The sequence below is a fragment of the Streptomyces sp. NPDC042100 genome, assembly GCF_055582325.1.
In genome coordinates this window covers 1-57,671 of record NZ_JBVJDK010000025.1, presented here as the reverse complement: position 1 = coordinate 57,671, position 57,671 = coordinate 1, and the positions used below count along the sequence as shown (strand labels likewise).

At 73.0% G+C, this 57,671-nt stretch carries 46 protein-coding genes and 2 pseudogenes (1 of these 48 running past the window's edge); 30 read left to right on the top strand and 18 right to left on the bottom strand.

Annotated elements, in window-relative coordinates; translation table 11 throughout:
* The 4 genes from ACZ6J5_RS34740 to ACZ6J5_RS34725 form a co-directional block, all read left to right on the top strand.
* Window positions 1–858: the 3' portion of an MFS transporter gene (locus ACZ6J5_RS34740; protein ID WP_469397928.1), read on the top strand. It extends 528 nt beyond the left edge of the window; only the last 858 of its 1,386 coding nucleotides appear in the window; its start codon lies off the left edge, out of view; it ends in the stop codon at window positions 856–858.
* Window positions 859–868: 10 nt separating this feature from the next.
* Window positions 869–1,477 (top strand): hypothetical protein, encoded by a 609-nt coding sequence (locus ACZ6J5_RS34735; protein WP_469397927.1) that lies wholly within the window; start codon window positions 869–871, stop codon window positions 1,475–1,477.
* 209 nt (window positions 1,478–1,686) lie between these two features.
* Window positions 1,687–2,418 (top strand): DUF1775 domain-containing protein, encoded by a 732-nt coding sequence (locus tag ACZ6J5_RS34730; RefSeq protein WP_469397926.1) that lies wholly within the window; start codon window positions 1,687–1,689, stop codon window positions 2,416–2,418.
* A 238-nt stretch (window positions 2,419–2,656) separates the two neighbouring features.
* Window positions 2,657–3,457 (top strand): bestrophin-like domain, encoded by an 801-nt coding sequence (locus tag ACZ6J5_RS34725; RefSeq protein ID WP_469397925.1) that lies wholly within the window; start codon window positions 2,657–2,659, stop codon window positions 3,455–3,457.
* 57 nt (window positions 3,458–3,514) lie between these two features.
* On the opposite strand, the gene ACZ6J5_RS34720 is transcribed toward ACZ6J5_RS34725, so the two are convergent.
* From ACZ6J5_RS34720 to ACZ6J5_RS34710, 3 genes are all read right to left on the bottom strand, one after another.
* Window positions 3,515–4,789: an MFS transporter gene (locus ACZ6J5_RS34720; RefSeq protein WP_469397924.1), complete on the bottom strand. Its 1,275-nt coding sequence runs from the start codon at window positions 4,787–4,789 to the stop codon at window positions 3,515–3,517.
* Between the two features lie 131 nt (window positions 4,790–4,920).
* Window positions 4,921–5,766: a hypothetical protein gene (locus tag ACZ6J5_RS34715; RefSeq protein ID WP_469397923.1), complete on the bottom strand. Its 846-nt coding sequence runs from the start codon at window positions 5,764–5,766 to the stop codon at window positions 4,921–4,923.
* 373 nt (window positions 5,767–6,139) lie between these two features.
* Window positions 6,140–7,606 carry a catalase gene (locus ACZ6J5_RS34710; protein WP_469397922.1) on the bottom strand — a complete coding sequence of 489 codons (1,467 nt, stop codon included), beginning with the start codon at window positions 7,604–7,606 and terminating at the stop codon, window positions 6,140–6,142.
* Between the two features lie 313 nt (window positions 7,607–7,919).
* Between ACZ6J5_RS34710 and ACZ6J5_RS34705 the strand changes: the two genes are divergently transcribed.
* From ACZ6J5_RS34705 to ACZ6J5_RS34680, 6 genes and pseudogenes are all read left to right on the top strand, one after another.
* Window positions 7,920–8,369 (top strand): hypothetical protein, encoded by a 450-nt coding sequence (locus ACZ6J5_RS34705; protein WP_469397921.1) that lies wholly within the window; start codon window positions 7,920–7,922, stop codon window positions 8,367–8,369.
* Between the two features lie 149 nt (window positions 8,370–8,518).
* A pseudogene (locus ACZ6J5_RS34700) lies at window positions 8,519–8,851 on the top strand (ArsR/SmtB family transcription factor); the annotation flags it as partial.
* Between the two features lie 115 nt (window positions 8,852–8,966).
* Window positions 8,967–11,051 (top strand): heavy metal translocating P-type ATPase, encoded by a 2,085-nt coding sequence (locus ACZ6J5_RS34695; RefSeq protein WP_469397920.1) that lies wholly within the window; start codon window positions 8,967–8,969, stop codon window positions 11,049–11,051.
* Between the two features lie 409 nt (window positions 11,052–11,460).
* Complete coding sequence (locus ACZ6J5_RS34690) at window positions 11,461–13,107, top strand: GMC oxidoreductase (protein ID WP_469397919.1); 1,647 nt, start codon at window positions 11,461–11,463, stop codon at window positions 13,105–13,107.
* Between the two features lie 84 nt (window positions 13,108–13,191).
* Window positions 13,192–15,051: a 1-deoxy-D-xylulose-5-phosphate synthase gene (locus tag ACZ6J5_RS34685; RefSeq protein ID WP_469397918.1), complete on the top strand. Its 1,860-nt coding sequence runs from the start codon at window positions 13,192–13,194 to the stop codon at window positions 15,049–15,051.
* A gap of 168 nt (window positions 15,052–15,219) precedes the next feature.
* Entirely contained in the window at window positions 15,220–15,993 is a 774-nt protein-coding gene (locus tag ACZ6J5_RS34680; RefSeq protein ID WP_469397917.1) for an HAD family hydrolase, read from the top strand.
* A 247-nt stretch (window positions 15,994–16,240) separates the two neighbouring features.
* Here the strand turns inward: ACZ6J5_RS34680 and ACZ6J5_RS34675 are convergent, their stop codons facing one another.
* Together ACZ6J5_RS34675 and ACZ6J5_RS34670 are read right to left on the bottom strand one after the other, a co-directional pair.
* Entirely contained in the window at window positions 16,241–17,236 is a 996-nt protein-coding gene (locus tag ACZ6J5_RS34675; protein WP_469397949.1) for a M64 family metallopeptidase, read from the bottom strand.
* Window positions 17,237–17,621: 385 nt separating this feature from the next.
* Window positions 17,622–18,764 (bottom strand): magnesium and cobalt transport protein CorA, encoded by a 1,143-nt coding sequence (locus ACZ6J5_RS34670; RefSeq protein ID WP_469397916.1) that lies wholly within the window; start codon window positions 18,762–18,764, stop codon window positions 17,622–17,624.
* 139 nt (window positions 18,765–18,903) lie between these two features.
* Here ACZ6J5_RS34670 and ACZ6J5_RS34665 point away from each other — a divergent pair, with 139 nt between their 5' ends.
* Complete coding sequence (locus ACZ6J5_RS34665; RefSeq protein ID WP_469397915.1) at window positions 18,904–20,061, top strand: winged helix DNA-binding domain-containing protein; 1,158 nt, start codon at window positions 18,904–18,906, stop codon at window positions 20,059–20,061.
* A 120-nt stretch (window positions 20,062–20,181) separates the two neighbouring features.
* Here ACZ6J5_RS34665 and ACZ6J5_RS34660 read toward each other — a convergent pair whose 3' ends face one another.
* Window positions 20,182–21,003, bottom strand: a complete 822-nt coding sequence (locus ACZ6J5_RS34660; RefSeq protein WP_469397914.1) for a helix-turn-helix transcriptional regulator — start codon at window positions 21,001–21,003, stop codon at window positions 20,182–20,184.
* Between the two features lie 108 nt (window positions 21,004–21,111).
* Here ACZ6J5_RS34660 and ACZ6J5_RS34655 point away from each other — a divergent pair, with 108 nt between their 5' ends.
* A complete protein-coding gene (locus ACZ6J5_RS34655) occupies window positions 21,112–22,896 on the top strand; it encodes an AMP-binding protein (protein WP_469397913.1) in 1,785 nt (594 codons plus the stop codon).
* A complete protein-coding gene (locus tag ACZ6J5_RS34650) occupies window positions 22,893–24,533 on the top strand; it encodes an AMP-binding protein (RefSeq protein ID WP_469397912.1) in 1,641 nt (546 codons plus the stop codon). The genes ACZ6J5_RS34655 and ACZ6J5_RS34650 overlap by 4 nt, the downstream gene beginning before the upstream one ends.
* On the opposite strand, the gene ACZ6J5_RS34645 is transcribed toward ACZ6J5_RS34650, so the two are convergent.
* From ACZ6J5_RS34645 to ACZ6J5_RS34635, 3 genes are all read right to left on the bottom strand, one after another.
* Complete coding sequence (locus tag ACZ6J5_RS34645) at window positions 24,518–25,090, bottom strand: GNAT family N-acetyltransferase (RefSeq protein WP_469397911.1); 573 nt, start codon at window positions 25,088–25,090, stop codon at window positions 24,518–24,520. The genes ACZ6J5_RS34650 and ACZ6J5_RS34645 overlap by 16 nt on opposite strands.
* Window positions 25,091–25,143: 53 nt before the next feature.
* Window positions 25,144–25,932: a TIGR04222 domain-containing membrane protein gene (locus ACZ6J5_RS34640; RefSeq protein WP_469397910.1), complete on the bottom strand. Its 789-nt coding sequence runs from the start codon at window positions 25,930–25,932 to the stop codon at window positions 25,144–25,146.
* Between the two features lie 105 nt (window positions 25,933–26,037).
* Window positions 26,038–26,403, bottom strand: a complete 366-nt coding sequence (locus ACZ6J5_RS34635) for a hypothetical protein (RefSeq protein ID WP_469397909.1) — start codon at window positions 26,401–26,403, stop codon at window positions 26,038–26,040.
* A 980-nt stretch (window positions 26,404–27,383) separates the two neighbouring features.
* Here ACZ6J5_RS34635 and gcl point away from each other — a divergent pair.
* Window positions 27,384–29,171, top strand: coding sequence for a glyoxylate carboligase (gene gcl, locus ACZ6J5_RS34630; RefSeq protein WP_469397908.1), 1,788 nt, complete (start codon window positions 27,384–27,386; stop codon window positions 29,169–29,171).
* 35 nt (window positions 29,172–29,206) lie between these two features.
* Here gcl and ACZ6J5_RS34625 read toward each other — a convergent pair whose 3' ends face one another.
* Window positions 29,207–30,238 (bottom strand): ArsR/SmtB family transcription factor, encoded by a 1,032-nt coding sequence (locus ACZ6J5_RS34625; protein ID WP_469397948.1) that lies wholly within the window; start codon window positions 30,236–30,238, stop codon window positions 29,207–29,209.
* 75 nt (window positions 30,239–30,313) lie between these two features.
* Between ACZ6J5_RS34625 and ACZ6J5_RS34620 the strand changes: the two genes are divergently transcribed.
* The gene (locus ACZ6J5_RS34620; protein WP_469397907.1) at window positions 30,314–31,531 is read left to right on the top strand and encodes an MFS transporter; all 1,218 of its coding nucleotides are present in this window, start codon (window positions 30,314–30,316) and stop codon (window positions 31,529–31,531) included.
* Window positions 31,532–31,934: 403 nt separating this feature from the next.
* Here ACZ6J5_RS34620 and ACZ6J5_RS34615 read toward each other — a convergent pair whose 3' ends face one another.
* The 3 genes from ACZ6J5_RS34615 to ACZ6J5_RS34605 form a co-directional block, all read right to left on the bottom strand.
* Window positions 31,935–33,392 (bottom strand): catalase, encoded by a 1,458-nt coding sequence (locus tag ACZ6J5_RS34615; protein ID WP_469397906.1) that lies wholly within the window; start codon window positions 33,390–33,392, stop codon window positions 31,935–31,937.
* A 190-nt stretch (window positions 33,393–33,582) separates the two neighbouring features.
* The gene (locus ACZ6J5_RS34610) at window positions 33,583–34,473 is read right to left on the bottom strand and encodes a 2-hydroxy-3-oxopropionate reductase (RefSeq protein WP_469397905.1); all 891 of its coding nucleotides are present in this window, start codon (window positions 34,471–34,473) and stop codon (window positions 33,583–33,585) included.
* A gap of 44 nt (window positions 34,474–34,517) precedes the next feature.
* The gene (locus tag ACZ6J5_RS34605) at window positions 34,518–35,369 is read right to left on the bottom strand and encodes a TIM barrel protein (protein ID WP_469397904.1); all 852 of its coding nucleotides are present in this window, start codon (window positions 35,367–35,369) and stop codon (window positions 34,518–34,520) included.
* 140 nt (window positions 35,370–35,509) lie between these two features.
* Between ACZ6J5_RS34605 and ACZ6J5_RS34600 the strand changes: the two genes are divergently transcribed.
* The 9 genes from ACZ6J5_RS34600 (at window position 35,510) to ACZ6J5_RS34560 (ending at window position 43,725) form a co-directional block, all read left to right on the top strand.
* The gene (locus ACZ6J5_RS34600) at window positions 35,510–35,770 is read left to right on the top strand and encodes a YkoF family thiamine-binding protein (RefSeq protein WP_469397947.1); all 261 of its coding nucleotides are present in this window, start codon (window positions 35,510–35,512) and stop codon (window positions 35,768–35,770) included.
* 44 nt (window positions 35,771–35,814) lie between these two features.
* Window positions 35,815–36,153, top strand: coding sequence for a helix-turn-helix domain-containing protein (locus ACZ6J5_RS34595; RefSeq protein ID WP_469397946.1), 339 nt, complete (start codon window positions 35,815–35,817; stop codon window positions 36,151–36,153).
* A 155-nt stretch (window positions 36,154–36,308) separates the two neighbouring features.
* Window positions 36,309–36,824, top strand: a complete 516-nt coding sequence (gene uraD, locus ACZ6J5_RS34590; protein ID WP_469397903.1) for a 2-oxo-4-hydroxy-4-carboxy-5-ureidoimidazoline decarboxylase — start codon at window positions 36,309–36,311, stop codon at window positions 36,822–36,824.
* Window positions 36,824–37,231, top strand: a complete 408-nt coding sequence (gene uraH / locus ACZ6J5_RS34585; protein WP_351668034.1) for a hydroxyisourate hydrolase — start codon at window positions 36,824–36,826, stop codon at window positions 37,229–37,231. The genes uraD and uraH overlap by 1 nt, the downstream gene beginning before the upstream one ends.
* A 5-nt stretch (window positions 37,232–37,236) precedes the next feature.
* Window positions 37,237–38,160 carry a factor-independent urate hydroxylase gene (gene pucL, locus ACZ6J5_RS34580; RefSeq protein ID WP_469397902.1) on the top strand — a complete coding sequence of 308 codons (924 nt, stop codon included), beginning with the start codon at window positions 37,237–37,239 and terminating at the stop codon, window positions 38,158–38,160.
* Between the two features lie 69 nt (window positions 38,161–38,229).
* On the top strand, window positions 38,230–39,633 hold the full coding sequence (locus tag ACZ6J5_RS34575) for a nucleobase:cation symporter-2 family protein (RefSeq protein ID WP_469397901.1): 1,404 nt from the start codon (window positions 38,230–38,232) through the stop codon (window positions 39,631–39,633).
* A 48-nt stretch (window positions 39,634–39,681) separates the two neighbouring features.
* Window positions 39,682–41,070, top strand: a complete 1,389-nt coding sequence (locus ACZ6J5_RS34570; RefSeq protein ID WP_469397900.1) for an 8-oxoguanine deaminase — start codon at window positions 39,682–39,684, stop codon at window positions 41,068–41,070.
* Between the two features lie 415 nt (window positions 41,071–41,485).
* A complete protein-coding gene (locus ACZ6J5_RS34565) occupies window positions 41,486–42,835 on the top strand; it encodes a nucleobase:cation symporter-2 family protein (protein ID WP_469397899.1) in 1,350 nt (449 codons plus the stop codon).
* A gap of 62 nt (window positions 42,836–42,897) precedes the next feature.
* Window positions 42,898–43,725, top strand: a complete 828-nt coding sequence (locus tag ACZ6J5_RS34560) for an aspartate/glutamate racemase family protein (RefSeq protein WP_469397898.1) — start codon at window positions 42,898–42,900, stop codon at window positions 43,723–43,725.
* Between the two features lie 4 nt (window positions 43,726–43,729).
* On the opposite strand, the gene ACZ6J5_RS34555 is transcribed toward ACZ6J5_RS34560, so the two are convergent.
* Entirely contained in the window at window positions 43,730–44,308 is a 579-nt protein-coding gene (locus tag ACZ6J5_RS34555; protein WP_469397897.1) for a hypothetical protein, read from the bottom strand.
* Window positions 44,309–44,462: 154 nt separating this feature from the next.
* On the opposite strand from ACZ6J5_RS34555, the gene ACZ6J5_RS34550 reads away from it, so the two are divergent.
* From ACZ6J5_RS34550 to ACZ6J5_RS34540, 3 genes are all read left to right on the top strand, one after another.
* Window positions 44,463–45,437 (top strand): fibronectin type III domain-containing protein, encoded by a 975-nt coding sequence (locus tag ACZ6J5_RS34550; RefSeq protein ID WP_469397896.1) that lies wholly within the window; start codon window positions 44,463–44,465, stop codon window positions 45,435–45,437.
* 39 nt (window positions 45,438–45,476) lie between these two features.
* The gene (locus ACZ6J5_RS34545; RefSeq protein WP_469397895.1) at window positions 45,477–47,309 is read left to right on the top strand and encodes a hypothetical protein; all 1,833 of its coding nucleotides are present in this window, start codon (window positions 45,477–45,479) and stop codon (window positions 47,307–47,309) included.
* A 321-nt stretch (window positions 47,310–47,630) separates the two neighbouring features.
* Window positions 47,631–50,705, top strand: a complete 3,075-nt coding sequence (locus tag ACZ6J5_RS34540) for a hypothetical protein (protein ID WP_469397894.1) — start codon at window positions 47,631–47,633, stop codon at window positions 50,703–50,705.
* Window positions 50,706–50,794: 89 nt separating this feature from the next.
* On the opposite strand, the gene aceB is transcribed toward ACZ6J5_RS34540, so the two are convergent.
* Both aceB and ACZ6J5_RS34530 read right to left on the bottom strand, forming a co-directional pair.
* Window positions 50,795–52,417: a malate synthase A gene (aceB, locus tag ACZ6J5_RS34535; RefSeq protein WP_469397893.1), complete on the bottom strand. Its 1,623-nt coding sequence runs from the start codon at window positions 52,415–52,417 to the stop codon at window positions 50,795–50,797.
* A 226-nt stretch (window positions 52,418–52,643) separates the two neighbouring features.
* Window positions 52,644–53,273: a nucleotidyltransferase family protein gene (locus tag ACZ6J5_RS34530; RefSeq protein WP_469397892.1), complete on the bottom strand. Its 630-nt coding sequence runs from the start codon at window positions 53,271–53,273 to the stop codon at window positions 52,644–52,646.
* Between the two features lie 159 nt (window positions 53,274–53,432).
* On the opposite strand from ACZ6J5_RS34530, the pseudogene ACZ6J5_RS34525 reads away from it, so the two are divergent.
* Window positions 53,433–53,738: pseudogene (locus ACZ6J5_RS34525) on the top strand (DUF5955 family protein); the annotation flags it as partial.
* Between the two features lie 91 nt (window positions 53,739–53,829).
* Here ACZ6J5_RS34525 and ACZ6J5_RS34520 read toward each other — a convergent pair.
* On the bottom strand, window positions 53,830–54,456 hold the full coding sequence (locus ACZ6J5_RS34520; RefSeq protein ID WP_362484002.1) for a response regulator transcription factor: 627 nt from the start codon (window positions 54,454–54,456) through the stop codon (window positions 53,830–53,832).
* The gene (locus tag ACZ6J5_RS34515) at window positions 54,453–55,634 is read right to left on the bottom strand and encodes a sensor histidine kinase (RefSeq protein ID WP_469397891.1); all 1,182 of its coding nucleotides are present in this window, start codon (window positions 55,632–55,634) and stop codon (window positions 54,453–54,455) included. Before ACZ6J5_RS34515 ends, ACZ6J5_RS34520 begins: the two co-directional genes overlap by 4 nt.
* Before the next feature lie 124 nt (window positions 55,635–55,758).
* Here ACZ6J5_RS34515 and ACZ6J5_RS34510 point away from each other — a divergent pair, with 124 nt between their 5' ends.
* Window positions 55,759–56,841 (top strand): ABC transporter permease, encoded by a 1,083-nt coding sequence (locus ACZ6J5_RS34510; protein WP_469397890.1) that lies wholly within the window; start codon window positions 55,759–55,761, stop codon window positions 56,839–56,841.
* Window positions 56,838–57,527 carry an ABC transporter ATP-binding protein gene (locus ACZ6J5_RS34505; RefSeq protein ID WP_469397889.1) on the top strand — a complete coding sequence of 230 codons (690 nt, stop codon included), beginning with the start codon at window positions 56,838–56,840 and terminating at the stop codon, window positions 57,525–57,527. Before ACZ6J5_RS34510 ends, ACZ6J5_RS34505 begins: the two co-directional genes overlap by 4 nt.
* Window positions 57,528–57,671 lie beyond the last annotated feature (144 nt).

Below are 57,671 nucleotides of genomic sequence, written 5' to 3'. Positions count from 1 at the left end.
GCCTCGGCCGCCCTGGTCGCCTCCGTCCTGCTGCCCGCGCCCCGCCCGGCCCCCCGCGAAGGCGGCGCCTACGCGAGGATCGCCTTCGGCGCCAGGCTCTTCCTGGCCACTCCGCGCCTGCGCGCCCTCCTCGCGCTCGACCTCGTGGTCGCCGCCGTCGGCGCGCTCGTCCTCGTCGGCACCGTCGTCCTGGTCCGCGACACCCTCGGGCGCCCCGCCGGGGACGTCCCGCTCGCCCTCGGCGCGTACGGGGCGGGCTCCATGGCGGTCGTCCTGTCGCTGCCCCGGCTGCTGGACCGGCTCGACGACCGGACCCTGATGCTCCCCGCCGCGGGCCTGCTGACCGGCACCCTCGGCGTCGTGGCGCTCGGCCTGGCGGCGGCCGGCCCGGGCGCCGCCTGGCGGTGGCCCGCGCTGCTGGCCGCCTGGGCCCTGACCGGAGCGGCGACCTCGGTGATCCTCACCCCCGGCGGACGCCTCGTGCGCCGCTCGGCCGGGACGCCGGACCTGCCCGCGGCGTACGCGGCCCGCTTCTCCCTCACGCACGCCTGCTGGCTGCTCGCCTACCCGCTGGCCGGCGTCCTCGCCGCCGGGCCAGGACCGGCCGTCGCGGCGGGCGCGCTGACCGTCCTCGCGCTGGCCGGGACGCTGGCGGCGGTCCGGTTCTGGCCCCGCGAGGACCCGGCCGCGCTCGACCACGCCCACCCCGAACTACCGGGCGATCACCCGCACTTGGCGGGCCTCGGGCCGAGCCACCGGCACGACTTCCACATCGACGTCCTGCACCCGCACTGGCCCGCGACGGTCCGCGGGACGGCGCCGGGCCCTGTGTACGGGCGGGGTGCGGCTGGTTCATGATGGGCGCGCCATGCCGTGGACCAGCCGCAGCCGATCCGGGCGTCGCCCCGGCGCGGGACCGGACGGCGACGCGGCCGGACGCGTGGCGCGGGCGGGCGTGTTCAGCGGCGTCGGCACCGCCCTCGCCGTCACGGCCCACCACCTGGCCTCGGGCGACGCCCCGGCCTGGGGCGCGGCGCTGAGCGGCGCCGCCCTCCTGTTCCTCCCCGCCCTCGTCCTCGTACGCCGGTCCCGCGCGCTCCCCGCCGTGGCGGCGGCGACACTGGCGGCCCAGGCCCTGCTGCACAGCTGGTTCGCGGCGCCGCACGCGGTGCACGCGGTGCACGCGGTGCATGGAGGCGGTGGCGGGGGCGGGGGCGGCGGCATGGCGCCGGCGCACGCGCTGGCCGCGCTGGCGGTGGCGTGGCTGACGCAGAGGGCGGACACGGCGGTACGCGCGGCGGCCCGAGCCGCACGGGAACACCTGGCGGCGCTGCGCGCCACCGCGCGACGCGCCCCGGTCCCGCCGCTCCCCCCGCTTCCACCGGACGTCCTCCACTGGGCGCCCCCGCCGCCCCCGCGCCGCCGGACGGGAACCGTCCCCCTGAAACACCCGATGGCGAGGAGAGGCCCTCCGTGAAAGCCCGTGGGAAGCCCATCGGTGCGCCCCGGATGCGCCCCGGATGCGCCCCGGACGCGCACCGAAAGCGCACGGAAGACGCATGGGAAGCGCGTCGGAAGCGCAGGGGAAGCCCACTTCGCACCCACGCCCGACCGGCACCACAGGTTCCGCGCCGGCCCCTCATCAGCACTCCTCCCTCCTCCCTCCTCACCATCGACGGAGCCACCATGTCCCGAACAGCCCGCCGGGCGCGCGTCCCGCTCGTCGCCGCGGCGACGCTCGCGGCGTCCATCGCGCTCGCCACCCCCGCCTCGGCGCACGTCGAGGTCGAGGCGAAGGGCGCCCGAGCCCTCGCCGAGAACGTCGAACTCTCCTTCACCGCCGAGTCGGAGTCGACCTCGTCCGGCATCACCCGGCTGGAGGTCGTCCTCCCCGAGGGCCTCAAGCCCGCGGACGTGGTCTACAAGAGCGGCCCGTCGGGCTGGCGGCTCACCCCGACCGCCCGCGGCTACGCGGTGTCGGGCCCGGCCGTGGCGGCCGGGGAACCGGCCGCGTACAAGGTCGTCGTCCGCAGACTGCCGGACGCCAGGTCGCTGGCGTTCAAGACGCTCCAGACCTACGGGGACGGGCGCGTGGACCGCTGGATCGAGGTGGAGAAGGCCCACGAGACGGACGGCCACGCGGGCAACCCGGCCCCGACCCTGAACCTGGGCCCGGCGGCGACCCCGACCCCGACACCCCCGCCGCCCACCGCCTCCGCCACGACCACTCCCGCGCCCCAGCCGCCGTCGCCCACCACGGCCGCTCCGGCGCCCCCGAAGGCGTCGGCCGAGGACCCCCCGGCCGACGGCACCTCCTCTCCGGCGACGGCCCTCACGATCACGGGCGTGATCGTCCTCCTGGTGGCCCTGGCCGGAGCCTGGTGGTGGCACCGCCGCAGGGGGCGCGCCGAGAGCTGACGGGGCTGACGGCCCTGACGGGGAACGGGGCGGGGAGGGGCGGGGAGGGGAGGGCGAGGGCGAGGGGAGAACGGGGGAGGGGGAGCGGGCTCGGTATGCGCCGCACAGCCCAACGGAGCTCCCCCGTGCGGGGGCGAACGAACGTTTCCCCCGTTCCCCTTCCCGCCCGGCACGGACATGATCGGCGCGACCGGTCGGGTCCGCTCGGGGCCCTGGCCTCCGCGGAAGGTGCCTGTCCGTGTTCATCGTCATCGCCGTCGCCGTCGCCGCCCTGCTCGCGGGGCTGGCCGCGAACCGCTACCTCCGGCCCCGGCTGCTGAACGAGGACGACGACACCGGGATGGCCGTCAAGGACCTGGTCGGCCCGCTGCTGACGCTGACGGTGCTGCTGCTGGCGTTCGTCCTGGTCACGGCCAACGGCTCGTACGGGAAGGCGGAGGTCGCCTCGCGCGGTGAGGCCCGCGCGCTCGACCAGCTCGTCGAGACCGCCGAGTACGCGCCGGAGGCGCAGCGCGGGCGGATCCAGGCGGACGCGGTCTGCTACGCCCGCGCCGTCCGGACCCAGGAGTGGCCGGCGATGGCCGACGGGGAGGGCTCGTCCGCCCCCAGCGCGTGGTCGACCGACTTCCGGCTGGCCTTCCGCGACCTACAGGGCCAGCCGGTCTTCGGGATGCTGATCGCCGCCGACAACAAGCGCTCCGACGAACGCGAGGAGCGGCTGACCCAGGCCACCGCGAGCATCCCCAGCGCCATCCTGTGGTTCCTGCTCGCCACCCTGACCATCACCGTCATCGGCCTCGGCATCTGTCTGCCCCGCAGGAACAACCGGGGCCAGATCATCACCCTGGTCGTCATCACGGCACTGCTGACCACGACCCTGTGCATCATCCGGGACGTCGACCGCCCCTTCGGCGGGATCATCAACGTCGAACCGACCGCGATCGCCGAGGCCGAACGGCAGGCCACCCGTGACTTCCTCGCCCACCACTCGGCCGACCAGCTCCCCTGCGACGGCCGGGGCGACCGCCGGGTCGTCTGACGGGCCGTCCGCCGGGCTGTCCTTCGGGCCGCCTGACGGGCTGTCCGACGGAGAGCTTCAGGCGGCCTCGGTGAGGGCGGACCGGTCCGTACGGGGTGCCTGCGGGGCGGTCGCGACGAGGGCGGCCGGTGCGGCGCTCCCCTCGTGGCGCGGCCACAGGAGGAGGGCGCCGACCGTTCCGGCCGCCGCGAGGACCGCGAGGACGGACCAGGTGACGGTGAAGCCGGCGGCGCTGCCGAGCCAGCCCGCCACGGGGTAGGTGACCAGCCAGGCCAGGTGCGACAGGGAGAACTGGGCGGCGAACGCCCCGGGAAGCGCGTTGCGGGCCACGGAGGCGCGCAGGACCTTGCCGGTCGGGGTGATGACGAGCGCCATGCCGACGCCGATCGCGCCCCAGACGACGGCCGTGCCGGTCCAGGTGAGGAGACCGGTCGCGGTGAGCGCGACGGCGGTGGCCGTGGCACCGGCGAGGACGGCGGCCCCGGCCGTCATGACGGTGCGGGGGGCCGCCCGGTCGAGGACGCGGGGCAGGGCGAGGGCGGTGAGCAGGGTGCCGGTGCCGGAGGCGGCGAGCATCCAGGCGACGTCCGACTGGGTGCCGCCGAGTCCGTCGCGGACGTGGTTGACGGTGTTGACGACGACGATCGAACCGGCCGAGGCCACCACGAGGTTGAGCGCCAGGACTCCGCGCAGCCGAGGGGTCCGGAGGAACGTCCGGATCCCGGCCGCCGCCCGGTCCCACGCTCCGGTGCGGCCGCTGGGGCGCGCTTCGGGGATGCGCGTCGACAGGACGAGCGCGGCGGAGAGCAGGAATCCGGCCGAGGTGCCGAGGAACAGCCGGTCGAAACTCAGGAACGTCAGGGCGACGGCCGCGAGCACGGGGCTGAGCAGGCTCTCCATGGTGGAGGCGACCTGGGAGGCGGACAGGGCCCGCGTGTAGTCGGCCTCGTCGGTGACGATGTCGGGGATGACGGCCTGGAACGTCGGCGTGAACGCGGCGGAGGCCGCCTGGAGCAGTCCGATCAGCACGTAGACGTGCCACACCTCGGTGACCAGCGGCAGGGCCAGGACCACGAGGCCGCGGACCGCGTCGAGGAGGAAGAGGAAGGTCCTTCTGGGGAGCCGGTCGACGTACGCGGCGGCGAGCGGCGCGATGGCCACGTACATGGCCATCTTGATGGTCAGGGCCGTGCTGAGCACGGCGCCGGCGCGCGGACCGGCGAGGTCGTAGGCGAGGAGCCCGAGGGCCACCGTGGTCAGCCCGGTCCCGAACAGGGCGATGACCTGGGCGCCGAACAGATGGCGGTAGTCGCGGATGGCGAAGAGGCGCATGGCGGGTTCCTTCCGTGTCCATGCGGCGGGGCGCGCCCCCGGGGCGGGGGCCGCGCCCCGCGGTTACAGGCGGGGGAATCGGATGCGGGCCGGGCCGGACAGCTCATGACGCTCCTTCAGGGGACGGGCTCTCAGTGGTGGCCGTGGTGGCTGTGGTGGCCGTGCTGCTCATGGTGGTTCCCGTCGTGCGCGGGGGCGGCCTCGGCGGTGTGGACGGTGAACTCGGCGGTCCGGACGCGGCCTTCGTGCTGGAAGTCCAGGTAGAGCCGGTAGGCCCCGGCCGTGGGCGCGACCGCCATGAAGCTGATCGCGGGCCCGGGCGCGGTGGTGCCGTCGCCGGGGTGGCCCTCCGGGTGGACGTGGAGGTAGCCCAGGTCACCGACGCGCAGGGCCACGAGGTGTCCGTAGGCGGCCAGGTAGGGCTCCAGGTCGGTGACGGGCCGGCCGTCCCGGCCGACGCTGAGGGTCAGTTCGCTCGCCTGGCCCGGCACCAGCGTGCCGTCGAGGGTGACGGTGTACGCGTCGACGTGCGCGGTACGGGCGGCCTCGGGGAGCGGCCTGGGGTCGTACGCCCCGGGGACCGCGACGTCTATCCCCAGCGTCAGCGTCCCGTCGTGGCCGGCCGGGTGGATGTCGGTGAAGAACCTCCAGTCCCCGGGCTCCAGGTCCAGCGTGGTGTGCCAGTGCCCCTTGTCGTCCCGCACCGGGTGCACGTGCTGGAACCCGGCCGTGTCCCGTCGGACGGCGATGAAGTGGAGCTCCTTCTCGTGCTCGGCGACAAACTCGGTGACCGGCTGCCCGTCGGGCCCGGTCACCCGGAACCCGATGTGCTGCCGAGGCCCGGCGGCGAGGATCGTGGAGTCGACTTCGAGGGTGAACCCGTCGGCGGAGACGGCGAGCCCGCCGGCCTGCCCGCCACCGTGGGCGCCGTGACCGGCGTGGCTGTCGTGGCCGGTGTGGCCGGTGTGGTTCTGCATGGTGACTCCCCGGTGTGTGGTGGCGCCTCGTCCGCTCTGGACGATGATCAGAACCATATACCCCCGGGGGGTATTCCCGCGAGATGAAATCGCGCCGGAGACGAAGACCGGGGAGGAAGACCGGAGGCGAAGACCGGGGAGGAAGGCCGGGGAAGAAGACCGGGGGAGGAAGGCCGGAGGCGAAGACCGGGGAGGAAGGCCGGGGAAGAAGATCGGTGAAGAAGGCCGGAGAACGAGCTGACCGCCCGCTCCGGGACCGCAGGTGCCGCGCTGGAGCGGCCCAGGGCGTACAGGACGCGGCGCGCGGACGCCCGTACCGCCGCCGACGCCGCGTACCACTACGCCCCAGCCCCCCGCCCCGTACGTCCCTGCCCTACGCCCCCTGTCCCCGTCCGGCCCGCACGCCGTCCTTGACGCGCCGGCCGATGCCCGGGTCGATGGAGGTCCAGTACGTGAACGCGCGCTCCAGGACCGGCTCGCTCACGCCGTCCAGGAGGTGGCCGACCACGTTCTCCACGAGCCGGTCGCGCGCCGCGTCGTCGAGGACCTCGCGGACGAGGGTGCCAGCCTGCCCCCAGTCGTCGTCCTCGGCGTGCGCGACGTACGCCGCCCGGGTGATCTCACCCTCGACGGCCCAGCTCGGCGGGGTGCCGTAGCGCTCGGTGTCGGCGGCGGGGCCGCCCTTGGAGTTGGGGGCGTAGACCGGATCCGATGTCTTGCGGAAGGCCATCGCGCCGTCCTTCGAGTACGTGTGGACGTCGACGACGGGGGCGTTCACCGGAAGCTGCTGGTAGTTGGTGCCGATCCGGGCCCGGTGGGCGTCCGGGTACGAGAACAGCCGGCCCAGCAGCATCCGGTCCGGGCTCGGGCCGATCCCGGGGACGAAGTTGTTCGGCTGGAACGCGGCCTGCTCGATCTCGGCGTGGTTGTCGGTGGGGTTGCGGTCCAGCGTCATCCGCCCCACCGGGACGAGCGGGTAGTCGCCGTGCGGCCACACCTTGGTGAGGTCGAACGGGTTGAACCGGTAGCCCGCCGCGTCCTCGTACGGCATCACCTGCACGTTCAGCGTCCAGGACGGGAAGTCGCCGTCCCGGATGTGCTCGAACAGGTCCCGCACGTGGCAGTCGGTGTCGACGCCCGCCATCCGGTCGGCCTCGGCCTGGGTGAGGAACTCGACGCCCTGGTCCGTCTTGAAGTGGTACTTCACCCAGAAGCGCTCGCCGGAGGCGCTGATCCACATGTACGTGTGCGAGGTGTAGCCGTTCATGTGCCGCCAGGTCCGGGGCACGCCGCGGTCGCCCATCAGCCAGGCGACCTGGTGCGCGGACTCGGGGGAGAGCGTCCAGAAGTCCCACTGCATGTCATGGTCGCGCAGATTGCTGTCCGCGCGGCGCTTCTGGGACCGGATGAAGTGCTGGAACTTCATCGGATCCTTGATGAAGAACACCGGCGTGTTGTTGCCGACCATGTCGTAGTTGCCCTCGGACGTGTAGAACTTCACCGCGAACCCGCGCGGATCCCGCCACGTGTCCGGGCTCCCCCGCTCACCGGCCACCGTGGAGAACCGGGCCACCAGGTCGGTGCGCGTCCCCGGCTGGAACAGCGCGGCCCTGGTGTAGCGGCTGACGTCGTGCGTGACCTCGAACCGCCCGAACGCCCCACTGCCCTTCGCGTGCGGCTGGCGCTCCGGGACGCGCTCCCGGTTGAACTGCGCCATCTGCTCGATCAGGTACGCGTCCTGGAGGAGAACGGGCCCCGCCGGCCCCGCGGTGAGCGAATGCTCGTCGCTCTCCACCGGCGCCCCGGAGTCGGTCGTCGTGGCGGGTCGGCTCTCGGTCATCACACAGCCCTTCGTCGTCGCAGACACCCCGCCCCGCCCCACCCTGACCCGCCCCGCCCTCCTCCGCGACTCGGGAGACGCCGGGGCGGCGGACCGGCGAGGCCCTCGCGGGGGTCGGCCAGGGCCAAGGCCAGGGGCAGGGCCAAGGTCAGGGCCAGGCCGGAGCCGTATGGGAACCTGAGGACGATGGAGAATCATCAGTTAGTAGCATGAAGATCCCGTTTTGCCCTCTTTAGGGTGGGGGGACAGAACCCGCTCGGCCGCCCCGTCTCGCGCCGACCGCGCCCCCCGGACCCACCACCAGAGGAACACCGTGTCCCGCTCTCGCCACTCGTGCTGCTCCGTCGTCGCCATCGGCGGCCTCGTCGTCCTGCTGGTCGCCGGTGCCGCCTTCGTGGCGAACAGCACCTGGTTCGCCAAGAAGGTCGGCGGCTCCTGGGACATCACCTACGAGGGGACCGGCGGCCGGGCCGGTACGGGACAGGCGTCCGACGTGCGCTACGCCCACAGCCCGGACCGCAACGGTTCCGTGCCCCGGGAGGAGACGACCGGGCCGGTGAGCCTGCCCTGGAGCCGGCAGGTCTTCGTCGGATTGGGGGACCGGGCCCGGGTGGAGGTGCGCCCCGCCGGGAACGGGACAGCCGCGTGCCGCATCCTCCTGGACGGTATCCGGGTGGTCGCGGAAGGCACGTCCCCCGCCCCGGGCAAGCCGGCCGTCTGCGAAGTCACCACCAGCGACACGCCCGGCAAGTGGCCGCACTGACGGCAAGCGTCGCCGGTCGCACGCCCTCACGCGCGTCCAACCTCAATGGTCGTCTGATGCGGCAGCTCCTTGATGGGGTGGCTGTCTGATTCAGGATCTACTGAATTCACTCTTCACTTGATTCAGTCGACACTGTACTGTCGGCATTCATGGAGACATCGCACCCGTCCGGCATCGCGGTCGCCGTGGATGCCGGGGCACTGGCGAGGGTCGGCACCGCCCTCGCGGACGAGAACCGCCGCAGGCTGCTGCTGGCCCTGCTCGAAGCCCCCGCATACCCCTCGGACCTGGCCGACGCCCTCGGCATGACGCGGGGCAACGTCTCGAACCACCTGTCCTGTCTGCGCGGGTGCGGACTCGTGCGGACCGTCTCCGTCGGGCGCCGGGTCCGTTACGAGCTGGCCGATCCCCGGCTCGCCCACGCGCTCTCCGAGCTGGCCTCGCTGGTGCTCCTGGTCGACCAGGCAGCCGCGAGCGCTGAGCCCTGCGCCCCGGACGACTACGCCGGAGCCCCCGCCCCCGCCGCCGACGCCTGCGACGCGGACGACGCCTGCCGCACCGCCGACACCGTCACTGTCGACATGCCGCAGGTGTCCCGTGGCTGACGCCTGCTGCGGCACCGACACCCCCGCCGCCCCGCCTTCCGCCGCCGACGTGGCCGCACTCCCCTCGGCCGTCTGGCAGGTGCGCGAACTCCAGGCCGCCGCCCTCTCCGGCGTCCTGCTCGGGATGTCCCTGCTGCTCCCCGACGGCTGGGCCACCGCCGGCGCGCTGGCCGCCCTCGCTGTCGGCGCCGCCACCTTCGTCCCCGGCACCCTGCGGGGCCTGGCGAGGGGGCGCCTCGGCGTCGGCCTGCTGATGGCCATCGCCGCCGCCGGCGCCGTCGCCCTCGGCGAGTACGGCGAGGCCGCCACCCTCGCCTTCCTCTTCTCCATAGCCGAAGGCCTCGAAGGCTACGCCGTCGCCCGCACGCAGCACGGTCTGCGCGCGCTCCTCGACCTCGTACCGGCCACGGCGACCGTCCGGCGCGACGGCGTGGAATACGAGGTTCCCGCCGCCGGACTCCGCGTCGGCGACGTTCTTCTCGTCAAGCCCGGCGAGCGGATCGCCACCGACGGGACCGTGACCGCCGGTCGCAGCGCGCTCGACACCTCCGTGGTCACCGGTGAGTCCGTTCCCTCGGAAGCCGGTCCCGGCGCCGAGGTCTTCGCCGGCTGCGTCAACGGCGCGGGCGCCCTGGAGATCGGCGTCACGGCCACCGTCGAGGACAACTCCCTCGCCCGCCTGGTCCACACCGTCCACGAGGCCCAGGAACGCAAGGGGGCGAGCCAGCGCCTCGCGCAGAGGTTCGCCCGGCCCCTGGTCCCCGGCGTCCTCGTCCTCGCCGCCCTGATCGCCGTCCTCGGCAGCCTCTTCGGCGACCCGGGCGTCTGGATCGAACGCTCCCTCGTCGTCCTCGTCGCCGCCGCCCCCTGCGCCTTCGCCCTGTCCGTCCCGGTCGCCGTCGTCGCCGCGATCGGCGCCGCGTCCAAGGCGGGCGTCCTGCTCAAGGGCGGCGCGGCCGTCGAAGCCCTCGGCAAGGTCAGGGTCGTCGCCGTCGACAAGACCGGCACCCTCACCCGTAACGAGCCGTCCGTCATCGACGTCGTCCCGGCCGCCGGCCACACCCGCGCGGACGTCCTGGCCGTGGCCGCCGCGCTGGAGGCGCGCAGCGAACACCCCCTCGCCGCCGCCGTCCTGGCCGCCGCCGACACCACGGCGGTGATCCCCGCCGACGACGTCGAGGCCGTCCCCGGCAACGGCCTCACCGGAACCGTGGCGGGCCGTCCCGCCCGCCTCGGCAAGCCCGGCTTCGTCGCCTCCGGCCCCCTCGCCGACGACGTGCTGCGACTCCAGGACGCCGGAGCCACCGTCGTCCTCGTCGAACACGACGGCCGGCTCCTCGGTGCACTCGCCGTCCGCGACGAGATACGCCCCGAGGCCGCCGACGCGGTGAAGGCGCTCCGCGCCCAGGGCGTCAGGGTCGTCATGCTGACCGGTGACAACGCCCGTACCGCCGCCGCCATCGGCGCCGCCGCCGGGATCGACGACATCCACGCCGAGCTCCTCCCCGAGGACAAGGCCCGCATCGTCACCGAACTCCGCGCCGCCCACGGCCCCGTCGCCATGGTCGGCGACGGCATCAACGACGCCCCCGCCCTGGCCACCGCCGACGCGGGCATCGCCATGGGAGCCATGGGCAGCGATGTCGCCGTCGAGGCCGCCGACATCGCCCTCATGGGCGAGGACCTGCGTCGCCTCCCCGACGCCCTCGCCCACACCCGGGCCGCCCGTCGCGTCTTCACCCAGAACCTGCTGATGTCCGGCGGCATACTCGTCGCCCTCGTCCCCCTCGCGGCCACCGGCGTCCTGGGCCTCGCCACCGTCGTCGCCAGCCACGAACTGGCCGAGGTCCTGGTCATCGGAAACGGCATCCGCGCCGGCCGCGGGAAGCACCTGCCCGCCCACCCGCCCCTGCGCGCCTCCAGGGAAACCCCGGCCCCCGCACGGCGCCCGGCCCCCGCGGCGGCACTGGCGGGCCCGGTCCTCCTGCCTCCGAGCATGGCGGCTCCGGCCGCGCCCGCGGGCCGGAAGCCGGGCGGAGGCTGCTGCGGCGACTCCTGCGGATGCGGCGACGGCTGACGGGGAGGTGACGCCCGCCCGCCCACGCTCTCGCGGTATGCCTCGGCGTACGTGACCTCAGCGCGTTCCTCTTGCCCGAGTGGCTGTCTCCTGATTTCTGGGGGAACACTGTTCAGCGAGAAAATTCCGCAGAGCCCAGCGCGGACTGCGACTGTCCGTTGTTCCGCGACGGTCCCCGCCGGGGAAAGACCGGGCCCGCGTGGTTTCCACTGGCCTCGCGATCTGCGGGACTGCTTGACATCGACAGTGCACGAGAATCCCCCGCTCACGGCTTACGCCGTGGCCCGCTCGTCGTGGGCCACAGCGCGGTCCGGCGTGCCGGGAAGTTGACACGTCGAGGTATGGGAGCGGTTCGATGGAGGAACCTACTGGGTCCGGGTCGAGGGCCGGTGCGCCGGTTCGTTATGACGTGGTGGTCATCGGCTCCGGTTTCGGTGGCAGTGTGAGTGCGCTGCGCCTGTCGGAGAAGCACTATCGCGTCGGTGTCCTGGAAGCGGGCCGCCGGTGGGAGCCCGAGGAGTTCCCCGCGAATTCCTGGCACGTACGCCGCTGGCTGTGGGCGCCGAGGCTGGGGTGCCTGGGGCCGCAGCGACTCACCATGCTGGGCAACTGTTTCGTTCTGGGAGCCTGCGGGGTGGGCGGCGGGTCGCTCGTGTACGGCAACGCGCTGTACGAACCGCACGACACCTTCTACTCGGATCCTCAGTGGGCCCGGATCACCGACTGGCGGTCCGAGCTGGCTCCGCACTTCGACCAGGCGAAGCGCATGCTGGGTGTGCGCACCAATCCTCGCCGGACGCCGGCTGACGATCTGCTGGAGGAGGTGGGGGCGGGGCTCGGGGTCGCGCACACCGCGCACCCCACCGAGGTCGGTGTGTTCTACGGAGAGCCGGGCGTGACGGTGCCCGACCCGTACTTCGGGGGGCAGGGGCCGGACCGTGCGGGATGTACGGGCTGCGCGCGGTGCCTGACGGGGTGTCCGTACAACGCGAAGAACACCCTGCCCACCAACTACCTGTATCTGGCCGAGCGGGCGGGGGCCCGCATCCACCCGATGACCACGGTCGTGGGAGTACGGCCGCGCCGGGAGGGTGGGTACACGATCTCGGCGAAGAGCAGTACGGGCAAGGGCCGGTCCGTGTTCCTCGCGGAGCAGGTGGTCTTCGCCGCCGGTGCCATGGGTACGCAGCGGCTGCTGCACGAACTGCGTGCCAATGGCAGCCTGCCCCGGGTATCAGGGTGTCTGGGCCAGCTGAGCCGGACGAATTCCGACTCGATCCTTCTGGTCGGGACGAAGGACCGCCGGGACTTCGCCCAGGAGACCACCATCACCTCCTCGCTGCACCCCGACGCCAGCACGCATGTGCAGGTATTCCACTACGGGAAGGGCTCCAACCTGCTGTACGGGCTTTCCACGCCGCTGGTCGACGGTGAACGGCTGAGGCCGCTGCGTTGGCTGGCTGTCATCCTGCGCCGCCCGGGGGCGTTCCTGCGCTCGCTGGACCTTCGGCGCGCCTCCGAGCGGACGATCATGTTCCTGGTGATGCGGGCCGACGCGGGCTCCTTGAGCACCTACCTCAAGCGCGGCCTGTTCGGTACCCGGCTGGCCACCCGGCAGGACTCAGGGGCCCCGCCTCCGAAGTGGATTCCCGTCGCCAACGACCTCACCCGCCGGGCAGCGGCGCGGCTCGGCGGTGACCCACTGGGAACCATCTGCGACGTGTTCAACCGGCCCATGACCGCGCACTTCATGGGCGGCTGCCTGATCGGTGACTCTCCCGACACCGGAGTGATCGACCCCTACCACCGGCTCTACGGGCACCCGGGTCTCCACGTCGTCGACTCGTCGTGCCTGACGGCGAACCTCGGTGCCAACCCCGCCCTGACGATCACCGCGCAGGCCGAGCGGGCCATGGCCCTGTGGCCCAACCGCGACGGCCCGGACCCGCGCCCGCGCCTGGGCGCACCGTACCGGCGCATCCAGCCTGTGGCCCCGGTCAAACCCGCGGTTCCGCCCTTGGCCCCCGGTGCCCTGCGCACCCCGGCTTCCAGCTGAGGTCGCCCCTGGGCGTGGCCCGTGGCGCCCGCCGTCGCTCCCTTCCCTCCCGTAGTCGCGGATACTGACAGGAGATTTGATCCGATGCCGGAATCGAGGACCACCGAACAGGCCGCGCCCACGTACCCGGTGTTGGATTCCCTGACCACTCCCGCCTCTCTGCGCACCCTCAGCGCCCGGCAACTATCCGACCTCGCTACGGAGATCAGGGCCTTCCTGGTCTCCTCGGTGGCCGCACGCGGCGGCCACCTGGGAGCGGGTCTGGGCACGGTGGAACTGTGCCTTGCCCTGCACCGGGTCCTTGAATCACCCCGGGATGTGATCCTCTTCGACACCGGGCACCAGGCATACCCCCACAAGGTCCTCACCGGGCGCGCGCCGCACTTCGCCCGGCTGCGGCAGGCCGGCGGGCTGTCCGGTTATCCGAGCCGGGCGGAGTCCGTCCACGACTGGATCGAGAATTCCCACGCCTCGACCGGCCTGGCCTACGCCGACGGCCTCGCCAAGGGGATCGCGCTGGGTCCCGCACCGAGGCGCAGGCGGGTGGCAGTGCTGGTCGGTGACGGGGCACTGACCGGCGGCATGGCATGGGAGGCGCTGAACAACATCGGGGGCGCGCCGCACCGGCCGCTGGTGATCCTCCTCAACGACAACGGCCGCTCCTACGACCCGACCGTCGGCGGGCTCGCCTCGCACCTGGCCCGGCTGCGTTCGGCCGGGCCGGGCGGCACGCGACTCCAGCTCACCGGGAACGTGTTCACGGAGCTGGGCCTGGGCTACCTGGGACCCGTCGACGGCCACGACACGCTCGCCGTCGAGCAGGCCCTGCACACCGCGGTGGCAGCGGGGCGGCCGGTGGTGGTGCACGCCATCACGGCCAAGGGGCACGGCTACCCGCCGGCGGAGGCCGACCAGGCGGACCGCCTGCACGCCTGCGGGGTGATCGACCCGGGAACGGGACTGCCAGTGAAGAAGGCGGCGCCGACCTGGACGGAGGCGTTCGCCGAGGAGATCACCGAGATCGGCGCGCGGCGCAGGGACGTGGTGGCGATCAGTGCCGCGATGCGGCTGCCGGTGGGGCTGGGCGCGTTCTCCGGGAGGTTCCCCGACCGGTTCTTCGACGTCGGCATCGCCGAACAGCACGCGGTGACCTCCGCCGCCGGAATGGCCATGGCCGGTCTGCACCCCGTCGTCGCCGTCTACGCCACGTTCCTGAACCGGGCCTTCGACCAGGTCCTCCTGGACGTGGGCTTGCACGGCCTTCCTGTCACGTTCGTCCTGGACCGGGCAGGGATCACCGGGCCCGACGGGCCCAGCCACCACGGGGCCTGGGACGTCGGGATGCTGTCGCTGGTGCCGCGGATGCGGATCGCCGCTCCCCGGGACACCACCCGGCTGCGTGAGTTGCTGCGCGAGGCGATCGCCATCGACGACGGTCCCACCACCCTGCGCTACCCCAAGGCCGGCGCGGGCGCGGACATCCCTGCCGAGGAACGCGTCACCGGCTTCGACGTGCTGCACCGCGCGAGTCGGTCCGATGTCCTGCTGGTCGCGGTGGGGCCCCTGGCCGGTCCCTGCCTGGCGGCAGCCGAGGAACTGGCCGCCCAGCAGATCTCCTGCACCGTCGTCGATCCGCGCTGGATTCACCCGCTCGACCCGCACCTGGCCGCCTTCGCCGCCGGGCACCGGCTCGTCGTCACCGCAGAGGACTCCACCCGCAGCGGTTCCCTCGGCCAGAATCTGGCCGCGATCCTCGCCGCCGGCGGTTCACGGTCCCTCGTGCGCAACCTCACGCTCCCCGCCGCGTATATCCCCCATGCCTCCCGCGAGGACCTCCTCGCCGCGCATTCTCTCGACGGCCCCGGCATCGCCCGAACCGTCCGCCGCGCCCTCCACAGCGCCCTCCCCGAGGGCGCGACGCCCCCACCGGCCCCGGCCCTGTAGCGGGCCGCTGCGGCGCGACCGCGCCATCCGCACGAACGCTGACCGTCGACAGGCGCCCGAACGACGAACCGGAGCCCCACGATGAAGCACCGACACCCCGGACCGCCCCGCACCCCGCCGCACGCGGGCCAGGCTCCCGCACCCCCCACGCAACCGGGAACACGCATCGTGAGAGCGGTCGTCTGCGACCTGGACCTCACCCTGACCACCCGCAGCTCGGTCGTCGAGGTCAACCGGGCCCTGAAAGCACCCGCCGCGGAACTGACGGCCCTCTACCACGAATACCGCTTCGGCGACACCGGCAACGACGAACTCGCCAGACGCGTCACCGAGTTGTGGACCCGCAGAGGCCCGGTCGACCGCTCGGTCATCGAGAACGTGTTCCGCACCATTCCGCTGCGGCCACGAGCCGAGGAGTTCATCACCACCCTGCACCGCCACCACGTGCCCGTCGCGCTCATCAGCAGCAGCTTCCGCACCTACGCCCACATCATGGCGGACCGCCTCGGCACCCCCCACGCCTACGGCAACGCCGAGCTGGAATACGACTCCCACGACCACCTGACGAACATCTCGTTCATCCGCCCCGAAGCAGACCTGAAAGTCGACCAGCTCAAGCACTTCTCCCGCGAAACCTCCGTGCCCACCCCCGACGTCCTCGTCATCGGCAACGGACCCAACGACCTGGGCATGTTCGAAGCGACCGGAAACGCCATCCTGATCACCGGCACTCCACGCCAGGACACGGATCCCCGCTGGTCAACCGCCCAGTCCCTGGAAAACGTCTTCGGCATCCTCCGCAACGCCGCACTCGGACACCACACCTCGCCCTCCACCCAAGGCCCCGAGCCCCGGGAGCCGCCCCCCACCCCCAGCCGGCAACCCGACCCGCCCCGCCGGAACGTCTGCACACCTCGGCACGCGAACCCCGTCAACGAGTAACAGCCGATCCCCCCCACGCCTCGACCCGTCTCTGGCGTGAGCGCCTCGGCGGTGCCGCCGGGCCCGGAAGCGACGACCCGGTTCATCCGTGCGGAGCCCGGGACGTCGCTGTGCACGTCGGCAGGGGCAGCTCAGGTGGCACCCAGGTGGCACCCAGGTGGCACCCAGGTGGCACCCAGGTGGCAGGGGAAGGGACAGGAACGGCCGCGGGCGGTGAGATGCGGAAGCCGCGGCCACCGAAGCGGCGTCAGCGCAGGGGGACAGGCCCCCTTGCGGACAAGCCGCGCACCTTGGCGCCGATGGCCCGGTCCATGACGTCCAGGCTTATGAGGTTGAACGGCTTGTTGAGGTTGCGCATCAAAGAGTCCTGTGAGGGGCGGTAGATGCCGTATTCGTACTGATGGCCGCCCTGGAACGGCCCGATGACACCTCCGTCAGGCGTGCTCCTGCCGAGGTAGGACGCCCACTTGGAGCCGCGCGGGTCGGTGGTGACATTGGGTTCGCCGGGCTCGGAGCCGGAGTAGGCGGTGCCCGGCGTGTAGTACTCGTCCGCCAAGTGACCGACGGAGTGGCCCAGTTCATGGATGGCGATGCGCCCCGCGCTTGTGTTGCCGCCCGATACGGTGGCCAGGCTGGGGTATCCGGCTCCGCCGTACTTCGTGCTGTTGGCCAGTGCCACGACGGCGTCCGCGCCGGGGGCCTGCGAGGTGTACGCGGCCGCCTTCGACTCGTTCAGGCACAGAAGCCGCTCCAGGCCGCCGCAGTTGAAGTACATGTCGAGTGCGGTGTCGCGGACCGTGCCCGGAGAGGGGTCGTTGTCGACGCCGGACTCCTTCGAGACGACCTCCACCAGCCACACGTTGACCAGGTCGCGGTACCGGTTCCACGGAGCCGTAGCGGCGATCTCGTCCCACTTCGTCCGGGCGTGCTGCCGCAGCAGTCCCATCTGCGATGCCGTGTAGCCGTCCCCCAGGATCACCACGTCGAACCGCGCGTCCGAAGGGCCGGTCTGCAGCAGCGGAATCACTCTCGCGGCCGAGGCCGTCTTCTTCTCGGTCTGCGAAGCCGGCGGCGTCACCTGCTTCGGTATCTTCGCCTTGAGGATTTTTCCGTCCGGAGAGAAAACCTCTCGCCATTCGGTCGGCTGTTGTGAAGGTCTAACTGCGGCACCTGCCGCGGGTATCGTCGCCAGCAATGCGGCACACAGCACAGCGAGCGCCGATAACTTCGATCCCCGGAGCATGAATTCCACCTCGTTCTGCCGATCTCGGCACATCCGCCTCCAAGCAGCGGAAGACAACAACGTGTCCCCCTGCCCACGCAGGGTCGATCCTGCACTTGAGGTGCTCGCGTCGAGGGGAACATCAGGATGGTCGCACGAGGGCTCCGAGGAGTTGCTTAAACGGCCCTTAGGGGCGAGTTAAGTCAAGGTCGGAATTCACGGGACCCGCTCCCGCAGTTCTGGCGTGCGGGGGCACACGCTGTGCCCCCGCTGCCCGCGAACCGCCGGTGAGCTGACATCCACTCCCCGGCGCCGCGCGTTCTCCCCAGATTCTCCCCAGGGGTGCTGATCGCACCCTCCACCGTGTTCACGTTTGTGAAGTCGATCAGGTGGCGCCTGGGCCCCGCTACAGCCAGTCCTTCTTCTTGAAGACCACGTACAGGCCCACGCACACCACCGCCATCAGCAGCACGGCGAACGGATAGCCCGCCGTCCAGTGCAGCTCCGGCATGTTGTCGAAGTTCATGCCGTAGATGGTTCCCACGAGTGTGGGTGCGAACAGAATCGCCGCCCACGAGGAGATCTTCTTGATCTCCTCGTTCTGTTCGAAGCCCGCCTCCGCCAGCGCGCGCATCTCCGCGTTCTGCTGCTGGGTGACCAGGGTCGCGTTGACCGTCAGGATCTCCGTCAGGGCCTGGCGGAAGCCGTCGACGCGTTCGCTCGTGTGGGTGACGTGGTCGGCGACGTCGCGGAGGTAGCGCTGGAGTTCCTCGTCCGTGCCGTACTTGGTGAAGCCCGCCATCAGGCCGTGCAGCATTCCCACCAGGGGGCGGGTGGCACGCTGGAACTCGACCATCTCGCGGGAGAGTTCGTAGATGCGGCGTGACACCGCCGGGTCGCCGCCGAAGACCTCGGTCTCGATCTCGTCGATGTCGTTCTGGACACCCGCCACCACCGGCGCGTACCCGTCCACCACCGCGTCCAGGATCGCGTACAGCACCGCCTCCGGGCCCAGCGCCAGCAGGTCCGGGTCCGCCTCCATGCGGCGGCGCACCGCCGAGAGGTCCGGGGCGGCGCCGTGCCGGACCGTGATCACGAAGTCCGGGCCGACGAAGACGTGGAGTTCGCCGAAGTCCACCTCCTCCTGCGCGTCCAGGTAGCGGGCCGCCCGCAGGACCACGAACAGCGTGTCCCCGTACCGCTCCAGCTTCGGACGCTGGTGGGCCTCCCTCGCGTCCTCCACGGCCAGTTCATGCAGGTCGAACTCGGCTGCCAGTGACTGGAGTTCGCGTTCCGTCGGGCGGTGCAGGCCGATCCACGCCATGCCGTCCGGGTGCTCGCGCAGCCGGCGGAACGTCTCCGCCAGCGAGGCCGGCGAGGCGACGCGCCGGCCGTCCCGGTACAGCGCCGCCTGGACCACGCTCCGCCCCTCTTCCTCCTCCTGCTCCACCACCGCCGCGGGCGGCTCCGGAGCGCTGCGGTCCGGGTGCCCCGCGCGCGGTCGCTCAGGCGGGCGGCGCCAGGCCGCGCGGGGGCGGCGGTCCGACATGTGTCCTCGTCTCGTCGGGTGGTGATCCGGTAGGTGGATTCTTAGGCAGGATATCGGTGGGAATGTCGTTCGGGCCGGTGAGGAGAGAGGGAGTCGTTGCGGACCATAGCTGTCCTCAATGGTCGTTAGCTTGGTTCCCATGGCCCCCACGACTCCGCCCCCGGTCCTCAGCACCCGCGCCCTCAACCGCGCCACCCTCGACCGGCAGCTGCTGCTCCGGCGCTCCCCGCTCGGCGCCGAGCAGGCCGTGCGGCACCTCGTCGGGCTCCAGGCCCAGAACACCAAGCCGCCCTACCACGCCCTCGCCGCCCGCCTCGACGGCTTCCGGCCCGAGGAGCTGTCCGGGCTCATGGAGTCCCGCGCCGTGGCCCGGATCGTCTCCCTCCGCTCCACCGTCCACACCCACACCGCCGAGGACGCCGTCGTCCTGCGCCGCCTCGTCCAGGCCGGCGCCATCGACCGCGAGCTGCGCATGTTCCGCAAGGGACTCGACGGCGTCGACCTCGACCGGCTCGCCCGCCTCGCCACCGCCTACGTCGAGGAGCGGCCCCGCACGCCCAAGGAGCTCCGTGGCCACCTGCTGGAGGAGTGGCCCGACGCCGACCCGCAGGCGCTCACCATCGCCGCCCGCTGCCTGCTCCTGATGGTGCAGGCCACCCCGCGCGGGCTCTGGCGGCGCAGCGGACAGGTCGCCCTCACCACCGCCGCCGCCTGGTTCGGCGACGGCGGCCCCCTGGACGCCGCCGTCGACGACACCACCCTCGACGCGACCGTGCTCCGCTACCTCGGCGCCTTCGGGCCCGCCTCCGTCCGGGACATGCAGACCTGGTGCGGGCTCACCCGGCTGCGTCCCGCCTTCGAACGGCTCCGCTCCGGCCTGCTCGTCTTCCGCGACGAACGCGGCACCGAGCTCTTCGACCTCCCCGACGCGCCCCGGCCCGACGAGGACACCCCGGCCCCGCCGCGCCTGCTCCCCGAGTTCGACAACCTGCTGCTCTCGCACGCCGACCGCACCCGCGTCGTGCCCGCCGAGCTCCGGGGCCGCACCTGGACCGGCAACCAGGCCCACCCCGTCTTCCTCCTCGACGGCTTCCTCGCCGGGCTCTGGCGTCTTGAGGAGGCCAAGACCCGTGCGACACCTACGGCCCGTACGGCCCGTACGCGGCTCGTCCTCGAACCCTTTCGGGCGCTCACCCGGCCCCAGCGCTCCGCCCTCCTCGCCGAGGCCGAGCACACGCTGAGCCTGGTCGGGCCGGAAGGGGTGCCCTACGAGATCCTCTTCTCTGAAGGGGCGTGACCAGGGGCCGTGGTCAGGGATGGTGATCAACGCGGGTGGCCAGGGAGGGGAGGGAGAGATCGGCGCGGGTGTTCAGTGCGGACGGTCAGCGCGGGAGATCGCCGGGGCCGTCTCCGCCCCTCACGGCAGCGCCCCCGCCCGTCTCGCCGCCACCACGGCCTCCCACCTCGTGTGCGCCCCCAGCTTCCGCATCGCCGAGCGCAGGTAGCCCTTCACCGTCTCCGGGCGCAGGCCCAGCCGCCTCGCCGCCGACGCGTTCGTGGCGCCCGAGGCGACCGCCGCCAGGACGTCCCGCTCGCGGGGCGTCAGCGCCACCGCCGGGCCCGCCCCGGGCGGGGCGCCCGCCGCCGACTCCAGGCGCCCGCACACCGTGAGTAGCCGGGCCCGCAGCTCCGGGTCGGCCACCTGCGGCGCCAGCTCGCGCAGTTCCCCGTACGCCTGCCGGACCTCCTCCCAGGACGGCCCCGGACCCGTCACGCGCGCGTGCAGCTCCCGCACCTCGTCCCGCACCGCGAAGGCCTGTTCCACGTCCCGGGCCGCCGCCACCGCCGCGTCGAAGACCCGCTCCCCGATCGGCAGCGACTCCCGCAGCGCCCCGTACAGCACCCCCCGCACCGTGCGGCGCACGACCAGCGGCACCGCGATCACCGAGCGCAGCCCCTCCGCCGAGACCGGGCCGTCGTACTCGTGCGTGATGTGCCGGGCCGAGGCGTAGTCCGTCACCGCGCACGGCCGCGACAGGGCCAGGCACTTCCCGCCGAGGCCCGAGCCGGTCGAGATGGTCAGCCCGCGCAGCGCCGGCGTCACCGCCCCGTTCAGCTCCGCGATCCGCATCGCCCGGCCGTCGTGCAGCAGCCCCCCGAACACCACCTGGAGCCCGGTGGTGCGGCGCAGCCGCAGCAGGGCGCCCCGCAGCTCCACCGATTCGACGTGCTCGGGCACCGTGCGCTCCTTCCGCCTGATCCGCGCCACCACCCCCGAACGGGGGTAGTGAGACCTGGGTCACCGATTACACGATGTCCGGGACCGGTCCCGCAACGAGGAGGGCACATGACGGCAGCGAGCGAGACGGACGCGACGAGGGGGTTCCGGGCCGCCCGGGACTTCCTGCTCCGCCACCGGGAGGACTACGAGACGGCGTACGAGGGCTTCGCCTGGCCCCGGCCGGACCGTTTCAACTGGGCGCTCGAATGGTTCGACGTCATCGCCGCCGGCAACGACCGGACCGCCCTGCACATCGTCGAGGAGGACGGCACCGAGACGCGGCTGAGCTTCGCCGAGATGTCGGCCCGCTCCGACCAGGTCGCCAACTGGCTGCGCGCCCGGGGCGTGCGCCCCGGCGACCGGATCGTCGTCATGCTCGGCAACCAGGCCGAGCTGTGGGAGACCATGCTCGCCGCGATGAAGCTGCGCGCCGTCGTCATCCCCGCCACCCCGCTGCTCGGCCCCGCCGACCTGCGCGACCGGGTGGACCGTGGCCAGGCCCGGCACGTGGTGGTCCGCGCGGAGGACACCGCCAAGTTCGACGACGTGCCCGGTGACTACACCCGGATCGCGGTCGGTGGCGACGGTGACAGGGGTGACAGTGGTGGCGGCAGTGACGGTGGTGATGGCAGCGACGGTCGTGACGGCAGCGACGGCGGTGCAGGCCGCGACCGCCGCGACCGCCTCGCGGGATGGCTGCGCTACGAGGACGCCTCCCTCGCGTCCGCCGACTTCACCCCCGACGGCGACACCCTCGCCGACGACACCCTGATGCTCTACTTCACCTCCGGCACCACCGCCCGCCCCAAGCTCGTCGAGCAGACCCACACCTCGTATCCCATCGGCCACCTGGCCACCATGTACTGGATCGGCCTCCAGCCCGGCGACGTGCACCTCAACATCTCCTCGCCCGGCTGGGCCAAGCACGCCTGGTCCAACCTCTTCGCCCCCTGGAACGCCGAGGCGACCGTCTTCATCCACAACTACAGCCGCTTCGACCCCGCCCGCCTCATGGCCGAGATGGACAAGCACGGCGTCACCAGCTTCTGCGCGCCGCCCACCGTCTGGCGGATGCTCATCCAGGCCGACCTCGGCCAGCTCGCCACCCCGCCGCGCGAGGTCGTCGCCGCCGGCGAACCCCTCAACCCCGAGGTCATCGAGACCGTCCGGCGCGTCTGGGGCGTCACCATCCGGGACGGCTTCGGCCAGACCGAGACCGCCGTCCAGGTCTCCAACAGCCCCGGGCAGCGGCTCAAGGAAGGCTCCATGGGACGGCCCAGCCCCGGCTACCGGGTCACCCTCGTCGACCCGGTCAGCGGCGCGCCCGACGTGGCCGAGGGCGAGATCTGCCTCGACCTCGCCGCCCGCCCGGTGGGGCTGATGACCGGCTACCACGGCGATCCGGAGCGTACGGCCGAGGCCATGGCCGGCGGCTACTACCGCACCGGCGACATCGGCTCCCGCGACGCCGACGGCTACATCACCTACGTCGGCCGCGCGGACGACGTCTTCAAGGCGAGCGACTACAAGATCTCGCCCTTCGAGCTGGAGAGCGCCCTCCTGGAGCACGAGGCCGTCGCCGAGGCAGCCGTCGTGCCCGCCCCCGACCCGCTGCGGCTCGCCGTGCCCAAGGCGTACGTCGTCCTCGCGGCGGGCTGGGAGCCGGGCGAGGAGACCGCGAAGGCCCTGTTCGCGCACTCGCGCGCGGTCCTCGCCCCGTACAAGCGGGTCCGCCGCATCGAGTTCGCCGAGCTGCCCAAGACCGTCTCCGGCAAGATCCGGCGGGTCGAGCTGCGCCGTCTCACGGCCGAGGGCGGCGGCACCGAGTACGCGGAAGGGGACCTCGCGTGAGCCCCACGGACCCCCGGGCCGGTGCCGCCCCCCAGGACTCCTCGCCTCACCCCTCCTCCTACTCCCACGGCGCCTCCACCACTCCGCTCCTCGGCGACACCATCGGCGCCAACCTCGACCGGGCCGTCGCCGCCTGGCCCGATCGGGAGGCCCTGGTCGAGGTGGCGACCGGGCGCCGCTGGACGTACGCGGCGTTCGGCGCCGACGTCGACCGGCTCGCGGACGCGCTGCTCGGCAGCGGGGTCCGCAAGGGCGACCGGGTCGGGATCTGGGCGGTCAACTGCGCCGAGTGGGTGCTGGTGCAGTACGCCACCGCCCGCGTCGGCGCCGTCATGGTCACCATCAACCCGGCCTACCGGCCGCACGAGCTGGCGTACGTGCTCCGCCAGTCCGGCATCTCGCTGCTCTTCGCCTCGCTCGCCCACAAGGCCAGCGACTACCGGGCCATGGTCGAGGAAGTGCGCGCCGAATGCCCGGAGTTGCGTGAGGCGGTCTACTTCGGCCACCCGAGCTGGGACGCGCTGCTCGCCCGGACCGCCGGGGAGCTGCGCCCCGAGCCGCTCTCCTGCGACGAGCCCGTCAACATCCAGTACACCTCGGGGACGACCGGCTTCCCGAAGGGCGCCACCCTCTCCCACCACAACATCCTCAACAACGGCTACTTCGTCGGGGAGATGATCGGCTACAGCGAGCGCGACCGGATCTGCGTGCCGGTGCCCTTCTACCACTGCTTCGGCATGGTCATGGGCAATCTCGCCGCCACCTCGCACGGCGCCTGCGTCGTCATCCCGGCCCCCTCCTTCGACCCCGCCGCCACCCTGCGCGCGGTGCAGGAGGAGCGCTGCACCTCGCTGTACGGGGTGCCGACGATGTTCATCGCGGAACTGGCGCTGCCCGGTTTCGCCTCGTACGACCTCTCCACCCTCCGCACCGGGATCATGGCGGGCTCGCCGTGCCCGGTGGAGGTGATGAAGCGGGTGGTCGCCGAGATGAACATGGCCGAGGTGTCCATCTGCTACGGCATGACCGAGACCTCCCCGGTCTCCACCCAGACCCGCCGCGACGACGACCTGGAACGGCGCACCGGCACGGTCGGCCGGGTGCTGCCGCACGTCGAGGTCAAGGTCGTGGACCCGGGCACCGGCATCACCGTCCCGCGCGGCACGGCGGGCGAGCTGTGCACCCGCGGCTACAGCGTGATGCTCGGCTACTGGGACGAGCCCGGGAAGACCGCCGAGGCGATCGACCCGGGCCGCTGGATGCACACCGGCGACCTCGCCGTGCTGCGCGAGGACGGCTACGTGCAGATCGTCGGCCGGATCAAGGACATGATCATCCGGGGCGGCGAGAACGTGTACCCGCGCGAGATCGAGGAGTTCCTCTACGCCCACCCCAAGATCGCGGACGTGCAGGTCGTCGGCGTCCCCGATCCGAGGTACGGCGAGGAGATCCTGGCCTGCGTGGTCCCGCGCGACCCTGCGGACCCGCCGACCCTGGAAGACCTCACCGCCTTCTGCCGGGGCCGCCTCGCGCACTACAAGGTCCCGCGGCGGCTTGAGGTGCTGGACGCGTTCCCGATGACGGTGAGCGGGAAGGTGCGGAAGGTGGAGCTCCGGGAGCGTTACGGGGCGGGCTGACCGGCCCGCTCCCCGGGGAGCACCTGGTCCCGGGCCGGTCGCGCCGCCACCTCGCGGCGCATGCAGACCCGGGGCCAGGCGGCCAGTCCGTGCGCCGCCTCGGCCCGGCTGATCTCCCGCAGGCCCTCGCCGAGCGCCGGATCGCCCTCCTCCAGGCGGCGGAAGCCGAGCCGGGCGTAGTACGGCGCGTTCCACGGGACCTCGGTGAAGGTCGTCAGGGTCAGCGCGGTGAGACCCTGGTCCCCGGCGGCCGTCGCGAGGTGCTCGATCAGCTCCCGGCCGACGCCCCGGCGGGCGGCGTCCGGATGGACCGAGACCTGTTCGATGTGGGCGGCGCCGTCGACGGTGTCGCTCAGCAGGTAGCCGACGGGGTGGTCGGCCGCGTCCACCGCGACCCAGGCCCGGCCCGCGCGGCGGTAGCCCTCCAGGACCTCCAGCGGGAGTGGCTCGTCGTCGGCGATGTCATCCATGCCCAGGGGGCGGAATGCCTCGCCCGCGGCCCGTTCGATGTCCTGGAGCAGGGGGAGTTCGGCCGGTTCGGCCGCTCGGATGCGCATACGACAGTATGGCCCCGGCGGGGGAGGGGAGGGGCAAGGCGGGGGGCGCCGCCTCAGTCGGGGGTGCCGCCCGTGCAGGCCGCGCCGTTGTCCCGGTTCCAGCCGCGGCCCGTCGCGTAGCCGTCCTCCCGGCCTCGGCGCCGTCGGAGCAGGCCGCCGTCGCGGGAGAAGTGCGGCAGGAACAGGGCCAGGGCGGGGTCGCCGTACAGCGCCACGTACAGCAGGACGTCCCGGCCGTCGACGACCTCGCGGCGCTGCGCCGGCAGCGGGTGCCGCTCGCGCAGGCCCGCCAGCAGGCGGCGGGCGGCGCGGGTCGTGGGCGGTACGCAGAGCAGCGCGGCGGCGGCCAGCACCGGCCCCGCGCCGAGCAGCAGCGCCGGACCGGTGAACCCCGTCACGAGCAGCCCGACGCCCACCGTCACCGGCACGCACGCCAGCAGCAGCCGGGCCGCCCGGAGCCGCCCGGGCGGGCGCAGCAGCCCCGTCCCGCCGAGCTCCGCGCGAAGCCCGTCGAGCGCCTGGCGGGCCTTCGGGCGGCTTGCCAGCACCCGCAGGGCCAGCGCCCGCTGGAGCGAGCGGTGGACGCCGAGCTGGAGCGGGTCGCGGGTCCGGCCGGCCCCGCCGTTGGCGCGAATCGTGCCCCGGCGCCCGGCCGCGACCGCCCCGCGCTGGTGCAGCGCGACCAGTGCCACGGTGACCGCGGCCCTGGGCCCGCCGCGCAGCAACGCCAGTGCCTGCGGCGGCAGTTCGGGCCGCCTTCCGCTGCGGGTACGCAACAGCGCGACCGCCACCGCCACTTGTCCGAGCGCCACTCCGAAGAACCACCACGTCCCCGTCGTCATGGTGTTCACCCCCCGAGGGTGTTGTGCCCGGGGGAGGGCCGCTCGTCACCCGCGAATGGCCGGAAATGTCAGTCGGTGACACGGGCGGGCCGCGGGCGGTGACAGCTAGCAGGCTCCGGTGGCGATGAGGGCGTCGGCAGGGCCGTTGACGGGCTGGGGGGTACCGGTGAGGTCGAGCACGAAGAGCGGGATGCCGAGGCCCTCGGCCCGTTCGTGGGCCTCGGGGGTGTAGCCGGCCAGGGAGAAGCAGACGCCGGCCGCCCCGTTGCTGAGGCCGTTGAGCCAGAGGCACTCCACGGCCCGCAGTCCGGTCGGCCGGGTGCTCGGGTCCACCTGCGCGACCAGTCCGGGCCCGCGCAGGTCCACGCCGGTGGCGGAGCGCTCCTCCGGCTGGACGACGTCCCGGAAGCCGAGCCACCGCAGGTACCCGGCCGAGGCCGCCACGGCGTCCCGCGCCGTCCGGATGGTCACGGGCCGGAACGCGGGCCGGGCGGCCGGGAACGAGCCGGGTCCGCCACCGGGCCCGCCGCCGAGCGGGGCGCCCGGCCGCGCGGGATGGCGCTGGGCGAAGGCGGGATACGTGGCGGGGTCGGGGCCGGACCCGGGGCCCGGGAGAGGTCCTGCGGGGGCGGGTGCGGGTGCGGTGGGTGTGGCGGGTGCGGCGTGTGATGTCGGCGCGGGCGCCGGGGGAGGGGGCAGTTCCCGGGCCTCCGGAGGCGTTCCGGCATCCGGCATCTCCGACGGAGTGGCTGGAGTGGCCGGAGCGGCCGGGGTGGCCGGAGCGGCCGACGCGACGGGCCGGGCAGGCGGGACGGGCGGGACACGAGGAACGCCCGTGACACCCGTGACACCCGCGACGTCCTCGGCATCCGAGGCATCCGAGGCATCCGGAGCGTCCGAGGCGTCTGCGACGTCCAAGGCATCCAAGGCGTCCGAGGCCCCCGCCCCCCTCACCGCCACCCGCAGCACCGCCCCGCACGCGCAGCCCAGCTCGGGGTGCGGCCAGTCGGAGGGGCGGGCGCAGGTCGGGCACAGGACGGTGACCCACTCCTCCGACCAGTTGCGGTGGACGACCTGCTCGGCGGGGGCGTCGTCGAGCACCGGGGGCGTGATCGGGGTGCCGCAGGCGCAAGGGAAGGCGGGTGGCGCGTACCGCTGCGTACGGAGGCATTCCGGGCAGCGCACCCGTACCGATTCACCCACACCGAACCTCCTCTGCTCGCGCACCCATCGTCCACCCATCCGGCCGTCCGAGGGGGCCACTTCGGCCAGCCCGGGCGTCCGCTCCGCGGATCGTCTCTTGACGCCTCTCCGCCAGCCCACCTACATTGCTTCCGTATAGCAGAACAGTACTTCCGCATTATGGAAACAGAGCGCTGAAGGATCCCCGCCGGAGCCCCGTCGGAACCCTGGCGTCCTCGTCTCCCCCTGGCCGAAGCAGGAGCACTCCCATGCCTCGTATGACCGCCGCCGCAGCGGCCGTTGAGATCCTCAAGCGCGAAGGCGTCACCAACGCGTTCGGTGTGCCCGGCGCGGCCATCAACCCCTTCTACCGGGAGCTCAAGAACGTGGGCGGGGTCGCCCACACCCTCGCCCGGCACGTCGAGGGCGCCTCCCACATGGCGGAGGGCTACACCCGCGCCAAGCCCGGCAACATCGGCGTCTGCATCGGCACCTCCGGCCCGGCCGGCACCGACATGATCACGGGCCTGTACTCGGCGATCGCCGACTCGATCCCGATCCTCTGCATCACCGGCCAGGCGCCGGTCTCGAAGCTCCACAAGGAGGACTTCCAGGCCGTCGACATCGCGACCATCGCCAAGCCGGTCACCAAGGCCGCGACGACCGTCCTGGAGGCCGCGCAGGTCCCCGGCGTCTTCCAGCAGGCCTTCCACCTGATGCGCTCCGGCCGTCCCGGCCCGGTCCTCATCGACCTGCCGATCGACGTCCAGCTCACCGAGATCGAGTTCGACCCGGAGACGTACGAGCCGCTGCCGGTCTACAAGCCGGCCGCGAGCCGCGCCCAGGCCGAGAAGGCGCTGAGCTTCCTGCTGGAGGCCGAGCGCCCGCTGATCGTCGCCGGCGGCGGCATCATCAACGCCGACGCCACCGACCTGCTGGTCGAGTTCGCCGAGCTCACCCACATCCCGGTCATCTCCACCCTCATGGGCTGGGGCACCATCCCGGACGACCACGAGCTCGCCGCCGGCATGGTCGGCGTCCAGACCGCGCACCGCTACGGCAACGCGACCTTCCTGGAGTCCGACACCGTCATCGGCATCGGCAACCGCTGGGCCAACCGCCACACCGGCTACAACCTGGAGGCGTACACCAAGGGCCGCACGTTCGTCCACGTCGACATCGAGCCCACCCAGCTCGGCAAGATCTTCGCCCCGGACTACGGCATCGCCTCCGACGCCAAGGCCGCCCTGGAGCTCTTCATCGAGATCGCCAAGGAGTGGAAGGCCGCGGGCAGGCTGCCGGACTTCTCCGCCTGGGCCGCCTCCGCGCAGGAGCGCAAGGCCACCCTCCAGCGCCGCACGCACTTCGACAACATCCCGATGAAGCCGCAGCGCGTGTACGAGGAGATGAACAAGGCCTTCGGCCCGGAGACGCGCTACGTCACCACCATCGGCCTCTCCCAGATCGCCGCCGCGCAGTTCCTGCACGTCTACAAGCCGCGCCACTGGATCAACTGCGGCCAGGCCGGCCCGCTCGGCTGGACCATCCCGGCCGCGATCGGCGCCGCCACCGCGGACCCGGAGACCCCGGTCGTCGCCCTCTCCGGCGACTACGACTTCCAGTTCATGATCGAGGAGCTGGCGGTCGCCGCCCAGCACAAGGTCCCCTACGTCCACGTCCTCGTGAACAACGCGTACCTGGGCCTGATCCGCCAGGCGCAGGGCGGCCTCGGCATCAACTTCGAGGTCAACCTCGAGTTCGAGAACATCAACACCCCGGAGATCGGCGTCTACGGCGTCGACCATGTCAAGGTCGCCGAGGGCCTCGGCGTCAAGGCGATCCGCGTCACCGACCCCGACAAGCTGGGCGAGGCGCTGGAGCAGGCCAAGAAGCTGGCCGTCGAGCACCAGGTCCCGGTCGTCGTCGAGGCGATCCTGGAGCGCATCACCAACATCGCGATGAGCAAGACCGTCGACATGAGCGACGTCACCGAGTTCGAGGACCTGGCCACCGAGCCCGGCCACGCGCCCACCGCGATCAAGGCCCTGAAGGTCTGACCGAGGCCCTCAGGGGCCGATCCCACCAGGCCTGATCAGGGAGCCTCACCGAGGCCCCCGCCCCGACGAGCACCGGGGCGGGGGCCTTCCCGCGTCCCCTCCTGTGCCCGTACGAGGACGGCGCCCGCCTCCGTCCAGTCGTAGAGCACCGAGCGTCCGGCCCGTCGGCGCCGTACGAGCCCGGCGTCCAGCAGCACCTTCAGATGGCGGCCCACCGAGCCGAGGCCCTGGCCCGTCAGCGCCACCAACTGGCTTGTCGACTTGGGGGTTTCGAGCCGGACGAGCACGCCGGCCCGGGCCGCGCCGAGCAGCGCCCCCAGGGCCTCGGGGACGACCGGGCCCGCCGTGTCGGCGAGGGTGCCGGAGCACGCGTACACGATCGCCGACCGTTCCGCGCCCTCCCAGGACACCCAGCCCTCGGCCGGTGTCACCGGTACGAAGAGGAGCCGGCCGCCGTCCACCCACCGCGGCGGATACGCGCGGGGGTTCACCTGGAGGCGCCCGTCGCCCAGCCAGCGCAGCTTGCCGGGGCACAGCTCGTCGAGCGCCGCCGCCCAGCCGCCCTGCCCCAGCCGCGCGGTCCTGGCCACCACGTCGGCCTCCAGCACCCTGCGGCGGCGCGGCCAGTCGGGCAGCACGGTCTCCCGCCACACCCACTCCAGGACCCCCGCCATCCGGTGCGGCAGGTCGCGCGCCGAGCGCAGCGGATCCGGTACGGGGCCGTCCGAGGACACCTCTAACTGGGCCGTCGCGTCCGCGGGTTCGGCCGCACGGACCGCCTCGACCTCCTCCGCGAAGGTCTGCTCGCCCTCGCCCAGCGGCGTCGGCGTCAGGAAGTCGGCGTTCCACGTCCGCCCGAGCGCGGCCCGGACGAGCAGCGCGTCGACCGGCTCGGCGGCGAGCCGGGCCCGGTACGCGGGGAGGTGGGCGGCCAGCCAGGCGCGCTCGCCCGGGTGGGCCCCGGCCGAGGCGTGCAGGGTCTTCAGCGAGGCGATCGCCTCGGCCAGCGGCGAGATGACGAACCGGCCGCCGGCCAGGGTGTCCGCGCCGATCCGCCACCAGCCCACGCGTCCGCCCCGTTCTCGTTTCGCCACCGCGCGAAACAGTACCGGGCCGCCCGCCGCCGCCCCGAGACTCCCGCCATGCCCCCGAACCCGCCGGCCCTCCGGTCCCTCCGTTACCGCGATCTCTTCCGCACCCCCGAATTCACCCCGCTCTTCCTCGGCGGCGCCGCCCAGATCGCCGCCCAGACCGTGTCCGGCCTCGGCCTCGCCACCCTCGTCTTCCGGGCGACCGGCTCCCCGCTGCTCGCCGCGCTCGCCATGTTCGGACCGGCCCTCGCCCAGCTCGTGGGCGCCACGACCCTGCTGTCGGCCGCCGACCGGCTGCCGCCGCGCGCGGCGCTCACCGGCGTCGCCCTCGCCTTCGCGGCGGGCGCGGCGGTCCAGACGGTTCCCGGGCTGCCCGTCGGCGCCGTCTTCGCGGTCCTCTTCCTCCAGGGGCTCGTCGGCTCCCTGGGCGGGGGTGTGCGGTACGGGCTGCTGCGCGAGATCCTGCCGCCGGACGCCTTCCTGCTGGGGCGCTCCGTCCTCAACATGTCGACCGGCGTCTGCCAGATCGCCGGGTTCGCCGGCGGCGGTCTGCTGCTGACGCTGCTGGCTCCGCGCGGCACGCTGGCGGCCGGGGCCGTCCTCTACCTCCTGGCGGCCCTGTGCGCGCGGTGCGGGCTGTCCCGACGGGCCCCGCGCGCGAGCGGGCGGGCCACGGTCGCGGAGACCTGGCGGACGAACGCCCGGCTGTGGTCCCTGCCCGCCCGCCGCCGCGCCTATCTGGCGCTGTGGGTGCCCAACGGGCTGATCGTGGGCTGCGAGTCGCTGTTCGTGCCGTACGCGCCCGAGCACGCGGGCCTGCTCTTCGCCTGCGCCGCGCTCGGTATGCTGGCCGGGGACGTCGGGGTCGGGCGGTTCCTGCCGGCGGGGCTGCGCGGCCGGGCGGCGGCGCCGCTCCAGGCGCTGCTGGCCGCCCCGTACCTGCTCTTCGTGTGCGACCCGGCGCCGCCGTACGCGGTCGCCGCGATCACGCTGTCGGCCGTCGGCTACGGGGCGAGCCTGCTCTACCAGGAGCGGCTCATGGCGCTGGTGCCCGAGGAGCAGACCGGGCACGCGCTGGGGCTGCACACCTCCGGGATGCTCGCCCTCCAGGGGCTGAGCGCGGCCCTCGCGGGCTCGCTGGCCCAACTCGCCTCGCCCGCCGCGGCGATGAGCCTGATGGCGGTGGCGTCGCTGGCGGTCACCCTCGCCCTGGCCGTCGCCGGACGGCCCTCGGCCGTGGCCCGGGAACGGAAAGCGGCCGAGGCCTGACCCCTGTGCGTGGGTCAGGCCTCGGCCTCGGTGCGCGCGGTGCGGGACCGTAAACCGCACAGCGCACGTGATGCCCGCCCGACGGTGCGAGGCTGGCGCGACAGGACGTTCGCGCCGCCGGGCGGAGTCTGTGGTGTCCTCCCCGGAGCTCTCCGGAGGCTGCTCCGGGGCCCTGCGGGGGAGGGGCGTTGGGACCGCGGCGGTGCCGACGGGCGCCTCGGCTGGTCCCCTCCCTTCAGGTCAAGAAGGGGGCCGGGCGTCCTGACCACCGCACTGGCTCGGCGCCGCCGCGGTCCTCACGCTGTCCGGTCCACCGGCCACCCCTCATCCGGGCCGGTGTTCCGGACCGCGTACGGCGCTGACCTCCCGTCAGGCACCGTACGCAGTCTGGGTGTTCGGAGGATCAGTCCTCGCGCAGGGCGCGGACGGCCTCCTCGACGCGCTTGCCGTAGTCGGCGTCGGCGGCGGCGAAGTGGGCGATGTTCTTCTCGATGATGTCCTCGCGGGAGACCTGGGAGAGGCCGCCGGCGATGTTGGCGACGAGGCGCTTCTTCTCGTCCTCGGACATCAGCCGGTAGAGCTCGCCGGCCTGGAAGAAGTCGTCGTCCTTGGCGTGCTGCGGGGCGGCGTGGGTGCCGGTCCAGCCGTGGATGGCGAGCGGCGCGGAGAGCGCGGCGTCGGTCTGCGCGGGACCCGAGTACGAGTTGGGCTCGTAGTTCTTGTCGTGGCGCGAGCCGTTGCGGGTGGCCATGTAGCCGTCGCGGCCGTAGTTGTCCACGGTGGCGGCCTTGGGGGCGTTCACCGGGAGCTGGGTGTGGTTGACGCCGAGGCGGTAGCGGTGGGCGTCCGCGTAGGCGAAGAGCCGGCCCTGGAGCATCTTGTCGGGCGAGGGGCCGATGCCCGGAACGAAGTTGTTCGGGGAGAAGGCGGCCTGCTCGACCTCGGCGAAGACGTTGTCCGGGTTGCGGTCGAGGACCAGGCGGCCCACGCGCCGCAGCGGGTAGTCGCTGTGCGGCCACACCTTGGTGAGGTCGAAGGGGTTGAAGCGGTAGTCGGCGGCCTCGGCGGCCGGCATCACCTGGACGTAGAGGGTCCAGGAGGGGCTCACGCCGCGCTCGATCGACTGCAGCAGGTCGGTCTGGTGCGAGTTGGCGTCCTTGCCGACGAGCTCGGCGGCCTGCTCGGCGGAGAGGGAGCGGATGCCCTGGTTCGTCTTGAAGTGGTACTTGACGAAGAAGGCCTCGCCCGCCTCGTTGGTCCACTGGTAGGTGTGCGAGCCGTAGCCGTTCATGTGGCGGTACGAGGCGGGGATGCCTCGGTCGCCCATGAGCCAGGTCACCTGGTGGGTCGCCTCGGGGGCGTGCGCCCAGAAGTCCCAGACGTTGTCCGGCTCCTGCTTGCCCGTGAAGGGGTCGCGCTTCTGGGAGTGGATGAAGTCGGGGAACTTGATCGGGTCCTTGATGAAGAACACCGGGGTGTTGTTGCCGACGAGGTCGTAGTTGCCCTCTTCGGTGTAGAACTTCAGCGCGAAGCCGCGCGGGTCGCGGACCGCGTCCGCGCCGCCGAGCGAGTCAGCCACGGTGGAGAAGCGCAGGAAGGTCTCGGTCTTCTTGCCGACCTCGGCGAGGAAGTCCGCCTTGGTGTAGGCGGTGACGTCGTCCGTCACCTCGAAGTAGCCGTACGCGCCGGAGCCGCGGGCGTGGACCACGCGCTCCGGGATGCGCTCACGGTTGAAGCGCGCGAGCTTCTCCAGCAGGTGCTGGTCCTGGAGCAGGATGGGGCCACCGACGCCGGCGGTGGCGGAGTTCTGGTTGTCGGCGACAGGGGCGCCGGACTCGGTCGTAAGCACGCGCTTCGACATCGTGACCTTCCGTACGGGAGCTGCACTGCTGGGGGTGCTCTGGAGCGTATGTACGCCCCTTGAGCAGCGTCAACAGTTTGTTGAAAATGAAGTGTGGTGTTCCGGACGGCGGCGACGCCTGGGCGCGACAGGACAGGTGTCAGCGCCGCCGCCGCCCGGAAATCAGGGCCCCGTCAGGACGGGGGGAGGGTCAGACCTGCTGGCCGGAGAGGCGCTCGACGGCACGCAGCAGGGCCGAGTGGTCCAGGCCGCCGTCGCCCTGGGCGCGCAGCGACGCGACCAGCTGGGCGACCACGGCGCCGACCGGAAGGGCCGCACCGACGTTGCGGGCGGCGTCGGTGACGATGCCCATGTCCTTGTGGTGCAGGTCGATCCGGAAGCCGGGCTTGAAGTCCCGGTTCAGGAAGTTGTCCTTCTTGCGGGTCAGGACCGTGGAGCCGGCCAGGCCGCCGTTGAGGACGTCCAGGGCGGCCTGGAGGTTCACGCCGGACTTCTCCAGGAAGACCACGGCCTCGGCGCACGCCTGGATGTTCACGGCGACGATCAGCTGGTTGGCGGCCTTCACCGTCTGGCCGGAGCCGTGCGGACCGCACAGCACGATGACCTTGCCGAGGGCCTCCAGGATCGGGAGCGCCTCGTCGAAGTCGGCCTGCTCGCCGCCGACCATGATCGAGAGCACGGCCTCGATGGCGCCGGCCTCGCCGCCGGAGACGGGGGCGTCGATGACGCGGATGCCCTTCTCCTTGGCGTTCTTCGCCAGGTCGACCGAGGTCTGCGGGGTGATCGACGACATGTCGACGATCAGCGCGCCCGGCTTGGCGTTCTCCAGGATGCCGGCGGGGCCGTAGGAGATGGCCTCGACCTGCGGGGAGGCGGGCACCATCGTGATGACGACGTCGGCGTCCGTGACGGCCTCGGCGATCGAGCCGGCGACGGTGCCGCCGGCCGCGGCGAGGCGGTCCAGCTTGTCCTGCTCCAGGGTGAAGCCGGTGACGGAGTAACCGGCCTTGATCAGGTTCTCGGACATGGGGGAGCCCATGATGCCGAGACCGATCCATGCGACCTTCGGAAGAGTGCTCATGAGGGTGCCTCTCAAAACAAGGTGGTACGGGGAGGGGGCCTGCGTCAGCGGGCGGGGCGGGCCTCGGGGGCGAGCCATTCGAAGGACGCGGCGGCGTCGGCGGCCTTGTACTCCAGGCCGACCCAGCCGTCGTAACCGGCCTTCCGGAGCTCGCCGAGGAGCTGCTCCAGGGGGAGCTCGCCGGTGAACGGGGCGCCGCGGCCCGGCTTGTCGGCGATCTGGACGTGACCGGTCTTGTCCGCGTACTCGGCGATGACCCGGCTGACGTCCTCGCCGTTCATGGCCAGGTGGTAGATGTCGAGGAGGAACTTGGCGTTGCCGAGGCCGGTGGCCGCGTTCACCTTGTCCACGATCTCGACGCCGGCGGGGGCGCTCACCAGGGGGTAGAGCGGCGACTCCGGCTTGTTGAGGGTCTCGATCAGCAGGATCGCGCCGACCCGGTCGGCCGCGCGGGCGGCCAGCACCAGGTTCTCCAGGGCGAGCTCGTCCTGGACGGCCGGGTCCACGCCCTCGACGCGGTTGCCGTAGAGCGCGTTGAGCGCCTTGCAGCCGACCGAGGCCGCGAAGTCCGCGGCGACGTCGATGTTGGCCCGGAAGCGGTCCGACTCCTCGCCGGGCACCGAGACCGCGCCGCGGTCGGGGCCGGGGAGCTGTCCGGCGTAGAAGTTCAGGCCCACCAGCTGGGTGCCGGCGTCCTCAAGAGCCTTCTTGAGGGCGTCGAGCTCGCTCTGCTCGGGGGTGGCGGTGTCGATCCAGGGCCACCACAGCTCGACCGCGGTGAAGCCGGCCGCGGCGGCGGCCGCGGGGCGCTCCAGGAGCGGGAGTTCCGTGAAGAGGATCGACAGGTTCACATCGAAGCGCTGGTCCGTGACTGCGCCGTCTGAGAAGCGGGCCATGAGGGGCGGCGCTCCTTCCGTATTGCGGAAGTAAGTTTCTGTCTGGTGGAATGTTGCAAGCGGGGCCGCCGACTTGTCAAGAGGTCCCCGCAGCTCCGGGGCTCCCGTGGGCGGTGAGGGGGCCGTAGCGTGGGGGCATGGTGCGTTTGAGAGTGGAGTTCACGACCGAGCCGTTCGACCTCGATGAGGCGCCGGCGCACGCGGTCGTGGCCCGTGAGGTCATCCAGTCGGCCGAACTGGACGCGGTGGACGTGGGGCCCTTCGGCAACACGGCGGAAGGCGGTGCCGACGCGGTGCTCACCGCCGTGGACGCGCTGCTGCGGCAGTCCCTGGCGGCCGGGGCGACCCGGGTCTCGCTCCAGGTGAACGTCATCGGGGGCGCGAAGGAGGGGGAGAAGTGAGCGAGCACCCCCTGGTGGCGGCCGTGAAGCCGCTGGTCGACGCGATGGGCGCCGAGCTCCTGGTGCCGGAGCAGGCCGGAGTGGACGACGTGGTCCTCGCCTGGGAGGGGGAGGACGTGCTCGCGGTGCGGCTGCCGCAGCTGTCCGAATCCCTGGATCACATTCTGGCCGCGATGGAGCGCCGGCACGGGATGCCGCTCGCCGGGCTGGACCGCAAGAGCAAGCAGGAGGTCGTACGGCTCCTGGAGGCGCGCGGTGCCTTCTCGGTGCGCCATGGGGTGGAGACGGTGGCGGGCGCCTTGGGCGTCAGCCGCTTCACGGTGTACAACTACCTGAACAGAGAGACCGCCCTGAGCAGGGAAAAGGCCCCCGAGGGCGGGTAGTTGATCAAGAGTGGCCCTAAGCCGTCGTCCAGATGTCGGGACGGCGGCTTTTGTGTGACCGAGTTTTCAACAAAGTGTTGACGTCGTGTTGCGGAGGGCGTTAGCTATCCGCAGCCCGTCCGACGCACAGCGAAAAACAGCCACGGAGGCTTCCCGTGACTTCAGGTACGACACCGGGTCTGACCCGGTTCAACACCTCGGCGGACGGCGACGCCGTCGCCGCACTCCACGAGGTGTGCTCCAGTTCGGCGTGGGGGAGCAAGCTGCTCGCCCAGCGCCCGTACGCCACCGCAGAAGCCCTCTTCCTCGCCAGTGACGCCGCCACGGCGGAGCTGGGTACCGAGGACCTGGCCGACGCGATGGCGGGCCACCCGCCGATCGGTCGTCCGAAGGCAGGGGACCCGACCTCCTCCCGCGAGCAGAGCGGGATGGCCGGCGCCTCCGCGGAGCTCAAGGCCGAGATGCTCGAACTCAACCTGGCCTACCAGGAAAAGTTCGGTCATGTCTTCCTCATCTGCGCCACCGGCAGGACCGGCGAGCAGATGCGCGACGCGATCCGCGAACGGATCGAGAACGCGCCCGAGCGGGAGCGGGAGATCGTCCGCACCGAACTGGGCAAGATCAACCGCATCCGTCTGACCCGTCTCGTCGAGAACGAGGAAGAGAACTGATGAGCACCGACACCACCGCCTCGGTGTCCACCCACATCCTGGACACCAGCGTCGGCCGTCCGGCCGAGGGCGTGGCCATCACGCTCGCGGCCCGCGCCGGCTCCGACGCCGAGTGGACCGCCCTGGGCGGCTCCGCCACCGACGCGGACGGGCGCTGCAAGGACCTCCCGGCCCTGCCGGAGGGCACGACCCACGTACGCCTGGACTTCCAGACCGAGGCGTACTTCCTGAGCAAGCAGAACAAGCAAGCCGAGGCGCAGCAGGACGCCCCCGCGAATCGGGACAGCGGCACGACCGGAGCGTTCTTCCCGGAGGTGGCGATCACGTTCGCCGTCGTGCCGGGCGAGCACTACCACGTACCGCTGCTGCTCAACCCGTTCGGCTACTCCGTTTACCGAGGGAGCTAGCAGACATGCCCACGATTCTCGGCCAGAACCAGTACGGCAAAGCAGAGAACCGCGTCGTCAAGATCACGCGGGACGGCGCGACCCACCACATCAAGGACCTGAACGTCTCCGTCGCCCTCTCCGGCGACCTCGACGACGTCCACCTCACCGGCTCGAACGCCCACTGCCTCCCCACCGACACGACGAAGAACACCGTCTTCGCGTTCGCCAAGGAGTACGGCATCGAGTCCGCCGAGCAGTTCGGCATCCACCTCGCGCGTCACTTCGTGACCAGCCAGGAGCCGATCCACCGGGCCCGCATACAGATCGAGGAGTACTCCTGGGAGCGGATCGCCGGCTCGGACGCCAACTCCAAGTTCATCGGCGCCGACGAGGTCAACCACTCCTTCGTCCGCAAGGGCCAGGAGACCCGCGTCACCCAGATCACCTATGACGGCACGAACTGGGAGGTCATCTCCGGCCTCAAGGACCTCGTCGTCATGAACTCCACCAACTCGGAGTTCTGGGGCTACATCAAGGACAAGTACACGACCCTCCAGGAGGCGTACGACCGCATCCTGGCCACGCAGGTCTCCGGCCGCTGGCGGTTCAACTGGACCGACGACGAGCAGCGGATGCCCAACTGGGAGCGGTCCTACGAGCAGACCAAGAAGCACATGCTCGAGGCCTTCTCGGAGACGTACTCGTACTCCCTGCAGCAGACGCTCTACCAGATGGCCACGCGGATCATCAACCACCGTTCGGAGATCGACGAGGTCCGCTTCTCGCTCCCGAACAAGCACCACTTCCTGGTCGACCTCGAGCCCTTCGGCCTGAAGAACGACAACGAGGTCTACTACGCGGCCGACCGCATGTACGGCCTCATCGAGGCCACGGTCCTGCGCGACGGCGCCACGGCGCAGATCCCGGTCGACATGACCAACCTCTAAGCGGCACCGAGTGCGTGCTCCCGCCCGCCCCGCAGTCGGGCGGGGGCGCGCACACCGGAGGGAACTTCCATGGCACAGCCTGCAAAGGGGCCGGCAACCGCCGAAGGCCCGTGTTCCACCCCGTCCACCCCGGCCGACTGCCACCCGGTGGACGAGAAACTCCCCGCCTCGCGGCTCGTCCCCGCGGCACTCCAGCACATCGCCGCCATGTACGCGGGCGTCGTCACCCCTCCGCTCATCATCGGTCAGGCGGTCGGCCTGGACGCCGCCGGAATGACCCGGCTCATCGCCGCCAGCCTGCTCATCGCCGGCTGCGCGACCATCCTGCAGACCCTCGGCATCGGCCGCTTCGCCGGCAACCGGCTCCCGTTCGTGAACGCCGCCTCCTCGGCCGGCATCGCGCCCATGCTCGCCATCGCGGAGACCAGCGCCCCCGGGCACCAACTCCCCGCCATCTACGGCGCGGTCATGGTCGCCGGAGTCTTCTGCCTCGCCGTCGGCCCCTTCTTCGGCCGGCTGCTGCGCTTCTTCCCGCCGCTGGTCACCGGCGTCGTGATCACCCTCATCGGGGTCACCCTGATGCCCGTGCCGGTCGGCTGGGCGCAGGGCGGCGACAAGACCGCCGCCGACTTCGGCTCCATGAAGTACCTGGCCCTGGCCGGCTTCACGCTCGTCGTCATCCTGCTCTTCCAGCGCTTCGGCAAGGGCTTCCTCAAGCAGATCGCCCTGCTGCTCGGCCTCTTCATCGGCACCCTCGCCGCGGTCCCCTTCGGCATGGCGGACTTCGCCGCCCTGCGCGAGGCCCCGATCGCCGCGCTCCCCGCCCCCTTCGCCTTCGGTACCCCCGAGTTCCAGCCCGCCGCGATCCTCTCCCTGTGCATCGTGATGCTGGTCCTGATGACCGAGTCCAGCGCCGGAATGCTGGCCCTCGGCGAGATCTGCGAGCGCCGCAGCGACGGCCGCACCATCACCCGGGGACTGCGCACCGACGGCATCGCCACCCTGCTCGGCCCCGTCTTCGGCGGCTTCCCCACCTCGGCCTTCGCCCAGAACGTCGGCGTCGTCTCGCTGACCCGGGTGCGCAGCCGGTACGTGGTCGCCGTGGCCGGCGGCGCCCTGCTGGTCCTCGGCGCCTTCCCGGTGCTCGGCGCGGTGGTCTCCCTGGTGCCGATGCCGGTCCTCGGCGGCGCGGGCATCGTCCTCTTCGGCTCCATCGCCGTGAGCGGCATCCGGACCCTGTCCGAAGCCGGTCTCGACGACAGCTCCAACATCATCCTGGTGGCCGTCGCGCTCGGCGCGGGCATCATCCCGCTCGCCGCTCCCACCTTCTACGCCGGATTCCCCGCCTGGGCACAGACCGTGCTCGGCTCCGGCATCAGTGCCGGCGCGCTCGTCGCCGTCCTGCTGAACCTGTTCTTCCACCATCTCGGCACCCGGAGCCGTCGCACGGCCCCGGCACTCAAATCCTCCTAGGGTCCTGCCGTGCCCAACCATCCCCCCAGGAATGAAGGAAGCCACGTCATGGCAGCACCTTCGGCAGCCCAGCGCATCGTCATCGAGAACGCGGCGATCGCGACCGTCGACGCGAACGACACCGAGTACGCCACCGGTTACCTCGTCGTCGCCGACAACAGGATCGAGTCCCTCGGCCCCGGCAGGGCCCCCGAGGGCCTGGAGAACGTGGTCCGGCGGATCGACGCCACCGGCCACCTGATCACGCCGGGACTCGTCAACACCCACCACCACTTCTACCAGTGGATCACCCGCGGCCTCGCGACCGACCACAACCTCTTCAACTGGCTGGTCGCCCTCTACCCGACCTGGGCCCGCATCGACGAGCAGATGGTGCGCGTCGCCGCCCAGGGATCCCTGGCCATGATGGCCCGCGGCGGCGTCACCACCGCCATGGACCACCACTACGTCTACCCGCAGGGCTCCGGCGACCTGTCCGGCGCCATCATCGGCGCCGCCCGCGACATGGGCGTCCGCTTCACCCTCGCCCGCGGTTCCATGGACCGCAGCGAGAAGGACGGCGGCCTGCCGCCGGACTTCGCCGTCGAGACCACCGAGGGCGCGCTCGCCGCGACCGAGGAGACCGTCAAGAAGTTCCACGACGCCTCCTTCGACGCCATGACCCAGGTCGCCGTCGCCCCCTGCTCGCCCTTCTCCATCTCCACCGAGCTCCTCCGCGAGGGCGCCGCCCTCGGCCGCCGGCTCGGCGTCCGGATGCACACCCACGGCTCGGAGACCGTGGAGGAGGAGAAGTTCTGCCACGAGCTCTTCGGCATGGGCCCGACGGACTACTTCGAGTCCACCGGCTTCCTCGGCGAGGACGTGTGGATGGCGCACTGCGTCCACATGAACGACTCCGACATCGAGGCCTTCGCCCGCACCAAGACCGGTGTGGCGCACTGCCCCTCCTCCAACGCGCGCCTCGCCGCCGGCATCGCCCGCGTACCCGACATGCTCAAGGCGGGCGTGCCGGTCGGCCTCGGCGTCGACGGCACCGCCTCCAACGAGTCGGGCGAGCTGCACACCGAGCTGCGCAACGCGCTGCTCATCAACCGCCTGGGCGCGCACCGCGAGTCGGCGCTCAACGCCCGCCAGGCCCTGCGCCTGGGCACCTTCGGCGGCGCGCAGGTCCTCGGCCGCGCCGACAGCATCGGCTCGCTGGAGGCCGGCAAGCTGGCCGACTTCGTGCTCTGGAAGATCGACGGCCTCGGCCACTCGTCGATCGCCGACCCGGTCACCGCCATCGTCTTCGGCGCGGCGGCACCGGTCACCGCGTCCTTCGTCAACGGCCGGCAGATCGTCGAGAACAACCGACTGCTGACCGCCGACGAGGACGAGATCGCGCGCGACGCGCGTACGGAGGCGCAGCGCCTGGCCCGCATCGCGGCCCAGGGCTGACCCTCCCCAAGGAGTCCGGTCGAGGGGGACGGCCCTCGACCGGTCGCCGCGGACCCGAGCGGGGTCCGCGGCAGCCCGACCGGGGGGCGCCGTACGCCCTGTCGTACGCGCCCCCCGGGACGGTGAACCGTGTCCGGCCCGACCCGGGCGTTCCCCATCGGACATCCCGTCAGCGCCGCACCCCCTCCGCCGGCGCGCCGTCTCACCCCCCCCCCCCCCCCCGCGACGAGCCGCACCTCCCGCACTTCGCACCGCATCGCACCACCTCCCTGACACCCACGTCTCCGCCGACGTGTACCCGACCGGAGGAACCGCCGTGGCCGCCACGCCCCAGGTTCGCAATGCACATGACGCAGGCTCAGCCCCCGAGGCCCGGGACACCCACCCGGTGGACGAGGTCCTGCCCCCACTGAAGATGGCTACCAGCGGCCTGCAGCACGTCGCCGCCATGTACGCCGGAGTCGTCGCACCTCCGTTGATCGTCGGAGCCGCCGTCGGCCTCTCCGGCACCGAGCTCACCTTCCTCACCGGCGCCAGCCTCTTCACCGCGGGCCTCGCCACCTTCCTGCAGACCCTCGGCGTCTGGAAGATCGGCGCCCGGCTGCCGTTCGTCAACGGCGTCACCTTCGCCGGCGTCGCCCCGATGCTCGCCATCGTCGACACCACGAAGGACAAGGCCGACGCCCTTCCGGTGATCTTCGGCGCGATCATCGTCGCCGGACTCCTCGGCTTCCTCGCCGCCCCGTACTTCTCCAGACTGGTCCGGTTCTTCCCGCCGGTCGTCACCGGCTCCGTCATCACCCTCATCGGTGTCTCCCTCCTCCCGGTCGCCTTCGGCTGGGCCCAGGGGCCCAACCCCAAGGCGGACGACTACGGTTCGACCACCTTCCTGTCCCTCGCGGGCATCACCCTGGTCATCGTCCTGCTGCTGCGCCGCTTCACCCGCGGCTTCCTCAAGCAGGTCGCCGTCCTCGTCGGCCTCGTCGTGGGCACGCTCATCGCGATACCTTTCGGCGTCACCGACTTCACCCCGGTGACCGAGGCGGACATCGTCGGCTTCCCGAACCCGTTCCACTTCGGCGCCCCGCAGTTCGCCCTCGCCGCGATCATCTCCATGTGCGTGGTCATGCTGGTCTCGATGACCGAGTCGACCGCCGACATGCTGGCGCTCGGCGAGATCGTCGAGCGGCCCGCCGACGAGAAGACGATCGCGGCCGGTCTGCGCGCCGACACCCTCGGCTCCGCGCTCAGCCCGCTCTTCAACGGCTTCATGTGCAGCGCCTTCGCGCAGAACATCGGCCTGGTCGCGATGACCCGGATCCGCAGCCGCTTCGTGGTCGCCTGCGGCGGCGGCTTCCTGGTCCTCATGGGCCTGTCGCCGGTGGCCGCCTCGCTGATCTCGGTCGTGCCCCGGCCGGTCCTCGGCGGCGCGGGCATCGTCCTCTTCGGCTCGGTCGCCGCGAGCGGTATCCAGACCCTCGCCAAGGCCGGCCTGGAGAAGGACAACAACGTGCTGATCGTGGCCGTCTCGCTGGCGGTCGGCATCATCCCGATCACGAAGCCGGAGTTCTACCACGCCTTCCCGGAGACCGCGAAGATCATCCTGGACTCCGGCATCTCCACCGGCTGCGTCGCGGCCGTCCTGCTCAACCTGGTCTTCAACCACCTCGGCAAGCGTCGTGACGAGGACACGGTGACCGCGCCCATGGAGCCCGGCGAGGAGATCTCCGGGACCCGGTCGGCCAAGGCGGCGCACGTCCACTGAGCAGCCGCCCGCCGTCCCCGGCCGCCCCGGTCCCCGCGCACGCCGCGGGGACCGGGGCGGCCGTGCTGGTCAACCCCAACACCTCGGCCGCGACCACCCGGATGATGACCGCCCTCGCCCGGCGCGCGCTCGCGGGCACGGGCCTGCGGGTCCGGGGCGTGACCGCCGCGCACGGCCCGGCGATGCTGACCACGCCGGCCGCCCTGCGCGCCGCCGCCCCGCACACCGTCACCGCGGCCCTCGCCGCCCTCTCCGGGGGCGACTGCGCGGCGCTGGTCGTCGGCGCCTTCGGCGACCCGGGGCTCGCGGAACTGCGGGCGCTCCTGGGGGACGCCCCGCCCGTCGTCGGCATCGGCGAGTCCGCGCTCGCCGAAGCCGCCGCGGGCGGACGCCGCTTCGGCATCGCGACCACCACCCCGCGCCTGGCGGACACCCTCGCCGCCCACGTCGAGCGGCTCGGTCTGGCCGCGTCCCACACCGGCACCCGCTTCACGGCGGGCGACCCCCGGCGGCTCGCCGCCCGCCCGCCGGCGCTGCTCGCCGCGCTGGAGGGCGCCGCCCTCGCCTGCGTCCGCGACGGCGCGGAAGCCGTCGTCATCGGCGGCGGCCCGCTCGGCGACGCGGCGGCCGCCCTCCGCACCCGTCTGCCGGTCCCGGTCATCGCCCCGATCCCGGCCGCCTGCCGCCGGGTCGCCCACCTGCTGACGCCCGGGGCGGCGGAGGCGCCGAGGACGCCCTTCAGCACGCCTGCCAGGCCGCCCGGCAGGACCCCCGCCAGGCCGCCGCTCAGGACGCTCACCACGACAAGCGCCACAGCGAGCGTCACCGTGACCGGCACACCGCCCGTCACGAAAGGACCGGCCCGCCCGGCCGCGCCCCCGCCCCCCTGACCGCTCACCGCTCCAGCTCCATCCGCCGCGCGCACTCGCGGGCCAGGCCCGGGTACGCCGTCGCGATCGCCTCGTACAGGCGGCGGCGCAGCAGGCGCTCGGCCTCGGCGCGGCCCGTGTCGCCGTACAGGCCGTCGAGGAGCGCCTCGTAGCGGGCGAGCGCCTGGCGGAGGTAGCCGACCTGCCAGCGGACCATCGCGCCCTCGGCCCCGGCGCCCGGGCCGCGCGCGCCCAGCAGGTGCCGGTGGCGCACGGCCCGGCGCTCCAGCTCCGCGGCCGGCAGCCGGGGCACCTCGATGGGCTCGGCCAGGATCGCCGCCAGCACCGCCCGGCGCCGCCGCTCCGCCCCCGCGCCGGCCGCGGCCGAGCCCCGCCCCGCCACGGCGGCGGCCCGCAGGAACCCGGGGGTGCGCTCCACCGCCTCGACGCGCGCCAGCAGATACAGCCGCACCGGGGCCGGGGACCAGCGTCTCGGGTCGCGGCCCTGCACGTCCGCCCGGCCCAGCAGCCCGTCGATCATCGCCTCGCTCCAGCCCCGCCCGCGCAGCGCGGCCACGGTCACATAGGTCGTACGGTCCGTCACGAATCCACCCCTTCTCGACTACGGAGAGTGACGGAATCAGTGAAGCGCACCCCACTGACAACGCCCCCGCCGCCCGCCCCCTTGCCGGGTCCTCCACCCCTGTGGCATACAGGTCCAGACCTTTCCGGATCGTCCGGCAGGACGGAGGCGTCCCGTGCAACGCCCGCTCGCCGCAAGCCCGTTGACCGCCCTCGCGGCCTCGGTCGTGACCACCGCCCTGCTCGGTCTCGCCGCCTGCTCCGCGCCTCCCGCCCCCGACACCAGCGCCCCCGCCGCGCCCACCGGGGTCACCGCCGCCTCCGGCAGCTCCACCACCGTCCATGTGATGTGGAGCGCGGCCACCGACGACCGCGCCGTCACCGGCTACGCCGTCTACCGACAGGGCCGCAAGGTCAGGGACCTCCCCGCCGAGACCCTCATGACCGACGTCACCGGCCTCGCCCCCGCCACCCCGCAGACCTTCACCGTCCGCGCCCGCGACGCCGCCGGCAACCTCTCCCCGGACAGCGCCGCCGTCACCGCCACCACCCTCGCCGCCACCGCCGAGGACCGCACGCCCCCCACCCGCCCCACCGGCCTGCGCGTCACCCCCGCCGGGCCCGACACGGCCGCCCTCAGCTGGCGGCCCGCCCGCGACGACACCCGGGTCACCGCCTACGACGTCTACCAGGCCGACGCCCGCGTCCACACCGTCGCCGGAACCGAGACCACCGCCCGCCTCGGCGGCCTGCGCCCCGGCACCGCCTACTCCTTCACCGTCCGCGCCCGCGACGCCGCCGAGAACTCCTCCCCGGACAGCGCCCCCGCCGACCTCACCACCGCACCCGCCCCCGGCGCCCCGCCCAACACCGCCCCCACCGCCGTCACCGCGAAGGCGGCCGAGGGCACCGTCACCCTCACCTGGACCCCGCCCCGCACCGGCGCCCCCGTCAAGGAGCACCAGCTCTACCTGAACGGCCGCTTCGCCACCACCATCGTCTGGGGCGCCGAGCCCCCGCCCGGCCCCGTCACATACACCCTCACCGTCCCCGCCACCTCCGGCGCCCGCTACACCGTCACCCTCCGGGCCCGGCTGCCCGACGGCACCTGGGGCGACTTCTCCGCGCCGCGCACCGTGGTGACCCCCTGAAGGCACGCACGCACACCGCGTCGGATCTACGCTGGGTACGTGGCCGAGATCGTCCTCACCAACACCGGGCTCGCCGCGTTCCTGGAGGCCAGCCCCCAGTTCCGCGGCCCCGGCACCCGCCGGGCCGCCGAAGCCGTACTGAGCCTCCTCGCGCTGCGCGGCGCCGACCGGGCGACCGGCCTGCCGCGCCCCACCCCCGGCCTGGTCCGGCGGCTGCTCGTGGAGGACCTGCCCGCGTTCGTCTGCGCGAGCCCCGAGGAGCTGCCCGCCTACCCGGCCGTGCTCCGCGCCCTCGCCGCACGCTTCGACGGCGCGGCCCCGGCCGTCGAGGAGGTGATCGGCGAGGCGGCCGGCGACTTCGAGCGCGCCATGAGCGACCCCGGCAACCTCACCTGGCCCCGCTGGTACGCCCAGCTGCTGCGCGCCGACGGCACCGACCCCGACGACCCCGCAGCCGTCCGAGGCTGGCTCGCCGGGCTCGACGCGCCGCCGGTCCCCGACGGGGTGCGGCGGGCCGACCTCATGGGCCGCACCGCCGTCGCCGACGTCCTGCTCGCCGAGGCCCTGACCAGGGCCTACGTCCGCGATGCCGAGCACCCGCCGCCCACCGGGCCCGTCCTCACCGACCACGACGTGGCCCAGGGGATCGGTACGGTCGCCGCCGCCCTGCTCGACCGGTGGACCGCCGCCGGGCTCGCCGAGGGCCTCGCCGGCGCCTACGCCCACCTCGCGCCCGGCCCCGACGCCTTCCCCCACCTCGTCCTCGCCGACGCCCTGCTCGACGAGCACCTCGACTACTACGGGGACCCCGCCGAGCCGCTGCCCCCGCCCGAGCCCGCCCCCGGCGCCTCCGGCCCGGACACCGCCGCCCCGGAGACCGCGGCCCCGGACCCGGAGGCCGCCGCCGACCTGCTCGCCGCCGCCATCGACGCCCTCGCCGAACAGGGCCCCTACGGGAGCGAGGCCGCCCACCTCCTCTACACCCTCTACCAGCGCGGCTGCTCCGCCGAGTCCGTCGCCCGCCGCGCCGCCGAGTTCGAGGACTGGCCGGTCGACCCGGCCCTGGAGGACGCCCCCGTCCGCGTACCGCCGCCGGCCTCGCCCGCGTACACCACGCCCACGGCCGGGGAGCTGGCCCGGCTGCTCGGCGCGCCCGGCATCACCGACACCGACCGCGCGCGGCTCGACCGGCCCGCCCACGAGCTCGCCGCCGTCGTCGACCGGCTGGCCGGCACCGGGCTCGTGTTCCGCCGGGGCGACGCCTTCGGCCTCACCCCGCGCGGCCGCGCCGCCGTCCGCTATCTGCTCGCCGTGCGCGGGGTCGCCGTGCCCGACACGGCCGAGACCGCCGCCTGGGACGCGGCCACGCTGGTCGCCGCCGCCGCGGGCTGGCCCCCGGCCGCCGCCGAACGGGTGCTCGGCGCCTGGCTGACGGCCCGCGAGGCGGTCCCCGGGGACGCCGACGAGGGGGCCTGGACGGAGCTGCTCGGCGCCCTCGGCCGGGTCGGCGCGGGCACCCCCGAAGCGGCGGCCGTCCGCGCGCTGCCCGGTGTCCTCGACCTGTCCCGGGCCCCGGCCGGAGCGCTCCGCGCGGCGCTCGCGGACCCGGCGACCGGCGTCCGCGCGGAGGCGGCGCTGCGCGCCCGGGGCGAGAGCGTCGACCCCGCCCTCGTACCGCCCGCCGCGCGCGCCCTCGCGGTCCTCGACGGGCTGCCCGGCAAGCGGGGGCCTCTGGAGTCCCGCCGGGCCGCCTTCGACGCGGCGGCCGCGCGCTGGCCCGGCGGTTCGGCGGCGCTGCTGGCCGCGATGACGGCGGCGGACCCGCACGCGAGCGCGCGGGTTCTCGGCCCGCTGGGACTCGGGCCGCGCTGACGGGCCGTGGGGCCCGGCCGGGGGTCCGTCGCCATCCTGCCGTCAGTTCCTCATCAGCCCCTCATCAGCCCCTCGTCAGTCGCTCATCAGCTCCCCTCGCCCCGGCAGGCGGGCGAGTGTCCTTCTCAACTCCACGCTGGGTCAGTGCTGTTGCACTCGCGGGAGTCATTTCTGGCCATTTCTGACAAAGCGTGCAGCTTCTGTGATCAAGGTGTGTAGCTTTCGTGCGGCACGGAAGGCGTAGCTGCCTTTGCGCCAGTCGCTGTGGGGCCTGGCCTCCACGGCGACCCGCCCTTCCCTCCATCCGAGACAGGACACTTGATGCCCGATCCGAGCTCCGGAACGCCCACGACCACACCGCCGCCCGCCCCGTCCGAAGCGGACAGGACGCTGCTCGACGGCCCGACGCCGAAGGACCTGCTTCCCACCACGGGCAACTACCCGACGGAGGTCGTCCGGTACCAGTCGGTGGTGCTGACCGACATCCCCGGGGCGGCCCCGGGGCGCGCCCTGACCGGCGCGATCGACCTCGGCGAGGAGAACCTCCCGTTCTACGACCGGCCCGCCGAGGGCATGGTCGTCACGACGGAGCAGAGCTGGTCGGCCCAGGGCGTCACGCTCGGCCGCCTGCTGCACAGCCTGGCCCTCGCGCCCGGCGAGAGCACCCGGGTCGCGGTCGTCGACTGGCAGCGCACCACCCGGGCGACGGGCGCCGAGACGGCCGGCGAGAACGAGTTGCTGACCGGCTCCACCGACCAGAACCGGTCGATCAGCGAGGTCGCGAACGCCATCGCCCACGAGGAGCAGTACGGCAGCTCCCAGGGGTTCGAGGTGGGCCAGTCGTCCAGCGAGGGCGGCAGCGTCGGCGGCTCGCTCGGCGTCGTGTTCAGCGGTGGCGGCAACTGGAGCAAGTCGTCGAACTTCGGCATCGCCAGCGCGGTGTCACGCTCCACGGGCGTGCGCTCGGTGGCGCAGGAGGCGACGCAGCGGATCAGCGCGCGGACCCAGCAGCTCGCGACCGCGGCCCGCAGCCGGAACATGACGGTCGTGCGCGAGACCTCGCAGGCCGAGCAGGACCAGGTCCTCACCCGGGTCGTCACCAACTACAACCACATGCACGCCATGTCGGTGCAGTACTACGAGGTCGTCCAGGTCTACACCGTGACGACGAAGCCGACCCGGCTGGAGCGCTGTCTGTTCATCCCGCTCCAGGAGCTCACCTTCACCCACACCAGCCTCCAGCGGTACAAGGAGGTGCTCGCGTCGGTGGCGCCGGCCGACTGGGCGACGAAGATCCGCGCGGCGAACCCGTTCGACACGGTCGTGCGCAGACTCGACGCGTGCGCGGCACCGGAGGTGCCGACCACTCAGGAGTTCGCCGGGGTGGAGCTGGCCGACGTCGCCGCTTCGGCCATGGGCGTGTACGGGGTGCGCAAGGCCGACGGCGGCCCGGTCAAGTTCGACCCCGCGACCCAGCAGTGGAAGCCGCTGCCCACCACGGGGCTGAGCGGCGGTCTGACCCGCATCGCACCGGGCAAGAACACCGTCTGGGCGATCCGGGCCACCGACAACTTGATCGTCCAGTTCGACGGGACGACCTGGCGGCCTGACCCGGCGAACGGCTGGGGGCTGCGCATCGTCTGCGCTGGGGACGACTCGGTCTACGTCATCGGCACCAACAACTTCATCCACCAGCGTGGCCCGACCATGTGGTCGAACCTGGGGGTCACGGCCGACGACATAGCCGTCACCGGCAAGGACAAGCTCTGGTACTCCCGGCAGGGGGCCCTGTACGAGCGCAGCGGTACCAGCTGGGTGCAGCGGGGCGGGCCGGGTGTGCAGCGTCTGTCCGCGACATCCGACGGTGCCCTCTGGGCCGTCGTCCAGTCCCAGTCCAGCACCGAGACCTTGCCCCTCCTGGTGGAGTCCGGTGCGACGACCGCGGTCCGTCCCACGGCCGGCGGCCTGCAGAGCGTCACCGGGCTGGCACAGATCGCCTCGGTCGGCGGTGGAGACTACTGGGTGCTGATGGGCAACGGGACCGTGCGCCGGATTCTGGGACGCGAGGCACTGGTGGCCTTCGACGACCAGCCGAAGGAGGACTCCGCCTACGCGTCCAGGATCGACGTCTGGTCGGACAGCGACGGAATCCGCGGCATCCAGGTCGTCCATCCGAGCCACACCTTCGGATGCGGCGACATCGGCGGCTCCGGAGCGCAGCAGGCGTCCTACACCTTCGGCGGCGCCGACAAGCTGATCTCCTACGAGGCCTGGTCCAGCAGGACCGCCCGTGGCAGCCTCGCCGGGCTGCGTCTGAAGATGACCTCGGGCGTGGCCAACTTCGGCATCGCGGCGACCACCACGGTCGCGCCCGACCTGTCCGAGGACGCCGGCGGTGGATCGGCCATCTGCGGGCTGTTCGGTTCGACGGTGAAGTCCGGCAGCCGCACCTACGTCGCGTCCATCGGCTTCCACGTACGGGGCGGGAACGTGCCCCAGCCGGTCCTCGACCACCTGAACGACAACCGGCGCCACTACAGCCAGGCCGTCTGGGCCAACGCGGACGAGCTGACCCTGAGCCGCATCCTCGCCAACTACTCGTACACCCCGCAGGGTTCGAGCGCGGGGCCGGTGCCGCTCGGGATGCTGCTCGACCCGAAGCCGATCGCGGCCACCGGCAACTACCTCGGCTTCCGCTGGAACTTCGCCAGCGAGCGGGAGCGCGAGGAGTGGACCAAGGACCGCCGGCTGAGCGACAGCACCTTCGGCACGCCGGTGGCCGACACGATCGCCATCGCCACCAACGGCGTCTTCGCCGAGGCCGTCCTCGGCCGGGCCAACGCGGCCGAGAAGATCGACCTGACCCGCTTCTGGAACTGGAAGGACTCGCCCATCCAGATCACCCCGGCCGACATCGCCCCGGTGTCCACCGCCTCTCGCGCGCAGAACCTCGACACCACGGCGGCCGGCATGGGGGTCTCCCAGGCGAAGTTCACGCCGCTGGTCGCGATGCCCGACCCGGTCGGCCTCCAGACGACGCAGGCCATCGCCACCGCGAACCTGTTCCGCGACATGAGCGGCCTCGACAACATGAGCCAGTTCCTCACCAAGGGCATCGAGGCCGCCGCCGGGAACGACAAGGAGGCCGGGATGCGCGCCCAGGAGGCGCTGAAGACCGCCACCGATCACGCGCAGAAGATGGCCCAGATCGCGGTCGACGCCCTCGGCAAGATACTGCCGCTCGCCACCGGCGGAGCCGCGGGCGGAGCGAGCAGTGTCAGCGCCCTCGGCGGCATGCTGAACCAGGGCGCCAAGGCCGACCCGCCCAAGCCCGCCCCGGCGCCGGCGTCCGGGACCGCCCCCGCGTCCGGCACGGGCACCGGCACGAAGGCCTGACCACGACCGTGCGGAAAGGGCTCCGCCCCCATCGCCGGGGGCGGTGGGGGCGGAGCCTGGGTCCTGAGCGCTGTCCGGCCGCTGTGCGGTCAGCCGACCAGCTGCTCGTACGCGGGGAGGGTGAGGAAGTCCGCGTAGTCGGCGTCGAGGGAGACGCGCAGCAGGAGGTCGTGCGCCTGCTGCCACTTCCCGGCCGCGAACGCCTCGTCGCCGATCTCCGCGCGGATCGCGGCCAGTTCCCCGGCGGCGACCTCGCGGGCCAGCTCCGGGGTGGCCTTGCGGCCGTCCTCGAAGACGACCTCGGCGTTGATCCACTGCCAGATCTGCGAGCGGGAGATCTCGGCGGTGGCCGCGTCCTCCATCAGGTTGAAGATGGCGACGGCGCCCAGGCCGCGCAGCCAGGCCTCGATGTAGCGGATGCCGACCTGGACGGCGTTGCGCAGGCCGTCGAAGGTCGGGTGGGCGTCCAGGGAGGCGATGTCGATGAGCTCGGGGCCCTCGACGTGGACGTCCTCGCGCAGCCGGTCCTTCTGGTTCGGCTTCTCGCCGAGCACCGCGTCGAAGGAGGCCATGGCGATCGGGACCAGGTCGGGGTGGGCGACCCAGGAGCCGTCGAAGCCGTCGCCGGCCTCGCGGTCCTTGTCGGCCTTGACCTTCTCGAACGCGACCTTGTTGACCTCGGCGTCGCGCCGGGACGGGATGAAGGCCGCCATGCCGCCGATGGCGTGCGCGCCGCGCTTGTGGCAGGTGCGGACGAGGAGTTCGGTGTAGGCGCGCATGAACGGGGCCGTCATCGTGACCAGGTTGCGGTCCGGGAGGACGAACTTGGCGCCGCCGTCACGGAAGTTCTTGACGATGGAGAAGAGGTAGTCCCAGCGGCCCGCGTTCAGGCCCGCGGCGTGGTCGCGGAGCTCGTAGAGGATCTCCTCCATCTCGTACGCGGCCGTGATGGTCTCGATGAGGACCGTGGCGCGGACGGTGCCCTGCGGGATGCCGACGTAGTCCTGGGCGAAGACGAAGATCTCGTTCCAGAGGCGCGCCTCCAGGTGCGACTCGGTCTTCGGCAGGTAGAAGTACGGGCCCTTGCCGAGGTCGATCAGGCGCTGCGCGTTGTGGAAGAAGTAGAGGCCGAAGTCGACCAGCGCGCCCGGGACGGGGCGTCCGTCGACGGTCAGGTGGCGCTCCTCCAGGTGCCAGCCGCGCGGGCGCATGACGACCGTGGCGAGCTGGTCGGCCGGCTTGAGGGCGTAGGACTTGCCCGAGCGCGGGTCGGTGAAGTCGATGTTCCGGGTGTACGCGTCGACCAGGTTGACCTGGCCGAGGACGACGTTCTCCCAGGTCGGGGCGGAGGCGTCTTCGAAGTCCGCGAGCCAGACCCGCGCGCCCGAGTTCAGCGCGTTGATCGTCATCTTGCGGTCGGTCGGGCCGGTGATCTCGACCCGCCGGTCGTTCAGGGCCGCCGGGGCGGGCGCGACCTTCCAGGAGTCGTCGGCGCGGACCGCCGCGGTCTCGGGAAGGAAGCCCAGCGTGGAGGTGCGGGCGATCTCGGCGCGGCGCTCGGCGCGGCGGGCGAGCAGCTCGTCACGGCGCGGGGTGAACCGTCGGTGCAGTTCGGCCACGAAGGCGAGGGCCGCGTCGGTGAGCACCTCCTCCTGGCGCGGCAGGGGCTCGGCTTCGACGACGACCAGGGAGGACGGCGCTGGTGCGGACATGAACTGTCACTTCCTTCAGCGGGCTTCACGGGCGGTGCCAGACGGCCGCCGGGCGTCGCGGTGCGGCACGGAGTGCCACAGGCGCCGAGGTACGGCCGCGAACGCCGTCTCAAAGATCAGGCGCTTCTGAACAGTGGATACTAGTTTCCTCATGGTGGAAGTTCAATGGTTTGTTGACGTCGAGATTCTTCGGGTCGACACAACGTGGCGCACGGTGCCACCGCCTTCACTCCAGGTGCACCAGATCCGCCTCCGTGTCGATGTCGTAGGGCTCGGCCACATCCGAACAGTCCACGAGCGTGATCGCGTCCCGGTGCGCCTTCAGGTAGTCCCGGGCCCCCTGGTCCCCGACCGCGCCCGCCGCGATCCCCGCCCAGCGGGCGGCGCCGAAGAGCACCGGATGCCCGCGCCTCCCGTCGTACGAGGCCGCCGCCAGCGTCTGTGGCGAGCGGTACGCGGCGCGGACCCGGGCCACCGCCGCCGGGCCGATCCCCGGCTGGTCCACCAGCGACACCAGCGCCGCGTCCGCCGGGCCCGCCGCCTCCAGGGACGCGAGCCCGACGCGCAGCGAGGAGCCCATCCCCTCGGCCCAGTCGGGGTTGTCCACCAGGACGCAGCCGGGCAGCTCGGCCAGCTCCCGGACCCGCTCGGCCGCCGCGCCCAGCACCACGTGCACCACCGCGCAGCCGCCCTCGCGCAGCACCCGCACCGCGTTCTCCACCAGCGGGCGGCCCCGGTGCGGCAGCAGGGCCTTGGGCCGGCCGCCCAGCCGCCGCCCGCCGCCCGCCGCCAGCAGGAGCCCCGCCACGAGGGGCTCCGCCGTCTCACCACTCGGTTCTCGCGTCTCACCAGTCATGAGGACTGCATACCGCATCACGCCCGGATCACACGGACGCCTGAATTACGTCCGTCCGCTGGCGCGCCGGGCGCGCGGAGGAGTTAACTGGCCCGCGACCCCGGACGCCCGGCCACCGTCCGACGGGTCGGCACAGGGACGTGCGCGAGGGGGAGAGCCATGTTGCGAAGCGTGGGGCAGAGGCGAGTGACCGGCGAGGGCGTGGACCCCAGGGTGGACGGACTGCGGGCCGCCGTCTCCCGGCTCAGGCGCGAACTGGCCGCGCTCCGCACCGACTTCGCCGACCGGGCCATCGCCGAGGACGAACTGGCGGCGCTGGACGCCATGGCGGTGACGGGCGCCCCCGAAGTCCGCCGCCTGCGCCGCTCGCTCCTCCTGGTGGCCGGCTCCCTCGGCTCGGTCAGCGCCCTCGCCGCCCCCCTCACGGCCCTGCGCCAGGCGGTCGACCTCTTCGGCCCGCCGCCACCGCCGCCCGCGGCCCCGGCCCCTCGGGCGGACCCGGCGGACCCGGCGGCGGGGGCACGGCCGGGATCGGCGGCGGGACCGGACGCCGCGCCTACCGCCTGATCAGCCGTCGCGCCGTCGCCGTCGCCACCGCCGCCGTGCGGGAGTCGACGCCCAGCTTGGCGAAGATGTGGACCAGATGGGACTTCACCGTCGCCTGGCTCAGGAACAGGGCCTTGCTGATCTGCTGGTTCGACAGGCCCTCGCCGACGAGCTGGAGCACCTCCAGCTCCCGCTTCGTCAGCGCCTCCGCCGGGGTGCGCATCCGGTCCATCAGACGGTGCGCCACCGCCGGGGCCAGCGCCGACTGGCCGGCCGCCGCCGTACGCACCGCCGCCGCCAGCTCCTCGGGCGGGGCGTCCTTCAGCAGGTAGCCCGAGGCGCCCGCCTCCACCGCCGCCAGGATGTCCGCGTCCGTGTCGTACGTCGTCAGGACCAGGACGCGCGGCCCGCCCGGGGCGGCCGTGATCGCCGCCGTCGCCTCCGAGCCGTGCATCCCCGCCCCGAACTGCAGGTCCATCAGGACCACGTCCACGCCCCCGGCGGCGGCCAGCTCCACCGCCCGCTCGGCCGTCGCCGCCTCCGCGACGACGGCGAAGTCCGGCTCCGTGTCGAGCACGGCGCGCAGCCCCGCCCGTACCACCGGGTGGTCGTCGGCGAGCAGCAGTCGGATGGTCATGCGTCGGCTCCAGCGGACTCGGGGGCGTCGGGCAGCGGAAGGGTCACGGCCACGGCGGTGCCCTGGCCGGGGGCCGACTCGACGGTGAAGGCACCGCCCAGCGACTCGGCCCGGGAACGCATCGCGGGCAGCCCGAAGCCGCCCTCGGAGGAGGGCCGGACGGCGGCCGGGTCGAAGCCCGACCCGTCGTCCACGACGTCCAGCGCCACCGAACCGCCCATGAACGACAGGGTGATCTCCGCCCGCGAGGCCCCGGCGTGCCGGACCGTGTTGGCGAGCGCCGACTGCGCGATCCGCAGCAGCGCCACCTCGTACGGGGTCGGCAGCTCGGCCGGCGTCCCGCTCACCGAGAAGCGCACCCGGGGACCGTCGGGGCCGGCCGTCCCGCACAGCCGCTCCAGCGCCCCGGCGAGCGAGCCGTGCTCCAGGTCCGGCGGGGCCAGCGCGCGGACGAAGCGCCGCGCCTCCGCCAGGTTGTCCTGCGCCGCCCGCCGGGCCTCCTCGATGTGCCCGGCCGCCGGGGACCCCTCCGGCAGCGCCCGCTCGGCCGCCCGCAGCAGCAGCTGGATCGACGAGAGCCCCTGCGCCAGCGTGTCGTGGATCTCCCGCGCCAGCCGCTCCCGCTCCGCCAGCGTCCCCGCGTGCCGCTCCGCCGCGGCGAGCTCGGCCCGGGTCGAGATCAGCTCCTCGATCAGCCGCCGCCGCCGCTCGCTCTCCCGGTACAGCGCCTGGTAGCCGAGCACGGTCGCCACCGCCACCGCCCCGCCCAGCAGCGGCCCGATGAACACCCCCGGGTTGAGCGCCGCGCCGTGCCGCACGTACGACAGGATCGCCGCGCCCGCCGTCAGCGCCACGGCCGGCAGCGACCAGCGCACCGGCAGCAGGTGCAGCTGGAGGAAGTACAGCGGGAACGCCAGCCACAGTCCGTCCGGCGTGGTCCAGAGGAGCAGCAGCCAGGCCGCCGCCAGCGCGGCCAGCCACACCGCCGCGCCCCGCTGCGAGTCCCGCACGGCGGGCAGCAGCGCCCCCGCCGCGTACACCGCGCCGGTCAGCACGGCCGCCGCGACCCCGGCGGCCGACTCGGCGCGCAGCGCGGCGAGCACCAGCAGCCCCGCCGTCAGCAGATGGAGGCAGAGCCGCAGGGCGCGCATGACGGGGGTGAGCGAACGGGGATCCATGGTCCGTCCAGCGTATGCGGGCGCAGGAGCCGGCCCGGACATTCCGGACTCAACCGAAAGTTTGATTACGGTCCCATCCGTGGCGCGATGCCCCGGGGCGGCCCGCCCGAGCAGGCTGGGTCCCATGTTCGTGGCATGGAGAGACCTCAGATTCGCCAAGGGGCGATTCACGTTGATGGGCACGGTGATCGTCCTGATCACCCTGCTGGTGGGACTGCTGTCCGGCCTCACCGCCGGCCTGGCGCGGGAGAACATCTCCGCGATCACCGGCCTGCCCGCGGACCGGCTGGCCTTCGCCGCCCCGCCCGCGGGCCAGTCGGTCTCCTTCACCAATTCGACCGTCACCGAGAGCCAGTGGCGCCAGTGGGCCGGGCGGCCCGGTGTCACGGGTGCCGAGCCGGTCGGCATCCGCACCCTCAACGGCACCGCCGGCGACCGTACCGCCGCGCTCTCCGCCTTCGGTACGGAGCCGGGGTCGGCGATCGCCCCCGAGAGCGGGCGGCTCGGCCCGGGCCAGGTGGTGCTGTCCGAGTCGGCGGCGAAGGAGCTCGACGTCCGGACCGGCTCGGCCGTGCGCCTCGGCCCCGTCGAGGCGACCGTCGCCGCGGTCTCCGGCGACGCCTCGTACAGCCACACGCCCGTCGTGTGGACCTCGCTCGACGACTGGCAGAAGCTCGGGCACGGCGGCACCACGCCCGGGGAGCAGGCGACGGTGATCGCGCTCAGCGGCTCCGGCGCCGACTGGGCCGCCGGGGACGCGGCCCTGAGGACCTCGGCGAAGACCCCGGACGAGGCGCTCACGGCCATAGGGTCGTACCAGGCCGAGAACGGCTCGCTGCAGATGATGCGCGGCTTCCTCTTCGCGATCTCGGCGCTCGTCATAGGAGCCTTCTTCACCGTCTGGACGATCCAGCGCAGCGGTGACGTCGCCGTCCTGAAGGCGCTCGGCGCCTCCACCCCGTACTTGCTCAAGGACGCCCTCGGCCAGGCCGTGGTGATGCTCGGCGCGGGCACCCTGATCGGCACCGGCCTCGCCACCGGCATCGGCGCGCTGATCAGCGGCGGGAACGTGCCCTTCGTCCTCCAGCCGCTGACCGTGCTCGGCCCGGCCGCCGTGATCATCGTGCTCGGTGTGCTCGGCGCGGCGCTGTCCATCCGGCGGATCACCGCCGTCGACCCTCTGACCGCCCTCGGGAGCGCCCGGTGACCACGAACAGCCTCGTCCTCGACGGCGTGACCCTGACCTACCCGGACGGCGACGGGCGGCTGACCGCCCTGGACGCGGTCTCCCTGGATGTCCCCGCCGGCACCCTCACGGCCGTCGTCGGCCCCTCGGGCTCCGGCAAGTCCAGCCTGCTCGCCGTGGCCGCGACCCTGGTGACCCCGGACAGCGGCCGGGTGGTGGTGGCCGGCACCGACGTCGGCCCGCTGAGCGCGGCGGCCAAGGCGGAGCTGCGGCGGGAGAGGATCGGCATCGTCTTCCAGCAGCCCAACCTGCTGCCCTCGCTCAACGCGGTGGAGCAGCTGGAGGTGATGGCGCACCTGTCCGGCCGCGCGGGCCGGGACGCCCGCGCGCGGGCCCTGGAGCTGCTCGGCGCGGTGGGCCTCGCCGACCAGGCGCACAAGCGCCCGCACCAGCTCTCCGGCGGGCAGCGGCAGCGCGTGAACATCGCGCGGGCGCTGATGAACGAGCCCTCCGTCCTGCTGGTCGACGAGCCGACCAGCGCGCTGGACCACGAGCGGGGCGCCGCCGTCATGGAGCTCCTGGCCGGGCTGACCCGCGAGCGCGGCACGGCGACCGTCCTGGTCACCCACGACCGCACCCACCTGGGCCGCGCGGACCGCGCGGTGACGGTCCTGGACGGGCGGCTGACGGAGGACGTCCGGGTGTGACGCGTGCGTGATCCGCGTGGTGCCCGGAGACGCGGGGGGGGGGGGGGGGGGGGGGGGGGGGGGCGCCCCCCCCCCCCCCCCCCCCCCCCCCGCCGCGCACGGCCCTCACCTGCCCTTCGGACCTAGCGGCGGGTGCGCCGTTGG

Coding starts and splice junctions, on each gene's coding strand:
- ACZ6J5_RS34735 (WP_469397927.1), top strand. CDS start 869: ATGCCGTGGACCAGCCGCAGCCGATCCGGGCGTCGCCCCGGCGCGGGA.
- ACZ6J5_RS34730 (WP_469397926.1), top strand. CDS start 1,687: ATGTCCCGAACAGCCCGCCGGGCGCGCGTCCCGCTCGTCGCCGCGGCG.
- ACZ6J5_RS34720 (WP_469397924.1), bottom strand. CDS start 4,789: ATGCGCCTCTTCGCCATCCGCGACTACCGCCATCTGTTCGGCGCCCAG.
- ACZ6J5_RS34715 (WP_469397923.1), bottom strand. CDS start 5,766: ATGCAGAACCACACCGGCCACACCGGCCACGACAGCCACGCCGGTCAC.
- ACZ6J5_RS34710 (WP_469397922.1), bottom strand. CDS start 7,606: ATGACCGAGAGCCGACCCGCCACGACGACCGACTCCGGGGCGCCGGTG.
- ACZ6J5_RS34685 (WP_469397918.1), top strand. CDS start 13,192: ATGCCGGAATCGAGGACCACCGAACAGGCCGCGCCCACGTACCCGGTG.
- ACZ6J5_RS34675 (WP_469397949.1), bottom strand. CDS start 17,236: ATGCTCCGGGGATCGAAGTTATCGGCGCTCGCTGTGCTGTGTGCCGCA.
- ACZ6J5_RS34670 (WP_469397916.1), bottom strand. CDS start 18,764: ATGTCGGACCGCCGCCCCCGCGCGGCCTGGCGCCGCCCGCCTGAGCGA.
- ACZ6J5_RS34665 (WP_469397915.1), top strand. CDS start 18,904: ATGGCCCCCACGACTCCGCCCCCGGTCCTCAGCACCCGCGCCCTCAAC.
- ACZ6J5_RS34655 (WP_469397913.1), top strand. CDS start 21,112: ATGACGGCAGCGAGCGAGACGGACGCGACGAGGGGGTTCCGGGCCGCC.
- ACZ6J5_RS34645 (WP_469397911.1), bottom strand. CDS start 25,090: ATGCGCATCCGAGCGGCCGAACCGGCCGAACTCCCCCTGCTCCAGGAC.
- ACZ6J5_RS34640 (WP_469397910.1), bottom strand. CDS start 25,932: ATGACGACGGGGACGTGGTGGTTCTTCGGAGTGGCGCTCGGACAAGTG.
- gcl (WP_469397908.1), top strand. CDS start 27,384: ATGCCTCGTATGACCGCCGCCGCAGCGGCCGTTGAGATCCTCAAGCGC.
- ACZ6J5_RS34620 (WP_469397907.1), top strand. CDS start 30,314: ATGCCCCCGAACCCGCCGGCCCTCCGGTCCCTCCGTTACCGCGATCTC.
- ACZ6J5_RS34615 (WP_469397906.1), bottom strand. CDS start 33,392: ATGTCGAAGCGCGTGCTTACGACCGAGTCCGGCGCCCCTGTCGCCGAC.
- ACZ6J5_RS34610 (WP_469397905.1), bottom strand. CDS start 34,473: ATGAGCACTCTTCCGAAGGTCGCATGGATCGGTCTCGGCATCATGGGC.
- ACZ6J5_RS34605 (WP_469397904.1), bottom strand. CDS start 35,369: ATGGCCCGCTTCTCAGACGGCGCAGTCACGGACCAGCGCTTCGATGTG.
- ACZ6J5_RS34595 (WP_469397946.1), top strand. CDS start 35,815: ATGGGCGCCGAGCTCCTGGTGCCGGAGCAGGCCGGAGTGGACGACGTG.
- uraH (WP_351668034.1), top strand. CDS start 36,824: ATGAGCACCGACACCACCGCCTCGGTGTCCACCCACATCCTGGACACC.
- pucL (WP_469397902.1), top strand. CDS start 37,237: ATGCCCACGATTCTCGGCCAGAACCAGTACGGCAAAGCAGAGAACCGC.
- ACZ6J5_RS34575 (WP_469397901.1), top strand. CDS start 38,230: ATGGCACAGCCTGCAAAGGGGCCGGCAACCGCCGAAGGCCCGTGTTCC.
- ACZ6J5_RS34570 (WP_469397900.1), top strand. CDS start 39,682: ATGGCAGCACCTTCGGCAGCCCAGCGCATCGTCATCGAGAACGCGGCG.
- ACZ6J5_RS34565 (WP_469397899.1), top strand. CDS start 41,486: ATGGCTACCAGCGGCCTGCAGCACGTCGCCGCCATGTACGCCGGAGTC.
- ACZ6J5_RS34540 (WP_469397894.1), top strand. CDS start 47,631: ATGCCCGATCCGAGCTCCGGAACGCCCACGACCACACCGCCGCCCGCC.
- aceB (WP_469397893.1), bottom strand. CDS start 52,417: ATGTCCGCACCAGCGCCGTCCTCCCTGGTCGTCGTCGAAGCCGAGCCC.
- ACZ6J5_RS34530 (WP_469397892.1), bottom strand. CDS start 53,273: ATGACTGGTGAGACGCGAGAACCGAGTGGTGAGACGGCGGAGCCCCTC.
- ACZ6J5_RS34520 (WP_362484002.1), bottom strand. CDS start 54,456: ATGACCATCCGACTGCTGCTCGCCGACGACCACCCGGTGGTACGGGCG.
- ACZ6J5_RS34515 (WP_469397891.1), bottom strand. CDS start 55,634: ATGGATCCCCGTTCGCTCACCCCCGTCATGCGCGCCCTGCGGCTCTGC.
- ACZ6J5_RS34510 (WP_469397890.1), top strand. CDS start 55,759: ATGTTCGTGGCATGGAGAGACCTCAGATTCGCCAAGGGGCGATTCACG.